This window comes from Streptomyces sp. NPDC026589 (assembly GCF_040638385.1).
Classification (GTDB): domain Bacteria; phylum Actinomycetota; class Actinomycetes; order Streptomycetales; family Streptomycetaceae; genus Streptomyces.
Genome location: NZ_JBEZYG010000015.1, coordinates 1 through 56224, shown reverse-complemented (window position 1 = coordinate 56224; position 56224 = coordinate 1). Strand labels below are relative to the sequence as shown.

Here is a 56224-nt window from a genome sequence, read left to right as displayed (position 1 = left end):
GGTGACGGCGAACGCGACGGCCAGATTGGCGGCGAGGGCGACGAGCCCGGCGTTCACGCCCCCCACCGGATCGTTCCCGCTGAAGACGAGGACGCAGACCACCGCGACGCCGACGATCAGCCCGCTGAACGCGCCCCGGAAGGTGAGCCGCCGCCAGACCAGGGCGAGCAGCACCATCGGGAGCAGCTGCGCCATCCCCTCGTACGAGATGAGGGAGAGGCGTACGAGGGTGTTGGGGGCGGTGTACGTGAGGAGCAGCGCGAGGCCGCCCGCGACGACCACGACGACCTGGGCGGCGGACTTCTGCCGCTCGGCGAGACGCGGCACGAGCGACAGCACGCTGCGCCCCCACATCGTCCCGATGACCAGCATGAAGACGGCCATGGGCACGATGGAGGAGAGCGCCGCGGCGACCCCGACGAGGCCGACGGCCCAGGCGGGCAGCGCGTCGACGACCAGCTTGAACAGCGCGAGGTTCGACTCCGCCCCGGCCAGCCCCGGCACCACGAACAGGGCGGCGAGGCCGAGCAGCATCGGGACGAAGAGCAGGACGTTGTACGCGGGCAGGTACATGGCGTTGCGGCGCAGCGCGTCGGCGTTACGGGCCCCGAGGTATCCGGCGACGGTGGTCGGGAAGATGACGACGGTCAGGGAGTTCAGGAACGTGGTGCTGATGAACCACAGCTCCCCGAACCCGCTGCCGCCCCCGTCCCCGCCCCCGCCGCCCCCGTGTCCCGGCAGGGTCAGCCAGTCGCTCTTCTCGGTGACGAGCCGGTCGAGGAAGGGCCCGTACCCGTCGAAGTAGTGCAGCGGGACGTACAGCGCGAGGAACCCGAGGGTGGCGATGACCAGGACGTCCTTCAGCACGGACACCCAGGCGCTGCCGCGCAGCCCGCTGACCACGACGAAGCCGGTGGTGACGGCGAAGGCGACGAAGTAGGCCCAGTTCAGGCTGACGGCCCCGTAGGAGATGACGGAGAGGACCACGCCCATGCCGGTGATCTGGAGCTGGATGTACGGCAGCAGGAAGACGGTGGCCAGCACCGCGACCACCGCGCCGAGCCAGGGCCGGCCGAAGCGGTGGGCGACCATGTCGGTGATCCCGACGAGGCCGTGCCGGCGGGCGTACCCCCAGAGCATCGGCCCGACGACGTACCCGATCGCGTAGCCGCACGACATGTACGCGACGACGTACAGCACGGGCGCCCCGTAGTTGTAGCCCCAGCCGGCGGCCCCCAGATAGCTGAAGCTGGTGTAGCCCTCGCCCGCCATCAGCACCCAGATGAAGACGGGACCCAGACTCCGCCCGCCCACGGACCACTCGGCGAGCCCGCCGCCCTTGCCGCGCCCGCGCAGGGCGAGGAGGCCGAGGGCGACGGTGGCGACCATGAAGACGGCGAAGACGGAGGTGGCGACGGCGGCGTTCACGTTCACGCGCGACCGCCCCGGCGCCGGTCCTGGTCCCGGCGGTCCCCTCTCCGCGCGAGCCACACGGCGGCCGGCGTGAGGAGGGTCGCCCCGAGGAGCCACACGAAGAGGAAGGGCACGCCGAACACGAGGGGGGTGACCCGGTTCACGAACGGCAGCGCACCGAGATACAGGACATAAGGGACGAGCAGCCACAGCAACTGGGGGCGTCGTCTGATCACTCCGAACACCCAGGGACCCTACGCCCCCCGATGCCCGGGGTCTCCGTCACCGCGGGCGCATCGAGGTGAGCTTCCCCCAGACGATGAGCCGGTAGCGGGAGCTGAACTCGGGGGTGCAGGTGGTCAGCGTGAGGTAGTAGCCGGGTGCGCTGTAGCCGACGGAGGTCGTGATGTTGCTGCGCGGCACGGGCGCGATGACCCCGCTGTCCGAAGGGGCGGTCCGCGCGAGGCGTTTGCCGACGGTGTACGTGTAGACGGCGTCCCGGGTCTCGACCGTGATCCGGTCGCCGCTCCGTAGCCGGTCGATGCGCCGGAAGGGTTCGCCGTGGGTGTTGCGGTGCCCGGCGAGCGCGAAGTTCCCGGCCTGCCCGGCCTGCGCGGTGCGGGCGTAGTGCCCGACGTACCCCCGGTCGAGGACCCCGCCCTTGCTGGTGCCCTCCGCGACGGGGGCGGTGAGCCCGATCCGGGGGATGCGCAGCACGGCGTACGCCTGGTCCCAGCGGGGCGCGGACCGGGGACGGGTGGAGGCGTCGGACGCCACCGGCCGTGGGACCGGCTCGGCCTCGGCCTCACGACCGGAGGCCGAAGGCCGGGGGCTCCCCTCCCGCTCACCGGCGTCACCGTCAAAGCCCTCCGGGGCCGGCTCGTCCCACTCCCGCTGGAGGCTCCGCACGGTGCTCCCGGCCTCGGCGCGGGCCTCGCGGTTCGTCCACCACAGCTGATGGACGACAAGGAGGAGGAGCACGACACCGAGGGACACGACGAGCTCGGCCGACACCCACAGCCCCCGGGCGAAGAACCGCGACGCACCGCGCCCGCCGCTTCGCACGGCCGACCGGCTCCGAACCCCTCGTCCCCGTCCCGGCACAGCTCCCCACTCCCGCGGCATCGACGTCACCTCTCCGCTCCGCCTCGGCGCGCACTGCCCCGTACGGCGGGCACGGTCCCGTACGGGCATGAGGCGCACGGCGACCCCGTACGGGCATGGCGCGCACGGTAGGGGCAAACCCCACAACTCTCCAGACTTCTCCCCCTCCTCATCCCCCTTCTCATCCCCGCTCCTCATCCCCCCTTCTCATCCCCGCCCTCTCCTCCACGCCGCCGCCGTCCGGCAGTACCGTGTGGTCCATGCGCCCCGACACGCCTGCCGACCACACCACCGAAGCCGAGCGTCTGCTCCGCACCGCGGCGCAGTACCCCGAGGACCACGAACCGCTGATCCTCCAGGCCGCGGCCCACCTGGAACTCGCGGGCGACCGCGCCCGCGCGAGCACGCTCTACGACGACCTGCTCGGGGCCCCCGAGGCCACCGTCGACAACCCGCACCTGATCAAGTCCCTGAAGGCGGCCAACCTCTGGGAGTACGGCCACGAGGCCGAGGCCCGGGCGATCATCGACGGCATCCGTACCGCGGGCCCGCTGGACGCGGCGCCGTGGCAGGTGGCCGCGGAGACCCTGGAGGCGCACGACGAGCTGGAGTCGGCGCACGACTTCCTCTCTACCGCGCTGACCCTTCTGCTGGCCCCCGGCGAGGAGGTCCCGTACGCCGTCCAGTCCCTGCTGACCGGCCGCCACCGGGTGCGCAGGCTGATGGGCCTGGAGCACGACGCCTGGGACGAGCTGGCCGGCGAGCTGCACACGGCCCCGGTCCCCCTGGACGAGCTCCACGACCCCAAGCGCCTGTGGTCGCTGGGCTCCTCGGACCCGGTCGAGCTGAAGGCCGAGATCACCCGCCTCCGCGCGGAGCTGGGCACCTACCGCACGGCGCTCTCCCGCCCGTTCCCGGTCGCCGTCCTGCACTGGCCCGAGGACGAACTGCGGGAACTGCTCACCGCGTACCCGGCGTTGACCGAGGAGTACGTGGACCGCGCCACGCACCTGGACCGCCTGGAGACCGCGCTCCGGGACCTCCACGCGACGGGCACCCCGAATCTGGGCATCGTCACGGGCACGGTCCCCTCGTACGAGGCGTTCGCCGCCTCCGAGGCCGCGTCCCCGGCCTCCCCGGGCCTCCTCCCCCAGTACGCCACCACCCTCGCCGCCCGGGGCCGAGCCATCCCCTGGCCCCCGTCGCGCACGGCCGCCTGCTGGTGCGGCGGCGGGGAGGCTTATGGGCGGTGCCACGGGGTGTGAGCCCCATGTCCGACGGCTGCGGCCCGGAACCGCGCACGACGGGTGCGGGGTTCCGGGCCGCGTCGTTCGCGAGGGTCGGCCGACGGCAGGACGGGGCGATTCACGCGATGATTCCCGGACGCCGGACCTTTCCCATACGATCACATTTCAACAGTCAACTCAGGGCCGACGTCCCCACACGGGCCCCGTCATGTGTGTGAGGAAGTCTCCATGCCGCCCTATCAGCCTTCCGCGGACTGGCAGTACGAGATCCCGACCGCGGGAAGCAAGCGCCTGCCGCCCGCGGCCCGTTACGTCGAGTCGCTGACGCACCAGGGATACGGCTTCGAGGCGGCCGTCGCCGACCTCGTCGACAACTCCATCGACGCGGGCGCGCGTAACGTCGTGATCAGCTTCCTCCGCGACGACCAGCGGCTCGTGGGACTGCTGGTCGTGGATGACGGCTCCGGCATGAACGACGAGACGCTGGACACCGCCATGACGGTCGGCGGACGCCAGGAGTACGGGGACAGCTCCCTCGGTCACTTCGGCGCCGGCCTCAAGGCAGCCTCGCTCTCGCACGCCGACTCCCTCACCGTGATCAGCCGCACCAGACGCAGTCCGTCGACCGGCCGCCGCTGGCTGACCGCCAGCGCCCGGGCCGACTTCACGTGCGACATCGTCGACCCCCGCTACTGCCAGGCGCTCGTCGACCGCTACGACGGCCTGATCGAGTGGCACGGCACGATCGTCCGCTGGGACCGGGTCCGGTCCTTCGAGACGATCACCGCCGGCCAGGCCGACCGCTTCCTGAACGACGCCATCGAGAAGCTGGAGACCCACCTCGGTCTCCACCTCCACCGCTTCCTGGCCCGCGACGACTTCAACGTCGACATCGTCGTCGAGGACGTGACGACGCGGGAGGAACTCGACCACCGCGGCGTCGAGCCGATCGACCCGTTCGGCTACCGGATCTCCGGCCGGCCCGGCTACCCGCGCACCTTCACCGCCCCGGTGGAGGGCGTCGGCGAAGTCCCGCTGACCGCCCACATCTGGCAGCCGAAGTCCCCGCTGGTGAGCTTCCGGGGAATCGGCCCGCTCGCCGAGCGCCAGGGGTTCTACATCTACCGCAACGACCGGCTCGTCCAGGCGGGAGGCTGGAACAGCACGCGCAGTCCGGAGGGCCACCTCGCCCTCGCCCGGATCGCCGTCGACCTGCCGGCCGAGGCGAACGACGTCTTCAGCCTCACGGTCAAGAAGGACGGCGTAAGCGTCACCCCGGCCTTCGCCCGCGGCCTGGAGCAGGCCGTGGACGGCGCGGGGAACGACTTCGCGTCCTACGTCAAGGAGGCGGAGGCGACCTACCGGGAAGCGGCCCGGCGCGCCACCGAACCCCAGCGCAAGGCGGTCCTCCCCGCGGGCAAGGGCCTCGACCCGCGGCTGAAGCGCACGTTGCGCGACGAGCTGCCCGAACTGGAGGGCGAGGACCCGATCACGTTCCGCTGGGACAGCCTGCGCTCCGACGTGTTCTTCGAACTCGACCGCGAGGAGCGGGTGGTGAAGCTCAACAAGGAGTACCGCCAGGTCTTCAACGGCGGGCGCCGGGGCGGTCTCAACGATGCCCCGGTGGTAAAGAGCATGCTGTACCTCATGGTCAACGAGATCTTCCAGAAGGAACGGGTCCGGGCCACGCACATCGACAACATCGCCCTCTGGAACAGCGTCCTCGTGACGGCCGCGCGCTGCGAACTCGCGCGCTGACCCGTTCCGTCCCGACAGCCCCGTTCCCGCCGGAGAAGAGATCCGCCACGTGACCGACCACCTGCTCCACCTCCATGGCGATGTCCTCGCCGCGATGCGCCGGGGGCCCAGGGACTTCGCCAGGCTCGCCTTCGCCCTCGCCGACGAGGAAGAGCCCGCCGACACGGAACAGGGCCGGTTCCGGGACCGTGTCGCGGCCTCGGGTCCGGGCGACGAACTGACCACTCTGTGGCACCGGACGCTCACCGCCTGGGACCTCGCGGAGCAGGCGGACTGGTCCGCGGCCCCGCCCCGTACGGACGAGCGGCGAGCGGACGCGTACGACCGCCTCGGCTTCGACGGCGACCTGCGCAAGGTGCTGGACCACGCGGTCCCGGTGTTCAAGGAGCCCGGCCCCACGATCATCAGCACCACGCCGACCTCGTGGTACTCCCGCGACACGGCCGCGGTCCGGTCCTTCTACTGGACCGCGTACGAACAACTCCTGCGCCGCAAGGGCTGGTCGGACGCCGCCGTGGCGGGCCTCGACGAGGCCAGCCACGCCGTGGTCGAGCGGCTCGCGGACCCGATGCGCCCCGACGCCTACGGTGCCCGGGGCCTGGTCGTCGGATACGTCCAGTCCGGCAAGACCGCCAACTTCACGGGCGTCACGGCGAAGGCCATCGACGCGGGCTACCGGCTCGTCATCGTCCTCGGCGGCACGCTGAACCTGCTGCGCGGGCAGACCCAGCGCCGCCTGGACATGGAGCTGATCGGCCAGGAGAACATCCTGCGCGGCGCGGACCCCGACGACCCGGAAGCCCTGATCGGCGTCGACTACCAGGACGACGAGGACTGGCCGGAGAAGTTCGTGAGCCACCACGGCCGCCCGTCCACGCTCGGCGCCTTCGACATCGAGCGGCTCACCACCCGGGACGACGATTACCAGAGCCTCGCCACCGGGATCCGCGCCCTCGAATTCGACAAACAGGTCCGCACACAGCCCCTGCACGTGCCGGACAACCTCCACCGCGCCGCCGCCCGCGTGATGGTCGTGAAGAAGAACAAGTCCGTCCTGAGCAAGCTCATCAAGGACCTCAAGAAGATCGGCGGCCCGCTGCTCTCCGAGATCCCGACGCTGATCATCGACGACGAGTCGGACCAGGCGTCCGTCAACACGACGGACCCGAAGAAGTGGGAGGAGGGCAAGGTCACCCGTACGGCGATCAACCGCCAGATCTCCGAACTGCTGGGACTCCTCCCCCGCGCCCAGTACGTGGGCTACACCGCGACGCCGTTCGCCAACGTCTTCGTCGACCCGGGCGACGGTGAGGACATCTTCCCGCGCGACTTCCTGATCTCCCTGCCGCGTCCCACGGGCTACATGGGCGTCCAGGACTTCCACGACCTGGACCGTACCGACGAGTCGGCCGTCGGGAGCGCCGAGCGGGCACACGTACGCGGCATCTACGACGACGCCCATGGAGACCGGCTCGCGGAGGCCCTCGACGCCTTCGTCCTCACCGGCGCGCTGAAGCTGTTCCGCGCGGCCCACGACCCGTCTCTGGAGAGCCACTTCCGGCACCACACGATGCTCGTCCACGAGTCCGTACGCATGGCCGAGCACACCGCCCTGGCCCTACGGATCAGCTCGATATGGCACCAGGCCGGCTACACGAGCCAGGAAGGCCACGCCCGCCTGGCGGCCCTCTTCACCTCCGACTTCCAGCGCTTCGCCGACGACGGGCTGCCCACGCCCGCCTCGTACGAGGAACTGAGGCCGCATGTCTCCCGCGCCCGCCAACTGATCAACTCGGGCGGAACGCCGGTGCTCGTCGTCAACGGCGACACCGAACGCGACTACGACCAGCCCGAGCTGGACTTCGACCGGACCCCCAACGTGTGGAAGATCCTCGTCGGCGGTACGAAGCTCTCGCGCGGCTTCACGGTCGAGGGTCTGACGGTGACGTACTACCGCCGCAGGACCCAGCAGGCCGACACCCTGATGCAGATGGGCCGCTGGTTCGGCTTCCGCCCCGGCTACCGCGACCTGGTACGCCTCTACATCGGCCGTGCGGAACCCGCGGGCAGGACCAAAACGGTCGACCTGTACGAGGCCTTCGAGGCGATCTGCCGCGACGAGGAGACGTTCCGCGCCCAGCTCACCCGCTACGCCACCCTGATCGACGGCAAGCCGCAGGTGACCCCGGCCCAGATCCCGCCCCTGGTCTCCCAGCACCTGTCCTGGCTGAAGCCCTCCGCCCGCAACAAGATGTTCAACGCGGAGCTGGTGGAGATCCGCTCCCCGGGCGAGTGGGTCGAACCGACGGCCTACCCGACCGCCGCGGCGGACCTGCGCCACAACGCGGAGGTGTGGCGGCCGGTGCTGGACCTGCTCGACGCCGGCCCCGTCACTGTGCCGCGTGGCATACCCGCCGGCGGCCTCGGCGGCAGTTTCGAGGCTCAAGTCGGCACTCTCGATCACGAGGCGTTGCTCAAGATCCTCTGCGAACTGCGGTGGTCGGTCCCCTCCCAGTTCTCACCCCATCTGGAGTCCCTTCTCTCCGCCGGTGAACGTGCCGACGGCATTGACGACTGGCTGGTGATCCTCCCGCGTCAGACGTCGTCACGTCGTGTCGAGGCGAGCGTCCTGGGATCCCGTCCCCTCTCCCTCGCCCACCGTGCTCGGCGGCGGGGCGATCTCTTCGGCGCCATCAGTGAGCCGAAGCATCGCGAAGCCGCACTACGGATCGCACGCGCGAACGACGCGGCCGGCCGGGCCGGTGACGCAAGCCTGGAATCGTTGGCGCGCGAGCGGCGCGGCGTGATCGTCCTCTACCCCGTGGTGGAGGAGAAGCCCCCGGCCGTATCCCCTACGGGTGCGATAGCCCCGGAGCGTCTCGTCATGGCCTTCGGTCTCGTCGCGCCCCGCTCCTCGACCGCTCCGCAGAGGAGCCTGGTGCGCTTCCGGACCGTCGATTCGACCAGGAAGAACTCCGCGATCATCGAACGCGGGGCGGGCGGTTCGTAGGAGACTGGTGATGATGAGCACGGTCGAACCCTCGTCCCCCGGCGTCTCCGCCCGGATGAGCCGCCAGGTGAGCCGCGACACCAAGCCCGAGGTCGCGGTGCGGAAGTTGCTGCACGCGGCGGGCTACCGCTTCCGTCTGAACGTCCGTGTTCCGGACATGCCCCGGCGCACGATCGACATCGCCTTCACCCGGGCCAAGGTCGCCGTGATGATCGACGGCTGCTTCTGGCACGGCTGCCCCGTGCACGCCACGCAACCGAAGTCGAACGCTCAGTGGTGGCGGGACAAGCTGGACCGAAACATGGCCAGGGACCGGGAGACGACGGAACACCTGGCTGCGGCGGGGTGGACGGTGCTGCGATTCTGGGAGCACGAGGCGGCCCCGACAGCCGCGAGCAGGATCGCGGTCACACTGGATTCGATCGCAGCTGACCGAAGCTGACCCGGCCCTTCGGAAACCGCGCACCCCAGCGGTGTTCCGATGCGATCGGCACAGCTGTCTCAGTGCACTGGAGCGACCGCCTCCGAAGGCCCTTCGCAAAGGTTTCACTTTCACTTATCAAGTCTTCACTCACCCAATAGAGTGGAGAGGTCGCACAGGGCTCGGGCCTCGCCTCGTTCCCCTGCCAGCAGACGCGGACGGCCGGCGACGGGCTATCTCGAGCGGAAGAGAACGGGGAACGGTCGAACCTCATGACCGATGAATCTGGCGCGATGTACGACACCTTCCAGGCGCTACTGGAATCGTTCCCACCCTCTGAGGCGGTCAAGCGGCTGGAGCAGCTCGGTGTCAGCCGCGAAATCGTCGAACAGATCCGGAAACGCCACGAACAACAGGCTCTTCGTATCAAGGAACTCGAAGAGCCACGTGCGGTCGTGCGGGACAACCACGTCACCTGGTACACCGGCCCCCAGCCGAAGGACAAATGCTGGCCCGCAGTCGTCGACCTGCTCAGCAAGGACAGCTGGTCCACCCCGTCGGTCACCGCCCTCGACGACTCCTCGAGTCGAGTTCTGTCACTGTTGAACCACCCGAAGGAGAAGTCGTTCTCGACGCGGGGTCTCGTCGTCGGTCACGTGCAGTCGGGTAAGACAACCAACTTCACCTCGGTCATGGCCAAGTCCGCAGACCGCGGATACAAGTTGTTCATTGTCCTGGCAGGAATCCACAACGGCCTTCGCCGGCAGACACAGGCCCGACTCGTACAACAGCTCATCGAGCCGAACCCAGCGTTGTGGTCACAGCTGACCGGCCTTGACCGCGACTTCACTCCGCAGGAGAACCCGGCCTCGTACTTCGGGAAGAACAACAAGACACATGTTCTGTGCGTCGTGAAGAAGAACGCGACCGTCCTCCGCAAGTTGGCCAAGTGGCTCGACAAGGCTTCGGACTATCTGGCCGACTGCCCGGCACTCATCATCGACGACGAGGCCGACCAGGCTACTGTCGCAACCAAGTCGATCAACCCTTTGATCCTCAGCATCATGGGCAGCCTGCCGCGGTCCGCCTACGTCGGGTACACCGCTTCGCCGTTCGCGAACCTGCTGATCGACCCGAGCGCCCAGAATCTGTACCCGAAGGACTTCGTCGTCAACCTGCCGAAGCCGGTCGGCCACTTCGGTACCGAGGTGCTGTTCGGGCGTTATGCCCTCGACGGGGACGACCCGGAGGATGTGGACGACGGGTCAGACATGATCCGTTCCGTTCCTGACACAGACGTCTCCGCGGTCCGTCCCTCCACACGTGCGGAGGTTGATGGCTTCGAGCCGGTCATCACCGATACGTTGCGCCGCGCCGTCCAGTACTTCTGGATGGTCGCCGCAGCCCGACGCGTACGGCGTGCCGGCAATCCTCACAACACCATGCTGATTCACACCAGTGTGAACACCACGGTGCACAACAGCTTTCGCAGGCCTCTCGAGCGGCTTCGGGCCCGCACCGCGCAGTCGCTGTCCGATGCGAAGTCCCAGCAGGATCTACGGGAACTCTGGGACGCGGAGACCGCGCGAGTGCTCGCCGATGACTTCGGCGAGACCAAGGTGACCTTCGATCAGCTCGCTCCGGAACTGACCGGAGTGCTCGACCGCTGCAGGGTCATCATGGACAACTCCAGCAGTGAAGATCGTCTTGACTACGAGAACGGCCCTGTCACGGCCATCGCTGTCGGCGGCAACACCCTCTCCCGGGGGTTGACACTGGAGGGTCTCTCCGTCAGCTACTTCGTACGTGCCGTCTCTGCGTACGACACACTTCTGCAGATGGGGCGTTGGTTCGGTTTCCGCAACGGGTACGCTGACCTGCCTCGCATCTGGATGACCGACGAACTGGCCGAATGGTTCAGGCATCTGGCGACGGTGGAGACCGAGATGCGCCGCGACATCGACGTCTACATGACCGAGGCGGAGAGCCCTCTCACCTTTGCCGTTCGCCTGCGGACCCATCCGGCGCTTCGCGTGACTGCGGCCGCCAAGATGCGTGCTGCCGTCACCGCAGCTTCGTCCTACGGCGGCAAACGAGTCCAGACTCATTTCTTCCACACCAATGCTTCTTGGCTGCAGGCGAACATCGACGCCGCACGTCAGCTGGTCGCAGCATCGCTCGCGTCCACACGTCAGGTGGATGAGCAGCTCTCCATCGGACGTTACGTCTTTCGCGATGTGCCGCACGACGTCGTGACTGATTTCCTGGCGAACTATCAGTTCCACGAACGATCTCCCGAGAACGACGGAAAGTTGATCAGCGAGTACATCAAGAAGCGCGTCGCGGCCGGTTCTCTGCGTCGATGGAACGTGGCAGTCGTCGGCACCCCGGGGAGAATCGACAAAGCCTTCGAATTCACCCCTCAGGTGGCCGTCGGACGTGTCAACCGTGCTCGACTGGCTCTGTCCAGCCCCGCCCCGGACTTCGCCGACATCAAAACTTTGATGAGCCGACGTGATGCGGCGGTGGATCTGGCGGGCGACACCGGGAAGCTGACGGAGAAGGAGATCATGGCCGAACGTCGCAAGCAACTGCCCGATACCGGTCTGCTCGTCCTCTATCCCATCGACAGTGTTTCCGAGCCGAGCCCCGCGAAGAAGTTGCGTGAGCCGCTGAACGCCGAGCTGCACGTGATCGGCGTCGGGATGGTCTTCCCCGCCCCGAGGAACGGCGACAGCGAGGTCGAAGGGTACATCTCCGCCGACCTGTCCAACGTCTCCATCGAGGAGGAGGACTACAGCGTCTTCGACCAGGAGGAGTCGTGAGCGACGAGACACTCCGCAGAATCGTCGAGAACACCTGGCATGCCCTCGAAGCCGAACAGGCCTCGTCCGAGCGCCGCCTGCGCGCCACACCGTTGCCTATCGATACTGAACAGGGCCCGGTGTCAGCAGCCGTGGACCATGACGGATTCCGGCACCTGCTGATTCCAGTTCCTGCGAACCGAAAGATTCGAAGCAGCCCCGACGGGCCGGTCCTACGGCTGAGCAAACGAGCTCTCGAAGATGCGGACTCATACCAGAGTTATGCCGACCTCATGCTCTTGGAGGGCGACTTCGGCGACCTGTTCACAGAACTGTGTGTGGATGTATTGGCTGCGACACGCGAGTCGCCACACACGCCGGTCAAAGCGCTGTACGGCGTACTGGACCGATGGAAGGCCCTGTTTCGAGCACAAGGCCCCCTACTCACCCCCGAGCAGATTGCCGGTCTCTTCGGTGAGCTGATGGTTCTCAAGCGGACTCTGGAGATGGACCCCAGCGCGCACCGTCTGTGGCGTGGGCCGAGCGGCCATCGACATGACTTCTGGGGCGGGGCAACCGCTGTCGAGGTGAAGACGAGCGCCTCCGCCCAAGGCCGGCGGCCTCGAATCCACGGCCTGGACCAGTTGGAAGCCCCTACCGGTGGCGACCTCTGGCTTGTCTGGTTTCGTCTCCAGAGGGTGACGGCGGCGGGAGTCGGCATTGGTTTCACCGAGTTGATCGGACAGACTCTTCAACTGTGCGATGACGAAAGGGCACTCCTCGACCTGCTGGCTGAAGCCGGCTGTCGCCCCACCGACACTGACCGCTACCACGAGATTCGGTTCAGCGTCGGCGAGGAACGGTGGTACCGGGTCACCCCCGAGTTCCCCGGCCTGACCGGCGAAGCACTTGCGTCCGCCGGCCTCACGACAGCCGCGCTCGATGTCGCGTACTCGATCGACCTGTCCGGCGAGCCTCCCGTTTCCTTGCACAGCCACGAAGTCCCCGCCGTACTCGAACGCCTGACCCAGGAGCCCGCGTGACAGCAGCGCCCCGCTGGTTCTCGCAGCCGTATCCGCCGGAAGGCGCGACTGCGGCCGAGGGTATCCGTAACCAGCTCGGACGACCGGAGCTCGACCTGCTCACCATCCTGGTGCGCGAGTCGGCCCAGAACAGCTGGGACGCTCGAACTCCCGACCACTCGGGGCCCGTCGACTACCGCATCGACATGAGCACGGTCAGCCCCGCCCACGCGGGTGCCTGGCGTGAGTTGCTACTCGCCGGTGCACCCTCCCAGCGGGACAACTTCCCGCTGCGCGAGAGTCTCAGACGGAGTTCGATCCGTGTCATGGCTGTATCCGACCGCGGCACCCGGGGCCTCGGCGGCCCTACACGCGCGGATACCTTCGCAATCGAGCGTGACTTCGTGTCCTTCATTCGCAACATCGGTGAGCCACGCGACAACGCTCTCGGAGGCGGAACGTACGGCTTCGGCAAAGGGATCTTCTACGTACTGTCCAACACCGGCACGATCCTTGTGCACTCTCGTTGCCGCACAGTTCAAGGGGGATACGAGACCAGACTCATCGGTTGCGCGCTCTGGAAGAGCTACGGCGTGGAGGAGACGAGCGGACATCGCCGCTACACGGGTAGGCACTGGTGGGGAGATATCTCCGGCGGTGTAGTCGAGCCGCTGACTGGACACGATGCGGACACGACCGTTCGGAATCTCGGGCTCAGCCCGTTCGGAGCAGAGGAGACGGGGACCACAGTCGTGGTCGTCGATCCGGCCTTGGACGGCCTCACCCCGAAGGAAGCCGGTGGCTACCTCGCCGACACCATCGCCTGGCATCTTTGGCCCAAGATGATCTCCACGCCCGAGCGGCCCGCGCCCATGCGCTTCTCCGTCACCTGCGACGGCGACGATCTCCCGGTTCCGGACCCTCGGGAGACGCGACCGCTCAACATGTTCGTGACGGCGTACGAAAAGATGACCGCCGCCGACGGTGACCGTCTGCACTGCAAGTCACCCAGGCGTTACCTCGGTCGTCTCGGGCTGGAGAAACGGATCATGCCGCCACTGGAGCCCAGCCGCGCTTCCCGCATGGTCGGCATCGAGGACATCGTTCACCACGTATGCCTGATGCGCCCCGCCGAGCTGGTGGTCACCTATCGACCGGGCCCGAAGCCTCCGAGCGTGAACCTGGGATACGCCGGGGTCTTCCGGGGCGACGAGTCAATGGACGAGATCTACGCCAAGGCCGAGCCTCCCACGCACGACGCCTGGAACCCCCAGTCGCTCGAAAGGCCGGAGAGCACGTTCGTTCATACGACATTCCGTCGCATCGGTGAAGCTCTGGATAATCTACTTTCCCTCGGTGGCACCACACGTTCCGGATCGAGCAATGTCGCCCTGGGCGCTGCCAGCTCCTTCTTCTCAGGACTGGTGGGGGGAGCTTGGGGCATCGGCGGAGCCACGGACTACTCGAAGCCCGGAAACACCATTCCCCGCCACAGGCGCGGGGAAGCCCGCGAGAACCCACATCTCGAGCCGCCGGAGGGGGCCCGTCCAGCTACCGGCGAGAACCCGATCGGTCCGGCCGCCGGGGGCGGGGGCGGTTCGGAGGACGCACACGGCACGGAGCCCCAGTCGCGAGGTGCTTCAACGCCTCGAAAGCGACCACGGGTCCAGTACATCGGCGAGCCTTCCTTCGAAGATCGCGAGCAGGCCTCCCTCCTCGTCCAGAACTTCCGGCTTCCCGTTCCCGGCCCCCAACAAGTGCGGGTGGATCTGGCCGTTACCCTGCCGGGCACAGCCGGACGCGAGACGGACCCGCCCATCGGAGCCGTCATGCCGGAACTTGTCGGTTGGGAAGACAGCGAGGGCCACGTGCACACGGCCGAAGTGATGCAGATCGATGGCAGCGAGTCCCTCTGGCGCGTGCTTGTGCTCCCGGCTCCCGACACGATGACGGAGATCACGGTCAGGGTGGAAGCGGTGAAGCCCACATGACTCGACGCGTTCTTCCTTACCGCACGCCCTCGGAGGACATCGTTCTTGCCGAGGACTGGCACCTGATCACATCGGACGGAGACATCACCGCGCCCGAGTCGCTGCCGGACTGGGACTATCGGATGAACCTTCGTCTGAGCAGGGTTGTCAGTGTCGACCTGGACCGGGCACGCGCTGAATCGGCCCTCCCTACCGATTCCCCGTTGATGCTGTCCGCGGTGTGGACGGCCACCGGGTCCAGTCTCAGTGGCCCGGCGCAGCATTTGAGACTGCCAAACACGGGAACCGTCCCGGTGACGATCGATTTCGAGCTGCGCGGTGCGGACCTCGGTGGCCTCCTTCTGCTCGACACCGCTCTGGTCCTCGCCGAGCGCCGGCCCCATGCCCGACCCTCCTCCCCCAGAAGGGCGGGCTCAATTCTGTGGAGCGATCGACGGGCCTTGCGTCTGCAGGGCGACGCGCCGCAGTTCCCCATGGCTGTGATCGACTTCTCCCTCACGTCCTTCCCCGACAATGCTGCGTGGCACCTACAGATCAGCGGTGGTCTCGAAAGCGCGACCATGGGCTCACTGCTCCTGCTCGTCAATGAACGCAACACCGTCACGGCCGCAGCTTTCGAGAATGCTGGGAAGCCCCGCCCGACAGACCGTCTCGTGCTCTCGGCGGTGTATGCGGATACCGCACGCCTCATGGTGGAGCACGCGCTGAGCCATGAAGACTTCTCCGAGGATTCGGACTATCCCGATGAATCCCTCGGCTCAACGCTGCTGAGCCTTTTCGGCAAACTCTTCCCGGACCAGTCGATCCCTGATATCCGTCTGCGTCAACGCCAGTCTCCCTCCCTGTTCGCCTCGGATCTGCAGGCAGCAGTCAAGATCTTCGAGGTATCGTGATCAGCAACCTCTATCCTCGGCTGCTTTCCGACCGTGCCGGTCCACTTTTCGCCGCATACCACCAGCTTTCGACCTCCGAACTGACCGAGCGTGTGGCCTTCACCCATGAATCGTCGGTGTACGTGGCCACCGGCGGCGACAGGGTGACCGCCGATCGGCTGCGAGAGCTACGCGAAGGCATCTTGGCGCTGGCAGCTCGCGCCGGCTTTCCCGGTGAGTCGGATCGTGTGCGCAACGCCGAATTCGACCTCTCTCTCGCGGCGCTTCTCCACGCCGAGACAGGGATGGTGCCTGCCGAGGCCGCCTCGCGAGACGTCTGGGCGTTTCTCGCTGTGGTCGTCCTTCCCGACGTCGCGTTCTGGCGCTACCCACACCCGCCGAAGGACCGCATTCTCGGTACCGACCTCACCAGGCACGTCTTCGGCCGGCTGTGGTGGCGAGCCCAGCTCGTCAGATCCCCCGATACGCCGGAACCGTACGAGGCTCTGAAAATTCTCGGGGAAGCCGCGTTCGACCAGATCTATGCCCGGCGCGCCGCCCTGGGTGGAAGTCCACACCTGGTGCGGTCCATTCTCCGGGTCTGGGACGGGCTGGACCTGCACGGCCTGAACGAACGCGAGACTCTCCGGGACTTCCTCAAGCGCCTGCTCAGGCTCGCCCCTTTCGTCCTCTTCGACGCCCTCGAGGAGGAGGCGCTGGACGACGAACTGCAGGCGGTCGCTCAGCAGTCGGTCGACGTGCAGCGGGCCTCCCTCAGGAAAGCCCGCGCTGCGGCGACCTCCCGGAACAAGCCCGACACCGAGCGCGGTACCGGGTCCGCAGAACCGAATACCTCGCAAGGGCATGGCTCGGCTGCCCTGCCGGCCAGACTCCGGCCGGAGCCACCGGCTGATCGTCCGCTCCGCTCCGTAGAGATTGGCGCCGGATGCGGCGCCCAGGCGCTCGGGCTGGAACAGGCCGGATTCGAACCTGTACTCCTCATCGACAACAAGGCCGACGCCTGCTTCTCCATCGCGAAGAACCGCCCCGCATGGGATGTGGTTTGCATGGATATCGCAGACTTTCGCGTATACGAGCGCCAAGAGGTCATCGGCATAGATCTGATCAGTGCAGGCCTCCCGCGAGTGAGACCCGCGACGAACGAACAGGGCGGCAGCTCCGACGAACGTGGAGTACTGCGGACGACGATCGAACTGATTCTTGTCATCAGGCCGAAGGCCGTACTCCTGGAGAACGTCCCTGACCTCGTCGACGGCCCCGCCTTCGAACGGGATCGCTCATGGATCGCAGAGAGACTCGAGCGATCCGGGTACCAATGCCACTGGGGCGTGCTCAACGCGGCCGACTTCGGGGTCCCGCAGAATCGACGTAGCGGATTCCTCGTCGCCCTGCAGCGCCCTTACGGCACACGATTCTCGTGGCCCCGGCCCTCCGGCTTCGCGCCGCCCACCGTCGGTTCGGTACTCGGCCCCACGATGGCCGCCAACGGCTGGCCGGGGGCGGATCGCTGGGCCGAACGCGCGGACCGGGTCGCACCGGCACTCGTCGGAGGGTCGGACCGACGCGGTGGCGCGGACCTGGGTCCGACAGGGAGCAAGAAAGCCTGGGAGACTCTCGGGGTGAACGGCAACAGCCTCGGCGACACTCCGCCCGGGCCCGACTTCCCCATGGACGCCCTGCCCAAGCTCACGGTCGAGCAGACGGCTCTGATCCAGTCGATTCCCGAGGACTGGAACTTCGCCGGTGGTAAGACTTCCAAGTACCGACAGATCGGGCACGCCATGCCGCCGCCGCTGGCACGCGCCGTCGGCAAGGCGGTAGCAGCCGCCTTGCGAAGCTAAGATCGCCCCATGCGTACGCCCCTCCCCCACGCCCCCGAGCCCGTCACCGTTGTTGATCTCTTTTCGGGGTGCGGGGGCTTCACTCAGGGTTTTCACGAGTTCCGCCCGGAAGGGGCGCCGGAGGGTTCAGGCCCGTACTTCCGCAGTCTGGCGGCCGTCGAGCACGACACTTCAGCCGCTGCCACCTACGCCGTCAACTTCGGAAACCGGCGCGGACACACGAACATCCCGGCGGCACGGGTCCATCTCGGAAATATCGAGGTTTGGACGCCATCGGCCGACGAGCGCAAGGCGGACGTAGTCGTCGGAGGCCCGCCCTGCCAGGGCTTCTCCGCCCTCAACCGGGACAGGAAGGGCGCAGAGCGAAATCGACTCTGGGAAGAGTATGTCCGGGTGGTCGCAGACATCAAGCCAAAAATCTTCGTCATCGAGAACGTCGACAGGTTCCTGAAGTCGGACGAATTCCAAAATCTCCTTAAAGAGGTTGGCGCGGGTGGCCGTCTGGCCGACTATCGTTTGGTGGATCCACCGGGTCACGTTCCGTCCGAACCGGACGAGCGACGGAACAAGCGGTACCTTCTCAACGCCGCCGACTACGAAGCTGTCCAGGCCCGACGTCGCGCCATCGTCATCGGTGTACGAAAAGACGTCGAAAACGGCCGAACAATGGCTTACCCCGAACGGACCCGGATTCGACCTCCCCGGCGGGGGGCCGGACAGGAGCTAGATGGAATCGAGAGGGAACTGCCCTACTGGCGTGCGGTGGATGAGGTTTTCGAGGAAACCCGCGGATGGGAACCACTGGGTACTGAGCTTCCCGATTCCAAGGACGAGATCGAAGACATCAACAACACCAGCGTCCTGGGCATCTTCACTACTCAAAACCTGCACTTCGGCCGCAATCCGGAGACAATTTCGCGTGCCCGATACAGAGCAATCCCCCCCAGGGGCAACCGGAAGAACCTCCGCGATAAATGGTACACAGAGGATGACGCAGGTAATATTCACATCTACGATGAGAAATATCCGCACGGCGTGACGATCCCGACAAAGTACCTCTCGACCACCAGTTGGGACAACCATAATTCGGGATCCGGAGACGTTATGGGGCGTCTACGCCTGGGCGAACCGTCGGTCACCATCCGGACAGAATTCTTCAAACCGGAGAAGGGCCGATACCTTCACCCGACCGATGCGCGCCCCATCACCCACTACGAGGCAGCTCGTATTCAAGGGTTCCCCCGTGACTTCAAGTGGTGCGGGTCCAAGACGGACATCGCACGGCAGATCGGCAATGCGGTACCGATCCCGCTGGGCAAGGCCATAGCGGCCGCGATCCACACCTTCTTGCGCGGCTGATTCCACGCAGGGGCCTGTAACCCGCAGGCGGAGTGGGTCCCAGTCATACGACTTCAGGCAGCTCCGCCTCGAAGTGCGCCTGCGCGCGATCCAGGGCCCCGTCCGGATCACAGCCGTGGGCCCGGAGCCAGTGGAGGAGGTCGGCGATCACGTCGATGGCGGCCTCCTCCGCGTGCGCCACAGTCAGCGGCCCCTGATGAGCGACCTTGTCACGCACGGACAGCCCGAGGAGCCCGAGCAACGCCTCCGCCCTTGCCACCTCGGGCCCGTCCACGTGGTCGACCGACGACCGCAGGCCGGTGGCCAGCTCGCACCAAGTGACCTTCGAAGTAGCCCGAAAGGCAACACCCCAGCGATCGGCGAGGGCGTCCACAAGCACCAGTCCACGCCCGTGTTCGTCCCCGTCCGCACTCGTGACGAGCACGGGGACGCTCCCCGCATCGGGGTCGCTCACCTCGATACGCAGGCGGCTGCCACTCATGGACACGGTGAGTCGCGCGGGCGTGCCACATCCCACGTGCTTGATCACATTCGCCGCCAACTCCGAAGCGCAGAGCTGGGCTTCCGGGACGATGCCGCCCAGGCCCCAGTGGTCCAGCCGATATCTGAGCGCGTTTCTGAGCCCTGCCAGCTCCGCGGGCTCCGCCAGGAAAGGCATCTCCCACGCCTTGCGCACCACACCGAAGCGACAGCCATCCACGTCCATCACCGCTCTCGTGCAACCAGGGTCACCTTCAGTGACCTTTCGTAAGAGAACAGTGTCAGTGAAACTCTCATTTTGGAACTCTCACCAGACGTTCGCGGGAGCACTCGCCCGTGCCGCACGCCCCCGGCGCGCGCCGGCTTGCCCGTACAACAATCAGCCGTGCACGCTCTGAAGCGTCGACGTGAGGAACCACAGCCATGACAGTCGGACCCACCACCCGAAGGCGCCAACTCGGCGCGGACCTGCGCCGCCTGCGTGAGCGCAAGGGCCTCACCCTGGAGGAGGCGGGGGCCCTGGTCGGCATCTCCAAAGCGACCCTGAGCCGCTACGAGAGGAAGGAGGGCGCGGTCAAGTGGCCGGCCATCGACGCGCTGTGCCGCGAGTACGGCACCACGGACGAGGAGCGCTCCTCACTCGTCGAGCTGGCCAAGGGCGCCCGGATCCAGGGCTGGTGGCGTTCGCTCGCGGACCCGGTCCCCGAGTCCATGAACCTCATGCTGACCCTGGAGGACGAGGTGGTCGGCGAGGACCACTACGCCTGCATGTACGTCCCCGGACTGCTCCAGACGCGCGCCTACGCCGAGGCCGTGCACCGCGCTTCCGAAATACGATGCGCGGACAAGGAGATCCAGCACATGGTGGACATCCGCATGAAGCGACAGGAGCTGCTCGAACGGCCCGAGCCACCCCACATCTGGGCGGTGATCGACGAGGCGGTGATCCGCCGCGCCGTGGGTGGCCGCGACACGATGCGCGCGCAGTTGCGCCATCTGCTCGAACATGCCCGACGCCCCCATGTCACCGTGCAGATTCTGCCCTTCGAGACGGGCGCACACGCGGCGGCCGTGGGGAGCTTCGTCGTGCTCCGCGGACCGGCACCCGAACTCGACGTCGTGTACGTGGACATCATCGGTGGCGGACTCTTCATGGAGAAGCCCGCAGAACTGGCACGTTATAAGTTGGCGTTCGAGTACCTGCGTGCGCAGGCCCTGGGCATCGAACGGTCTGCCGCGCTCCTGAAGCGAGCGAGCGAGGAGCTGTGATGGTCCACGGCGTCGGCCAGTGGTTCAAGTCGTCGTACAGCGGGGGCAGCGGAACGGAGTGCGTGGAGGTCGCCGACCTGTCCGCGACCGTGGGAGTACGCGACTCCGCGAGGCCCGAGGGCCCACACATATCCGTCGGCCGCGCCGCCTGGGTCGGGTTCATGGGCAGCGTGGGGGAGAAGAATCGGTAGTCCGGCGAGGTCGCACCTGTCCCGACACTCCTACGGAATCGTCTGTCGGGCGCGGGCGATGACGCGTTGCGCGTCGGCGCCGTACACGGCGGACTCACACAGGGATTCCCAGACTCGCCGGTACAGGGCGACCGTATCGGCGCCGTCCAGCCAGAGTTCCGCGTGCCAGTCCTCTGTGATCACCAGTTGCTCACCGACGATCCAGAACGCGTTGGCGGGAGGAAGGCGCAGAGCGGCGTCCAACGGCACGATCCCCAGCCGGACGGTATCCATACCGACAACGCCCAGCAGGCGGTCCATCTGCCCCTTCAGAACCTCCGGCGGGCACACCTGAGCCCGTAGCGCGCCTTCCCACATCAGGAGGTTCAGACGCCTTCCGGGCTGGTACAGCCATCTCTGGCGGTCCATGCGGGCGCGTACCGCGTCCTCGGTGTCGCGAGGTGAGTTCTGGAGCGTCGCATAGCGCTCGAACACATGCCGCGCGTAGTCCGGGGTCTGCAGCAGACCGTTCACGGCGAAGGAGTCCCACACGTGCAGTACGCGGGCAGCCGCCGTCACCTCGTCCCACGTCTCCTGTACCGGGCGGTGTCCCGACGACAGCTGTCGTCGCCAGGACCGGATGTGCGACTCAAAGCCCTTCAACCGTCCAAGCAGCTCGTCGTACGCCCTCGAATGTCCAGTGGCGTCGGCCCATGCCCGGAGGTCTTCCGCAGTGGGCGTCTGGCGTCCGTTCTCCAGCTTGCTCACTTTGCTCTGCGCCCAGCCGAGGGAAGCACTCAGTGCGGTACCGGTGAGAGGGCCGTGAGGGCACTCCGTACGGAGAGTCCGGAGCCGTCGGCCCAAATCCTCACGAGCCTTCTGAAAGTCGGTGCTCACCGGTACGCGTCTGTTCCTTCTGCTCTTACTCGCTGTCGCTCAGCTTCGCCGCGAACTCTTCGTAGGGAACCGCGTGGTGCCATGCCGCATCACGGATGACGGAGTATCGGACGACCTCAGCCGGCTCAGTGATCAACTCGACGTCCACGAGGTGGTCATCGTCATCGAAGCGTAGTCTCGCGGCAAGCCGACTGTCGAACAACCAGAAGTCTTCGTACGGGAGTTGGAGACGATCGGCTTCCACTCGCCATACGTTCCGGATGTCTTCCCCCAGACCGCTGTTCCGCTTCGCGTTGTTCAGGAGGTAGAGCTGACCTGTGGTCGGCGGCTGATCAACAATCCGGACCCGTTCGACACGCTTGCCCTGCTCGGTCTGGGAACGGATCAGCTCGCAGTACGGATCCTCCACGGACCAGTCGACATCGCCGGTCTCGACGAACTGGCGGTAGGTGTCCGTGGCTTCGTCACTGGCGAAGCGTCGGCGGGTCTCCAACCGCCAGGCCGAGTGACTGAACGTACGGAACAGGCCCTCGAACTCGCCCAGGTCGATGATCCGAGCCTGCCGGGTCGTGTCCCTCGGCGTCCAGTCGACCAACAGTTCGCGCGGCACGACCACCGCCACCTCGCCCTCGGACAAGTGCCGCAACTGTGCGATGTCGTCGACATCAGTCAACGGTGGTCCGTGAACGATGACTTCGCCGCTCTCCACGTCCTCATGAACAGATGGGCATCCCGTACCACCGCTACCTGTGCCGTTGAACCGTAAACGCCGTGCCATCATGCGCCGCCTTTCGCTTCGTGGGGTATTCGCTCCGCTGCTCCAAGGCTGTCCGCTGCCCCATGTGAATGTCGAGGGATGACCGCTTCGTCCACGAGAATATTCGCGAATATCAGCTGTGGCCGTCGAACCGGTCGGCCGACCATAGGCGGCATGACCGAGCCCACCAGGTACAGCACCACTCCCGTACAGCTCTCACCGCACACGGAGGCCGATCCAGCGCCCGTGGACGGCTGTGCGGGATGCACCGAACTCTCGGCGGTCAGAGACCGTGCCAGAGCAGGCGGCGACATGACCACGGTGTCCGACTGCAATGTGCTGCTGAGGCGGCACCCTCAGGGCCACTGAAGCGGAGCACTGCCAGGTGCGGGAGCACGACGGTGCGGAGACCGAATCTCCGCGACATCAGCACCGAAAGGGACTCTCCCATGAACGGAAACCTCTACGCACTGCCGATCCCGCCGGCCGACGCCTTCGCCGCCTACTGCGGCGGCAACGCCGGCGGCTCCAACGAGACCTGCGTGAGCCTCGCCGCCATCCCCGGGGCGGCGGCCTCTTTCGTCATCCGTGACAGCAAGCCCGAGGGTGCGGGCAAGGAGCTGCGCTTCACCGAGGCCGAGCTCGACGACTTCGCCACCGGGTGGGTCAGGGCGAGGGGTCTGACGCTCTAATCTGGCTCCCTTCCTGAGCGCGAAGCACCACGTAGTGGGCCGGACCGGACAGGCTCCGGACCGGCCCTTCTCCCCCGGCGAAGGGCGCAGATGACCTGGTCAGGACATTGGCACGGATACGGTCCGTGGACCGGCAGCAGGGACGCGTACGGCCAGGAGGCCCTACGCCGTCCGGGTGTGGAACTGAACTCCGAACAGACCCGGGCCTTCGTCGCCTCGACGCTGCCGCCCCTCATGACCGGGCACTGGCTCATGCGGCAGCACCAGACGGCTACGGACCGCACCTGGACCCGTGTGGTGGCCGCCGTCACGTGGCTGAAGAGCACGTACGAGGCGAATCCCCCTGCCGATAGGGACGACGGCGGCCGCGCCTACGTCACCCTCGAACACAAGATCGCGCACGCGATGGACTCCCTTCCCCGAGGGGTCGACGTCTGCTGGGTGCACTACACCAAGTCCCAGAGCCTGGTCTCCTTCTCGGTGGTGTGCTGCCTCAACCACCACCACCCCGGTCTCCCGTGCCCTTTCCCGCCCGCCTGACCTCCGTGCCCCTTCGGTGACGTGAAGCGAGGAAGCCATCCGTGTCACTCAACCTCTTACTGCCCGAACCGGGCGTGACAGCGCTCCTGACCTGCTGCCCGGACGAGCCATGCGTGTACGAACGCGAGGCCGGCGAGCTCGACCGTGTGATCAACCCGGAGAGCATCGACCACTACCTGGAAACCGGGTGCGTACCCGCCGACGAGATCGCCGTCGTGAGTGACGGCACGGCGCTGCACCCCGACCGCCACCGCACGGCGGGCCGGACCGACCCGGCGAAGCTGCGGAGCCTCTACGAGGACGGCCACACGATCCGGCTCGGCAACCTCCAGCGGGTCGTCCCTTTCCTGGCGGACGTCTCCCGCGGCATTCAGCAGGAGACCGGTTACAGCAACTACTCCCACGCCTTCGTGACCCCGCCCGGGAGCCAAGGGCTGCTCCACCACTGGGATCAGCAGATGGCCGTGATCGTGCAGATCGCCGGTGTCAAGCGATGGCAGCTCTGGCGGCCGAAGTTCTCCGCGCCAATGCGCGAGCACCAGGAGTCCTTCCGTGTCTGACAGCCCGACTTCATCCCGGAGTGGGAAGCCGTGGGGCCCGATCTGGAGGTCGACCTCCGGCCGGGTCAGTCCCTGCTCCTGCCGAGGGGGTGGGTGCACAACCCTCATACGCTCGACGCGAAGGCCCGCAGTATCCACCTGACGTTCGCGATCCGGGAACGCACGCCGGTCTGGATCGCGGAGAAGCTCGTAGGTGGTGTGATCGAGAAGGACGCCTTCCGGCGCGTCATCCTTCCCGGTGACATCACGGGGCAGCGGTTGTCCGCGCATGTGCGGGACGTAAGACAGGCGCTCATCGAGCACTTGGCCGGTCTTGACGTGAACGACTTCGCCCAGTCCTTGTACCGAGCCGCCGTCTCGGAGAAGGAGTACACCACCTGAGAGCCTCGCCTCAGAACTGATTCGCCTGGCAGCCCGTCCTAGAAGACGAGGCCGAGCAGGATGGGACGTCGTGGCGCATCAGCAGGTGGACAAGGGGACGACCTCGGTGACGGGAAAGGCCGGAGAAGTTTCAGGTCGCTGGAACGGGGCGCGGGGACGCGTCCTCGCCGTGCTTGCCGTGGTGCTGGCCGGGGTGATGGCATTCCACCGGGGGGTGCCCAACGCCGTCGGGCGGGTCGGGAGTCTGCTGGAGTCCTTTCTGCCGTGGCTCGGCGTGATCGTCGTTCTGCTCCTGGTGCTCGCCCTGGTGCGGCGGTCCGCCGTCGCGCTGGTGGCGGTGCTGCTGCCCGTCGGGGTCTGGGTGCATCTCTTCGGTGGGCTCCTCCTGCCCGGCGCGGAAGGCGGCGGGCGGGAGCTCGTCGTCGTGCAGCACAACGTCAGCGACGAGAACCGTGATCCGGCGGCGACCGCCCGGGCGCTGATCGAGGCCGGGGGCGATCTCGTCGCGCTGGAGGAGCTGGTGGTTCCGCAGCTGTCCGTGTACCAGAAGGCTCTCGCCGCCGACTATCCGCATCACGTCGTCCGAGGCACCGTCGGGCTCTGGTCCAAGTACCCGCTCAGCGGGGAGCGGGTCGTCGACATCAAGCCGCCGAGCATCGCGGAAGGGTGGAGCCGTGGCGTCCGTGCCGTCGTCGATTCGCCGTACGGGGATGTCGCGGCGTACGTCGCCCATCTGCCCTCCGTCCGGGTCGGCGCGGGTGGGCTCGCGTCCGAACGGAGAGACGCCAGTGCCGAGTTGCTCGGGCGTGCCATCGCCGCCGAGAGCGTCGATACGGTGATTCTGCTCGGGGATCTCAACGGGACCGTGGAGGACCGGGGGCTGGAGCCTCTCACCTCACGCCTGAACGTGGCCGAGCGCGGTTTCGCCTTCAGCTTCCCCGCCTCCCTCCCGCTGGCCCGGATCGATCAGGTCCTGGCCCGCTCCGCCACCGTCGTCCACATCCGCACCCTGCCCGCCACCGGCAGCGACCATCTGCCCGTCGCCGCCCGCGTCGTCCTGGGGTGAGTGCGCGGCTCGGAGCGCGTCGGCCCTCCGTACCGCCTCGACTCGTTGCCTCCAGGTCATGTCCTCGGGGAAGTCGTACGTGTCCGTGTCGACCATCCAGCTCGCGTACGCCGCCGCCCTGCGGCACTCCACGCACAGCGTCTCGTCGCCCAACGGGCGGAAGACATGTTCCTCCCCCTCGCCCGCGCAGGCGATCAGCTCCCTGACGGGCGGTGGGGGCGGCGGAGCCGGCAGCGGGGTCACCGGGCATTTCTCGATCAGGCGGTGGCGCAGGAAACCCACCGCCGAGTGCACCCCTCCCTCGGGCCTGGCGGCCAGGAGCGCGTGCCGTACATCCTCTTCCGACAAGCCGCCCTCCAGCCACTTCACCGCCTCCACCGCCAGCCCGCGCGCCTCCCGCACCCCCAGCAACAGGTCGCGGCGTGTGTGGCGCAGCGACAGCAGCAGCCGTTCCGCCTTGGCCAGTTGGGAAGCGGGGTGGGGTGCCGGGGCGGGGTAGGGAGGCGGGGTCGCATGAGGTGCCGGGGCCGCGTGGGGTACCCCGGTGGAATCGGCCGCAGAGGGTTGGAGTTCCCGCGTCGGTTCCGGTGTCGGCTCCGATTCCGGCCTCAGCCCCGGTTCCGGTTCAGGCCTCAGTCCCGGCCCCGGCTCCGGTCCCGGTTCCGGTTGCGCTCGGTGCTGCTCCGGGCGTTCCGCTTCGGAGGGTGGGTGGGGAGTGGTCTTATCACTGTGGTCTTCCTCCGGTTCATAGCCACCGACCGTCCGGGGAGCCGGTCCGCCGACCGTCGGATACCGCTTACCCGGCGGCGGAGGCGAAGCGGCAGCGGCAGCCGCCACTCCCGGCGGGCGCCCGCCGTCCGGCTCCAGCGTCGCCCGTACGATCCTGGCCTCGTCGCTCGTCAGCGGCGTGTTCGTGAACAGCTGCTCCGTCGCCCAGCGTCCGCCATCGGCCTGGGCCCGCCACTCGTGGACGTAACCGTGCTCCACCAGTTGCTTCTTGGCCAGTTGGTACGTGCGGCCCTTGATCTCCAGTTTCCGTGCCAGCTCGCCGAGCGGGCGGTCCGTGGCGGAGTCGGGGAGGCCCTGGACGTACAGGAGGAGGACTTTCGCATCGCTGTTCATCCGCCGGTCGCGTACGACCGTGTGCGGGGCTTTGGTCCAGCCCGATGAGGGCGCGATAACATGACGCAGCATTTCTAGTGGCCTCTTTCCACTGGGGGTGTTAGGCCCTCGGGTGGGTGTTAGAGCACCTCCGGGGGCCGCTCTGTGCCCGCCTACGTGCGCGCACAGAGCGTGATATCGCCGTCACGGTACCGCACGCTCTCGGTCTGCTACGACATCCGCGAAAAGTGCGCCCCCGCTCACCACCCAGCTCGCAACCGGACTACCACCGCGCGCCGTTGCGCCAGTCGTTCCCTGCTACAGGTCCGTGAGCCAGGCATGCCCCGGGTGCACGCGGGCGAGCAGCTCCGCCAGGGTCGCGCGCCGCGCCCGGGTCAGGTGCGGGACGGTGACGTCGAAGTCCCTCTGATCTTTCGGGCGGGCGTGCTTGGCCTTGAACAGGAGCACGAGTTCGGGTGCCATGTACGGAATGCCGTCCTGGGTGTGGTGGACGATCTCGCGGTACGGGAGCCGGATCCCCTCGTCCCGTCGGCAGATCCAGGTGTCGCCGTCGTGCGGTTCCCGGAACACGTCTAGCAGGTAGTTGCCGGTGGCCGGATCGCGGAGCCATGTCTGGTGAACAGCGGCCAGTGTCTCCGACGGCGCGTCCTCCCAGATCCGGCCGCTGCCCGCCGCATCGAAAACGTATCCGGGGAAGCGGTCGCGGACCTCGGGAAAACCCGCCTCCGGAATGGCGATCTCGATGTCTCCGTGTACGCGCGTCTGCCCGCCCCGGAACAGGTCCAGCGCCCAGCCCGCGGCCACACACCAGGGCGTGCTGATCCCGGCGAGCCGCTGCGCGACCTCACCCGGAGTCCAACTGGACGACCACCTGGCGTCGAGGCCTTCGATCTCGTCGGGTGACAGTTCGGTGCCGCCGCCGGGCAGTTGCTCGCTCATTGCAGGAAGCTATCAGCGGACACCGGCGCCCGGGTCAGGACGTCGGTGACGGGGCATAGCGGTGGGCAAGGCCGATGGCCAGGTCACGGAGATGAGCCCTGACTTCGGCGGGGCCGTGCACGTTGATGGCGCTGCCGAACGCGCAGCGCCCTCCCGGCACGGCCCGGCTGGCCGGGGGCCTGGGCGCGGACAAGGAGGGTGCCCAGGCCCGCCGCGTCCGGCGCGGCCAGAATGCGGGCTTCGATACGGGTGAAGCCGTGGCGCTTCAGGAGGTCTGCCCAGGTTTCGGGCGGGTACTGCCAGCGCATCACGGTCAGTTGGCGTTCGCGGCCTTCGAGCCATTTTCCGTGCATCGCCTGCGGGCCGTACGCACCGGGGGAGGGCTCGGCCTGGCTGAAAGCGAAGATTCCGCCGGGTGTGAGGCTCTTGGCGAGGAGAGGGAAGAGGGTCTCCGGGTCGGTGAACCACACCGCGCCCCATACGGAGTAGATCGCGTCGTAGGGTGCCGTGCTGGAGGCGAGGTAGTCGCACACGTCCGCGTGGAGGAACGACAGGCCTGGAACGTGCTTCCACCATCTGCGGGCGCGTTCGACCTGGGCGGCGGAAAGGTCAACGCCGGTCGTCTCTACGCCCTGACGGGCCAGGAACACTGCTTCCTTGCCCTCCGCCGGCCCGAGGTCCAGTGCTCGGCACGGTCGCCCCAGCACCTCCGCCCCGGGCCCATGGCCGGGGTACTGGGTCCACTCGAACCGGTCGGCCACCGGGGCAGGCTGCTCGCCTTCTCCCCGGTGCGGCTTGTAGGTGTCCCAGTACTGAGCCGGGGTGCGGGGCTCGCGGGGCATGACGCTCCTCGTGGGGGCAGCGGGGCCGGTGTCCTTCGAGCTGGCCACCGTACCCGCGCTGGCTCGCCGGCCTCAGGCGAACGCCACGACCTCACTCCCCAGGGGCATGCGCCGGGCCCGCGACGTTGTGAGCGCCGCGGGCCCAACCGCTCGACATGGCTCAGTGGCAGTTCTCGCCCGGCCTGCACGGGCCGCACTTGCCGTAGTCCGCCTCCCACAGCTTCCAGTCGATCTCGAAGCCGTTGTCGGCGATGATCTGCGCCGTGCGCTCGACGCTGCCGTCGTACTTGAAGTCGATCTCCGGGATGTGCTCCAGGAATTTCCCACCGAAGTGCCGGTGGCAGAACTCGCGGTAGTTCCGGGTGTCCAGGATGAAGGTGTGGACGGCGATGTCGACCGTCCGGCCGCAGCACATCTCCAGGCCGTGACCCCACTTGTCGATGGCCGTGATCAGGTAGGAGACGGCGGCGTGGAAGAGACGCGTTGCCATCACCTCGTCGAAGGGGTAGTCGCGCATGAGGAGCTGGACCTCCCGGGACCAGACCTCGGGGTCCACGTAGTCCCGCGGGTCACGGACCCTGGGCTCGGCGGCTGTCGCCATGTTGTCCTCCCGTGTGTCGGGGACCCGCCTGCAGCGGGCCATGCCCCCAGCAAAGCGACGACCGCAGCCGTCTGGTTGCCAACGTGCGTCCGGTGCAGCCCGTTTGCAGACCGGGCTGGTGGATGCGTACCCACGAACCGTGAAAAGGAATGATCACGACCGCATCCGTCGTGTCCATCGTCTACGTGAACGACTCTGCCGCCGCAGCTCTTTTCTACGGCGACCTCCTCGGTATGACCCCCTCGTTCGAGACGCGGGGATACATCGCCTTCGACCTCGGGCCGGGCGCCGACCTCGCTCTGTGGTCCGGCCAGTTCGAGGATCTGTCACCGGACGTCCCGCGCACCAGTGAGGTCTGCCTGGCCATCGACGGTGGGCCCGACGAGCTCAACGCGACCTTCCAGCAGTGGCAGTCCAAGGGGGTCACCATCCTGCGCGAGCCCCATGACGCGGGGTTCGGGCTGACCTTCCTCGCAGCCGATCCTGACGGGAACCGTATCCGCGTCGCACCGCAGGACTGAGAGACGGCACTGCGGCAGGCGCGCACGACAGGTGTCGCGCCTTCCGTCGTCCGACTTCGCGAGGGACCGTCGACAAGCTCGCCGCTCGCTACCACGCCGGACTCCGCCTCGCACCGTCACGCCCGCCGCGAAGATGGCGGGTGCCGCCCATACATTCGATACGGCAGGTCCCCTCTCACTCCGCACGTGACAGACAGGGCCTAACACCGACGGTTTGTCAGCGCGGTCACCGCGTCGACCAGGCCCTCCCACGCCTGCCGCGTGTCGGCCGTGTCCGGGTGCCGGGTGCCGAAGACGTCGAGCGCGGCGGCCATGTCGTCCAGGGCCCAGCGGAGTTCGTAGTACGCGAGTAGCTCCGGGTCCGGGCGGTGGCCGGTGAGTTCGGCGTAACGGGACAGGTCCTCCGGGGCGTCGGTGGCGAGCCAGAGGTCGCGCTCCGGCGGCGCGAGAGCGACGGTGTCCCAGTCGACCAGGAGGGTACGGCCTCCGGGGTCCAGGACGTTGCCGGGGTGGGGTTCGCCGTGGGTGACCACAGTGGCGGCGGTCGATGCGTCGGACATGAGCTGCGCCGTGCCGTCGTCGTAGCGCTCCAACGCCGACCGCAATGCAGCAGAGTTGATGGTCAGCAAAGCTTGGCAGCGTTGCGCGTACGGGCCCGCATCCGCGCGGACGATCTGCGGATCGGCCAGCGCCGCTCCGATCGCCGCGCGACCCGGCAGCGCAGGGTCATGGGCCGGGGTCGTCAACGGGGCCCGCGTGGTGTGCAGTTGGGCCAGCCGCTCCACCAGCATTCCTCGCGCGCCGGGGGCCAGCACCTGGCCGAAGTGGCCGGTGGGCGCGTCCACGTACGGGAAGACGCTCACGGCGTACCGGTCGGTCAGACGGAGCAGCGTCTCGCCGCCGCCGGTGCGCAGCGGTGCCACCAACGCCGTCTCGTCAAGGGCCGATTCGAGCGTCGCGGCCGTGTCCATGGCGCGGCTCAGGCCCGTCCACGCCTCGGCCGCGTCGCGCCCGCAGTGCGGCTTGTGCGCGAGGTCGGCGACCGTGACGAAGGTCCGCCGGCCTTCCGCGTCGGCCGCGACCCAGTGGTGGTCGCCGAAGCCGACCGGGGCGTGGGTGAGTACGACGGGTTGGATGCCCCAGGCCCCGAGGGCGGCGGCCAGGACGGTTTCGTCGATATCGGCCGGACGGTCCTTCATACGGGACACCGTAGCGGCCTTCCGGGAAGGACCGGGGTGGTCGGCTCCACCCGCTGCCGTCGCCCTTGCCCGTCATCCCCTCGGCCCCTGCCCTCGGCACCTCCCTCTCCTCCCCCACCCCAGCCCCCTACACGCTTTGTACACGCTCTCATCACAATTCCGCTTCGCTTCCGACATGCCCCTGATGCAGGCCCGGCCGCGCTGCGAATATCGGCTGCTCCACAGCACAGCGTTCGGCCTTGGGGGCAACACATGCAGACGAGGAAGCAGTCACGGCGGCCCGGGCGCGGGTTCCTCCGCATACGGATATCGGCCGGAGCGGGCGCGCTCGCGCTGATCCTGACGGGGTGCGGAGGCGATGACGGCAACGCGGACGACCAGGGCGGGAAGGCCGCCGCGTCGGCCGGTTCTGCGACCTCCGTGGATCGGGCGCTGGCGCTCATGGACGACGAGCAGAGCATGGACGGGGGCAACAGCCTGGACGTGGACGTCCTCGACAACGACTCCGTCACCCTGGAGAACGGGGCCTTGGCGGCCCTTCTCCACACCTACGACCCCGCCGAACTGACGCTGAGCATCGACACCGAGCCCGACCACGGTTCCGCGTCGGTGTCCGGGACCACGGTCACGTACACCGCCGGAGACGGGTACGCCGGCGAGGACAAGCTCACGTACGAGGTCCTCGTGAAGGGCGCCGAGGTCCCCGCCGCCACCGCCGTCGTCCGCATCACCGTCACCGCAGCCGCCCCCGAAACGACTCCGACTCCCGCCTCGAACGCCTCGGACTCCGCCCCGGAGGCGACGGACCCGGCACCCGCGTACTACAAGAACTGCGACGCCGCCCGCGACGCCGGGGCCGCTCCCGTCGAGGAGGGCGATCCCGGCTACGCTCCCCACCTGGACCGCGACGGCGACGGCGTGGGCTGTGAGCCGTGGGGCGAGTCCGCCTCCTCCTCCGACGGAAACGGTACGAGTGGTGGGGGCGGCGGCGGCAGCGTCTCCTACGCGAACTGCACCGCCGTACGGAACGCCGGCGCCGCCCCCATCCGGGCCGGAGACCCCGGCTACGGGCGGCACTTGGACCGTGACGGGGACGGCGTCGGCTGCGAGTGAGCCGCGATGCCCGCGCAGGGGCGGAGGCGGGCGGGTGGGCGGGTGAGCGGGCTTGGGTGTGCCGTGAGGCCGCCAGGCCCCGTGTCACGCCCCCGCCCGCCCCCGCCCGCCCCTGCCCGCCCCGGGCCGCCCCGGGCCGCCCGGACCCGTCAGCGCCCGTCAGCGCCCGTCAGCGCCCGTCAGCGCCCGTCAGACGAACTGGTCGAATCCCATCTTGGCCACCATGCCGGTGACCACGAGCACCAGAACGACCCGGACGAATCCGGATCCCCTCTTCATCGCGGTGCGCGACCCGATCATCGCGCCGACGATGTTGCCCACCGCCATTCCCAGGCCGAGGGCCCACAGGACGTTCCCCTGCCAGGCGAAGACCGCGAGAGCTCCCAGATTGGAGGAGGCGTTGATCACCTTCGCCATGGCCGCGCTCTCCAGGAACCGGGTAGCGAGGAGCGTGGTGAAGGAAATGATGAGGAAGGTGCCGACGCCGGGCCCGAAGACCCCGTCGTAGAATCCGATGCCGACGCCCGCGACGAGGATCGCGGCGTTGCGGCGGCGTGGGGTGACGACGATGTTCCGCTGCTGGACCCCGAAGTCGGGCCGGAAGGCCACGAAGAGCGCCACCGTGATGAGCAGGCCCATGATGACGGGCCGGAAGTAGCTCGCGGGAACGCTCGACGCGGACAGCGCGCCCAGCGCGCCGAAGGGGACCGCGAGCCCGGCGGCCGGCAGCAGGACCGAGCGGTCCAGTTCGGTGCGCCGCTGGTACATGTACGCGGCGGTCGCGGTGCCCATGACCGCCGCGATCTTGTTCGTGCCGAGCGCCATCGCGGGCGAGTACGTCGGAAAGGCCAGCAGCAGTACCGGGATGAGCAACACCCCGCCACCGCCGACCACCGCGTCCACCCAGCCCGCCGCGGTCGCGGCGGCGAGCAGGCCGAGCACTTCGTACAGGTCCACGCTTCCCTCACTCACTCACTCACGTGACATGGCCCCGGCCCACGCGGAGCGGCCGGGGGGCCCGGTCGGGCGGCGGGACGGGGGTGGCGCACGTTCTCCTGTTCCGGCGGGGCGGTCGGACGCGGTCGGAGGCGACCGGCGGGACCGGCAGGGCTCGTGGGCCGTGCAGGACTCGTGGGCCGTGCAGGACAGGTGGAACCGGTGGAATGAGTCGAACCAGTCGAACCCGGTGGCTCCTGTCAGCGGTAGTCGTCCGGGTGGTCCTGCATCCAGGTGTTGATGCCGTCGCGGGTGCCGACGATCTCGGAGAAGTACTTCTCCAGGTGCGCCTCGGACCGGTCGTCGCCCAGCTTGTCGAACAGGACCTTCATGTCGGCGAGCGGCTGCTCGAAGTGGCCGGGGCCCTTGCCGTCCGCCCGCATCGCCTCGTCCAGCTCGGTGAGCTCCTGGGTGACCCGGCCGAGGAAGTAGGCGCAGTCGCCCGCGCCCGGGGTACAGGTGTCGTAGAGCGTCGCCTGGAGTGTCGCGAAGGCGTCGCGGACCCGCTCGGGGCCGGGCGTGGCCACGGCGGTGGGCTCCGCTTCGGCGGCCTCCCGCTCGGCCCGGTCCGCGTTCTCGGCGTCCTCCGCGATCCGCTCCTGGTCCGCCGCCGGTTCCGCGGACGCGGCCGGGACGTCCCCACCGGGGCCGCCGCCGTTCGGCGCCTGGGTGCAGGACACCAGCGCCGCGGCCACGACCACGGCAAGTGCCCCTGTACGCCAGCCGGTTCGGGTCGGACGGTGAGCGCCGACACGGTCACCCGGACCGGCGGCGGTGCGGGCAGCGTTGCGGAACAGCATGAGACCCCCCTCGTGCGAAGGGTCCAGACCCTACCCGGCCCGCACAGGGCACCGCGGCCCGCCCTCACGCGGGGAACCCGCGATCAGCCGGGCGCAGTCACGCGAGAAACGCCGCCATCTCCCCGTACACCGCAGCCGTGTTGTCCAGGTGGGCGTCGTGGCCGGCACCCGGGATCACGCCGATCCGCGTCCCGGGGTGCCGGGCCCGCATCCGGTCCGCCTCGTCCGGCTTCATCGCGCCATTTTCGCCCCGTACCACGAGGACCGGGCAGCGCACCGCGTCCCAGTCGTCCCAGTAGTGCCGGTGCGCGTTCTCCTGGACGGTGGCGACCATCACGTCCCGGTCGACCCGGGGGTGCAGCCCGCCGGGGCCCGGCACGAGCCCCGCCGCCCAGGCCCGGCCAGCGGGCCCGCCGCCGAAGAACGCCTCGGCCGCCCCCGCGTCCGGGAACGGAACCGGCCACGCGTCGAGCCAGTCACCTATCTGTTCCGGCAGTCGAGGACTCGGCCCCGCCGGGCCCGCCTCGATCAGGACCAGCGCGCGGCACATCTCCGGGTGCGCCGCCGCCGTCAGCAGCGCGGTGAGGCCGCCCATCGACTGGCCGACGAGCACCGTGTCCTCCCCCGCCAGACCGAACCGGCGCGCGACCGCGAGTACGTCGCGGACGTGCGCCGCCCGCGTCACGTCCCCGGGGCGGCGGGTGCTCGCCCCGCTGCCCCGGGCGTCGAAGGCGATCACCCGGTGCGTGGACGCGAACCGGGCCGCCAGCGCCTCCCACTCGCCGGAATGACCGGCCAGGCCGTGCAGCAGGAGGAGGGGCGGGCCCGCGCCGCCGTGGTCGGTGCAGGAGAGGCGTACGGGGCCGGTTCCGCCTGCCGCTTCGCCGTCCTCGACCGTCACCGTCGTCGTGACCGCTCCCACCCGACACCTCTGTCTCCGCGTCCGCTGCCCGCACTCCTCGGTCCGGCCCGCCCGGCGGCACCGTCGCCCCGAACGCTAGCCTCTGGCGGAGTAGGCAACCACAGGTGTGCAACCACAGGTGTGCAACCACAGGTGTCCCGACGGCTCATAGGAAGCGATGGTGGCGGCGATGGTGAGGATTCCGGCAGCGGCGGTGGCGGCGAGCGGGCTCGTCGGAGGCTACGGCGTCGCCCGGTGGACCGGGAAGCGGCCGCTCGGCGGTGTCGCGCTCGCCGCCGCGGGGTCCCTCGCCGTGTACGAGTGGAACCGCCAGGCCGGGCCCCGTGCCGCCGCCGGGCTGACCGTCGCCTACGTCGCCGCCTTCGCCGGATCGCACCCGCTCGCCAAGAAGGTCGGCGCCTGGCCCGCCGTCTTCGCCGTCGCGGGCGGCGTCGCCGCCGCATCCTGGGCCGTCACGCGGCGCGGCGCGAACCCCTGAGCCTCCCGTCGGCCCGCCCTCGGCGGTGAGATCGGGCCGACGGGACGCCCAGCCACCCAACTGCTCAGCCACCCAGCCGCTCAGCCGCTCAGCGCGTGCGACACCGTGTAGATCGCCAGGCCCGCCAGCGCGCCGACCACCGTGCCGTTGATCCGGATGAACTGGAGGTCGCGGCCGATGTGCGCCTCGATCTTCTTCGAGGTCTGGTCCGCGTCCCACCCGGCCACCGTCTCGCTGATCAGCGAGGTGATCTCCGCGCGGTACGTCGTCACGACGTACACCGCGGCGTCCTCCAGCCAGCCGTCCAGCTTGCCCTGGAGCCGTTCGTCGCTCGACAGCCGCGCACCCAGCGACATCAGCGAGGCGCGGGCCCGCAGCCGCAGCTCGCTGCGTTCGTCCTCTGCCGCCGAGAGGATCATCGTCCGTACGGACGACCAGGCCGAGGCGATGACGTCCTGGACCTCACTCCGGCCCAGGATCTCCGACTTCAGCCGCTCCACCCGCGCCCGGGTGTCGGCGTCGCTCTGGAGGTCGGACGCGAAGTCGGTCAGGAACGTGTCGATGGAGCCGCGCGCCGGGTGCTCCGGCATGTCCCGCATCTCCGTGACGAACCGCAGCAGTTCCTTGTAGACCCGCTCCCCCACCCGCTTGTCCACGAACCGCGGGGTCCAGCCGGGGGCTCCGCCCTGCACCGCGTTCATCACCGAGTCGCCGTGCTCCACCAGCCAGTCGTGCGCCCGGACACAGACGAGGTCGACGACCTTGCGGTGGCCGCCGTCCGTGACGACCTTCTCCAGCATCTTGCCGAGGCCCGGGCCGACCTCCGCCGCGTCCGCGCGCCGGGTGATGGCCTCGCCGACCACCGCCTGCACATCGGAATCCCGAAGGACCGTCAGCGCACCGCGCAGGGCCGTCGCCAGCTCGGCGGTGACCCGGTCGGCGTGGGCCGGCTCCGCGAGCCACACACCGAGCCTCCGGCCGACCCCCAGAGCGTGAATTCGGTCACGAATGACGTCTCCGGAGAGAAAGTTCTCGCCAACGAAGGAACCGAGTGACTGTCCCAGCTGATCCTTCTTGGTGGGGATGATGGCTGTGTGCGGAATGGGCAGGCCGAGCGGGCGCCGGAAGAGCGCCGTGACGGCGAACCAGTCCGCCAACGCGCCCACCATCCCCGCCTCGGCAGCCGCCGCGACGTAGCCCGGCCAGCCCCCCACGCCTGAGTTCTTCGCCCAGGTGGCCAGGACGTAGACGAGCGCGACGAGCAGAAGGAGGCCGGTGGCCGTGATTTTCATGCGCCGTACGCCGCGCTGCTTCTCCTCGTCGGCGGCGGTGTACGCGAACGAGGCCAGCGGGCCCGCACCCGCCCTCGGCGCCTGCCCCGGCGTCTGTGCCTGTGCCTGTTCCTGCCCCTGTGCCTGCTCCTGCCCCTGTGCCGGCGGCAGCGCCGCACGCTCCGATCGCTCCGACTTCTGCACCGCGTCCTCGCCCTGCTCCTGCTCGCCGGATCCGGTCCGTTCCATCCGCTCCACCCGTCCGCGTGCGCCTCGCCCCCGTGACGTACGCATTGTCCCTACCTCCCCTACTCCCGGGCCGCACGTCGAGTTCCCGACGGCCTGTCGCATCATGGGACCAGCACGATCATCACAAGGAGAAACACCGCACATGCCCAGGCGCCAGGGGTATGCCCTGCTCATCGCCCTAGTGGCGGGCACAGCCGTGCTCGCCGCCGCCGTCGCCTTCGGCACGACGCTGCTCTCCGGCCACCGGTCGGCACCGCTCCCGCCCGCCGAGACCCAGGCAGCGGCCCGCAACCCGGTCGCCCCCGCGACCTCGGGCGGCAGGTGGGTCACCACCTGGGCCGCCGCGCCCGTCCGTGCCGAACCGGGCACCGAGGACGGGCTCCCCGGGCGCACCATCCGTAACGTCGTGCACACCAGCATCGGCGGCGAGGTCGCCCGGATAACCCTGTCGAACCTCTTCGGCACGGGCCCCCTGGTCGTCGACCAGGCCACCGTCAACACCCGGCCGGTGACCTTCAAGGGCTCCGCCGCCGTCACCGTCGCGGCGGGCGGACAGGTCATCAGCGACCCGGTCGCGGTGCCCGTGGCCCCCGACTCCGACCTCCAGGTCGGCTTCCGCACCCCGCGGGCGGGCGGGCCGGTCACCTACCACCCCAACACGCACCAGACCTCGTACCTGATCGACGAACGCGGCACCTGGAGCACCACCCACTGGCGCTATCTGACCGCTGTGGACGTCCGCAGCGAGAACGCGCGCGGCGCGATCGTCGCCTTCGGGGACTCCCTGACCGCCGGCAGCGGCTCCACCACCGACGCCAACGCCCGCTGGCCCGACGTCCTCGCCGACCGGCTGGGCGGCCGGTACGGAGTCGCCAACGCGGGCATCGCGGGCAACCGGGTCGTGGGCATCGGCCGCGGCACCGGGGGCCAGTCGGGCACCGACCGCCTCGACCGCGACGTCCTGGCGGTCGCCGGGGCCCGGACGGTCGTCGTGGCGCTCGGCATCAACGACGTACAGCAGCGCCCCCAGGAGGCCGACCCCCAGCGCATCGTGGACAGCCTGCGCGCCCTCACCGACCGGGCGCACGCGCGCGGGCTCACGGTCGTCGGCGCGACGCTGACCCCGTTCGAGGGCTTCGCCACCTGGACGCCCCAGCGCGACGCCGTGCGCCAGGCCGTCAACGAGCAGATCCGGGCGGGGACGGTCTTCGACGCCTACGTGGACTTCGACGCGGCGGTACGCGACCCCGCCGCACCGAACCGCATCCTCGCCGCGTACGACTCCGGTGACCATCTGCACCTCAACGACGACGGGTACCGCGCGCTCGGCGACCGGCTGGACCTGAAGGTCCTGGACCGGGCCGGCGCACCCCGGTCCGACGCGCTGTGAGGCGCTGAGGGACCATCCGGGCCCCCAGGCCCCAGGTCCCCAGGCCCCGGGCCCCGGGCTCTCAGAGTTCCTTGCGGCCGCCGCCGTCCGGGCCGCCGTCCGGGCCGCCGTCCGGGCCCTCCAGCTCGCGCCGGCGGCGCGCCTCCCGTTCGGCCTCCTTCGCCTCCTTCAGCCGGCGGCGCTCCGCCTTCGTCCGCTTGCGGTCCACGCCGACGCCGCCCATCAGGGCGAAGCCGGTGATCCGCACGTACGGGGCGTCCGGGGCGGGCTCGCCCTCCTCGTTGGAGCCCTCCCCGAAACCTCCCATGATGCCGACGCCCCGGACATCGACGTTCAGCTCGGGCGGCGCGGTCACATGGATGCCGCCCATGATGGTGATGCAGCGGATGACGGTCTCGCGGTCCTCGAAGTGCGCCTCGCGCAGATCGATCTCGCCGCCGCCCCACATCGCGAACGCGGTGAACATCCGGCCGACCGTCCAGCGGCCCTTCCGGTTGAACCCGCCCCACAGGGCGAACGCCCCCTTCGAGGTGGCGCTGCCGCCGATCCTCGCGGGCCAGTTCGCCGCGGAGCCCCGCAGCGGGGCGGGCGCGGACGAGCCGACCGGAGCGACCACCGAGCCCGGCGCCGGAAGGTCCTGGACCAACGGCTCCAACTCCCCGTGCGTGCGGGCCTTGTAGGCCGTTTCGAGGCGCTGGTCGAACTCGTCCATGTCCAGGCGGCCCTCGGCCACGGCCTCGCGCAGCAGTTCCGCGATCCGCTCACGCTCGGCATCGGAGGCGCGCATGTCCGGACTCTCACTTGTCATACGGCGCAGCCTATTGAACGCACCCGTTCCCGGCACAGACGTTCAGGCCCGTGACCTGCGCGCGCCGCTCCGGAGGAGTGCCCGTCGCGCCGCCCCGAGGGAGTGCGCCCGTCACGGCGCGGACTCGTACATCCTGGCGATCACGGCCTCGATGTCCGGCTCCCGTACCGACAGGTCGACCAGCGGGTACTCCGCGGCGATCCGCGCCACCAGCGGGGCCGCCGACGCGGCGGCCGGGAACGCCAGCCACTGGCGCGGACCCTCCACCTTGACCGCCCGCAGGGCCGGCCCGCCGCCCGCCCCCTCCGACTCCAGGACGATCGGGGGGAGTTCGCTCTCCAGGTCCACCACGAGCATGCGTTCGCTCTCCCCCACCTCGTGGAGGCCCGCCAGCGAACCGTCGTACATCAGACGGCCGTGGTCGATCACCATCACCCGGTTGCACAGCTGCTCGATGTCGGTGAGGTCGTGCGTCGTCAGCAGGACCGTCGTCCCGCGCTCGGTGTTCAACTCCTTCAGGAACTGCCGCACCTTGGCCTTGGAGATCACATCGAGGCCGATCGTCGGCTCGTCCAGGTAGAGCACCTCCGGATCGTGCAGCAACGCCGCCGCGATGTCGCCGCGCATCCGCTGCCCCAGCGAGAGCTGCCGTACGGGGACTTCCAACAGCTCCCCCAGATTGAGGAGTTCGACGCAGCGGTCCAGGTTCTCGCGGTAACGCCGGTCGGGGATCCGGTACATGCGGTGCATCAGCCGGTACGAGTCGCGCAGCGGCAGATCCCACCAGAGGGTGGTCCGCTGGCCGAAGACGACACCGATGCGGTGTGCCAGGCGCGTACGTTCGCGGGAGGGGTCGATACCCGCGACCCGCAGCCGGCCGCCGCTCGGGGTGAGGATGCCCGTCAGCATCTTGATCGTGGTCGACTTCCCGGCCCCGTTCGGGCCGATGTAGCCGACCATCTCGCCGCGGGCCACCCGGAAGCTGATCCCGTCCACCGCCCGCACCTCGCGGCGCTCGCGGCGCAGCAGTCCGGTGCGGCGGCGGACCTGGAAGACCTTCTCGACGCCGTCGAGCGTGATGAAGCCGTCGGTGTCGCCGCCGAAGCCTGCGGTCGTGCCCGTGCCCGTGCCCGTGGTCGTGCCCGTGCCCACACCTGTGTCCGTGCCCGTGCCCGCGTCAGTGCCTGTGCCTGTGCCTGTGCCGTCACCCATGCCCGTACCCTCCTCCGTGTTCGTTCCCGCTCAACTGCCCGTGCTCCGGTACGCCCGCAGCCCCGCCCGCCACGCGATCCCCGCCAGCCCCCAGCAGGCCACCGCCACCAGCGGCGGCAGGAACGCCACCCACTCCGGCAGATCGACCGGGTACTCCCGGTCCAGCACGTACAGCGCGGGCAGCCAGCTGACGAAGGCCAGCGGCACCACGAACGTCACCCCGCGCACGAGGTCCTTCGCGAAGATCGTGGGCGGGTACTGGAGCAGCGTCGTCCCGCCGTACGTGAAGGAGTTCTGCACCTCCGAGGCGTCCTGCGCGACGAACTGGAACGCCGCCCCCGCGACGAAGATCGCGCCGAAGATCGCCGCACCACTCACCACCATCATCGGCAGCATCAGCACCTTCACCGGCGTCCACGCGATGTCCAGCGAGACCAGCGCGTAGCCGAGGACCAGCAGCCCCTGTGTGATCCGCCCCAGCCGGCGCAGCGCGAACCGGTCCGCCGCGACCTGCGCCAGCACCGGGACCGGCCGCACCAGCAGGGTGTCGAACGTCCCGTCCCGGACCCGGCGGCCCACCCGGTCCATCGAACCCAGCAGCAGGTCGCACAGCCCGAACGCGGTGGCCGACACCCCGTACAGCAGGGCGATCTCCTGCAACGTGTAGCCGCCCAGGGCGTCGACGTGCGAGAACATCAGCAGGATCGTCACGAAGTCGAAGGCCGTCACCGCGAAGTCCCCGAACACCGTCATGGCGAACGAGGCCCGGTACGCCATCGTCGAGCGCACCCACATCGCCATGATCAGCCCGTACGCCCGCACGCCCTCCAACAGCCGGGGCCGCTCCGGGAAGGGGAACGCCTCCGGCACCTCCGGCGCCCCGGCCCTCTCCTCCGTCCGCACCACGCTCTCAGCCACCCTGCACCACCACCCTCCTGGTCGCCACGGTCTGGAGCAGACGGCCCGCCAGCAGCAGCACCACCGCCCAGCCGCCCTGGAACGCGTACACCTCCACCAGCCCCCACCCCGTGTGCTTGCCGAGGAACACATCCGCCGGGACCTGGAGCAGCGAGGACCACGGCAGCGCCCGCGCCACCTCCCCCAGCAGTCCGGGGAACAGGTTCAACGGCAGCAGCATCCCGGAGAAGAACAGCCCGGCCAGCGACACGATCCGCATCGCGCCCGCCCCGTCCATCAGCCAGAACGCCGACATCGCGACCAGAAAGCGCATCGCGAAGCTGACCACCACGCCCAGGAACACCGAGACGAAGAACGCCGGCCAGGTCCACGGCGATCCCGGGAGCGCCAGATCGAAGGCGAGCGCCCCGAGGAACATCGGCACGACACCGCGCCCCAGCAGATGGAACGCCGCCCGGCCCAGGTCGCCCGCCATCCACCACAGCTGGAGGTCGGCAGGACGGTACAGGTCGACGGCGATGTCCCCCGTACGGATACGCTCCGCCAGCTCGTCCTCGAAGCCGCCGCCCATCATGGCGCAGGCCATCAGCAGGGCCTGCCCGAGCCAGACATAGGTCAGCGCCTCGGACGTGTCGTACCCGCCGAGCTGCGGACGTACGTCCCACAGCGCGATGTAGGTGTACGCCACGATGAAGCCGAAGACCGTGTTGGTGAACACCCCCGCGGCCGTGGCCGTCCGGTAGGTGGCGTAGCGCCGGAACGCACCCCCCGCCACCAACGCGTAGAGCCGCACGTCGCCCCCTCTTCCCCGGCACCACCGGCGCCCGACACCAAAGCGCCCGAGCCTAGTGCAGGCGCCACGGCCCCAGCGACCGGGTTTTCGCGACCGGGTTGTCGACCGTGTGTGTGCGTGACCTCGGTGACGACAGTGACAACCGTGACGACCGTGACGACCGTGACGACCGTGACGACCGTGACGACCGTGACGACCGGTGGAGGGAACGAACCAGGCAGAACCGAAGATTTCCCCATGAAACGGGCACTATGGGAGAACTGACCACGCCCGAGGAGCCCCACGGACATGAGCGACGAGTCACAGCACTGGGCCCCCCGCGACCCCTCGGGCGCGGCGGCCGCACCCGGGAACCACCGGGGAGAGCCGCCGGGGAACAACGGGAAGAACCGGAAGAACCGGAAGCACGACAGGAAACGACGCACCGGCTGGCGGCGCGCCGTCCCCACCTGGCGGATGACCCTCGGGACCGTCCTGGGCCTCGCGCTCCTCCTCATCGGAGGCTTCGTCGCCGGATACCAGTTCGTCGACATCCCGGCTGCCAACGCCGCGGCCACCGCCCAGTCCAACGTCTACCTCTACAGCGACGGCAGCGTCATCGCCCGCGACGGCGACGTGAACCGGGAGAAGGTCAAGCTCTCCCAGGTCCCCGCGACCGTCCAGCACGCGGTACTGGCCGCCGAGGACCGGGACTTCTACTCCGAGCGCGCCGTGGACGTGAAGGCGATGGCCCGGGCCGGCTGGAACACCGTGACCGGCAAGGGCAAGCAGGGCGGGTCGACGATCACCCAGCAGTACGTGAAGAACTACTACCTCGGCCAGGAGCGGACCGTCCTGCGCAAGGCCAAGGAGTTCTTCATCGCGGTCAAGCTCGACCGCGAGGAGACCAAGGACCAGATCTTCGAGGGCTACCTCAACACCAGCTACTTCGGGCGCAACGCCTACGGCATCCAGGCCGCCGCGCAGGCGTACTACAGCAAGAACGTCGAGGACCTCACCACCGCCGAGGGCGCCTACCTCGCCTCCCTCCTGAACGCCCCCAGCGCCTACGACGTCGTCGCCCACCCCGACAACGAACCCGCCGCCCAGCACCGCTGGAACTACGTCCTGGACGGCATGGTCAAGGAAGACTGGCTCGATGCGGCCGAACGGGCGACGACGGAGTTCCCCACCCCCGGCGAGGCCAGACCGTCGACCGGGCTCTCGGGACAGCGCGGCTACATCGTCCAGGCCGTCGAGGACCACCTCGACCAGCGCGGCATCCTCGACGGGAAGACCCTCGCCACCGGCGGCTACCGCATCACCACGACCCTCGACAAGGCCAAGCAGGACGCCTTCGTCAAGGCCGTCGACGCCAACGTGATGTCCAGGACCAGCGCCGACCGCAAGGCCGACCGCAACGTCCGCGTCGGCGGGGCCTCGATCGTCCCCGGCACCGGCGAGGTCGTCGCCCTGTACGGCGGCATCGACTACACGAAGCAGTACGTCAGCAACGCGACCCGCCGCGACTACCAGGTCGGCTCGATCTTCAAGCCGTTCGTCCTCACCTCCGCCGTCGTCAACGACTCCACCACCCAGGACGGCCGGCGCATCACGCCCAACACCGTCTACGACGGCGCCAACAAACGCATGGTCGTCGGCGTGCAGGGCCCCACCGACTACGCCCCAGCCAACGAGGACGACGTCGACTACGGCGACATCACCGTACGCGCCGCCACCGACAAGTCCGTCAACTCCGTCTACGCGCAGATGGCCCAGGACGTCGGCCCCGGAAAGGTCCGGGACACCGCGGTCGCCCTCGGCATCCCCACCGACACCCCCGACCTCACCGCCTCCCCCTCCATCGCGCTCGGCACCGCCAACGCCAGCGTCCTCGACATGACCGAGGCGTACGCCACCCTCGCCGACCACGGCCGGCACGGCCGCCACGTCCTCGTCGAGAAGGTCACCAAGGACGGCGCGGAGATCCAGCTGCCCGAGCGCACGACCGACCAGGCCGTCAGCCGCGAGGCCGCCGACACCACCACCGCCGTGCTGCGGGGCGTCGTGGAGGGCGGCACCGGCACGGCGGCCCAGGCCGTGGGCCGCCCCGCCGCGGGCAAGACCGGCACGGCGGAGGAGGACCGGGCCGCCTGGTTCGCCGGATACACCCCGGACCTCGCGACCGTCGTCGCCGTGATGGGCCAGAACCCGAAGACGGGCGCCCAGACCCCGCTGTACGGAGCCCTCGGCCTGCCCCGCGTCAACGGCGGCGGCGCCCCGGCCGAGACCTGGGCCGCCTACACGGAAGCGGCGCTGCGCTCCTCCCCCGCCCAGGAGTTCGACCTGGAGACGGCACCCGGCTCCGACGAGGAGGACGAACCCCCGCTCGACGAGAACCCCGACGGCAGCACGGACCCGTCCTCCTCGTCGGAACCCACCACCGGCCCCTCCGGCTCCACGGAGGTCAACCCGGCCGGCAGCAGCCCTCCCCCGTCCGGCGCGGACATCGGCGGCACGGGCGGCAGGGACGGCGGAGCGGACGGCGGAACGAATGGCACCGGCGGTGACGGGGAGGGGGACAGCAGGGGCGGCGGAGGCTGAGGCTCCATCGAGGGCTTTCACGGCCCCGGCATGACCGGGGCCCGCCCGGTATGACCGGGGCGCCCGGCATGACCGGGGCCCGCCCGAGAGCCCCCGGCGAGCCCTACAGATACGGAGCCCTACAGATACAACCCGGTCGAATCCACCGAACCCTCGAACCGGTCGGCGGCCACCGCGTGCAGATCGCGCTCCCGCATCAGGACGTACGCCACACCCCGCACCTCGACCTCGGCACGGTCCTCCGGGTCGTACAGCACCCGGTCACCGGGCTCCACCGTCCGCACGTTCTGCCCGACCGCGACAACGACCGCCCAGGCCAGACGCCGGCCCACCGCGGCCGTCGCCGGAATCAGGATGCCGCCACCGGAGCGCCGCTCGCCCTCGGACGCGTCGTTCCGCACCAGCACCCGGTCGTGCAGCATCCGGATGGGCAGCTTGTCGTCGTCGGCGGAGCCGGTGGCACCGCGATGGCCCTCGTGGGTGTTGTCGCTCACGCCCGCAACCTACCTGCCGGGCCCCGGACCGTACGCCGCCGGGTGCCGAACGCCACCGGACGCCTACCGACCGCCGCCGCTCACCTGCGGCGACGGCTGGACACGGTGAGCAGCCCCACCACACCGACCACCAGCAGAGTCACGGGAATCACCCGCTCCAACCGCGGGGAGCCGTCCTCCGCGACAAACTGCGCCTTCACCTCCGACACCGAACGGTTCACCGCGACGAAGGCACGGCCGGCCGTCCGGTCCACGGACTGGGCCGCCTTCGCCTTGGCATCTCCGATGATCGTCTTCGGGTGTACCCGCACCCCGATCTCATCGAGCACCACAGCGAGCTGCTCGCGCCTGCTGATGATGTCCGCCTCGATCTGCGCAGGGGTCCTGGCATCCGACACTGCGCCGCCTCCGTGGTCGTCGTCCGGTAAACCTTCGTGAACCTTCGTGAACCTTCATCGACAGTCTGTCAGCTCGAACCCCCGCACACCCGGCGGCACCCCTATTACCCTCGGTCCCGTCCGACCCGCGCACCACCCGAGGAGAACCACATGAGCGAGCGACTGAAGCCCGGCGACACCGCTCCCGCCTTCACCCTTCCCGACGCCGACGGCAACGAGGTGTCGCTCGCGGACCACAAGGGCCGCAAGGTCATCGTGTACTTCTACCCGGCCGCGCTTACCCCCGGATGCACCAAGCAGGCCTGCGACTTCACGGACAACCTCGACCTCCTGGCGAGCGCCGGGTACGACGTCATCGGCGTCTCCCCCGACAAGCCGGAGAAGCTCGCCAAATTCCGCGACACGGAGAACCTCAAGGTCACCCTGGTGGGCGACCCGGCCAAGGAAACTTTGGAGGCCTACGGCGCCTTCGGCGAGAAGAAGCTCTACGGCAAAGTGGTGACGGGCGTGATCCGTTCCACCGTCGTCGTCGACGAGGACGGCAAGATCGAGCACGCGTTCTACAACGTCAAGGCGACCGGCCACGTAGCCAAGATCATCAGGGATCTGGGCATCTGACGCCCACCGCCCGGGGCACCGGCGGCCCCGGGCCACCCCTCACACGATTCCGGCAATCACGGCGATTCCGACCGGCGGCCGACCGCAGAACGTGTTCAGATCATGTGAGGGAGATCGCATCGGCCCACGAAGTCGGTTTGCGACCGCCATGACTGCGCAGAAGCTTTTCCTGGAACACACTCCGAGGAAAGGACCCGGCCATGGCGGCCTCCGACCCCCACCAGGCGGCCGACCCCGAAGCGGTCAAACGCCACCCCACGCTCTTCCGGGCCATCCGGAAACGGCGCAACCCGCCGCTGCGCCGGACGGACATCACGGTCACGGACGACGCGGCGGTCAAGAGGGCCGTGAAAGCCGCCTCCCTGGGTAACGCCATGGAGTGGTTCGACTTCGGGATCTACTCCTACCTGGCCGTGACGATCGGACACGTGTTCTTCCCGTCCGGGAACGAGACCACGCAGCTCCTCTCCTCCTTCGCGACCTTCGCGGTGGCCTTCCTCGTACGGCCGCTCGGCGGCATGTTCTTCGGCCCGATGGGCGACAAGGTCGGCCGCAAGAAGGTCCTCGCGCTGACAATGATCCTGATGGCCGTCGGCACGTTCGCGATCGGCCTGATCCCCTCGCACGACACGATCGGCGTCTGGGCCGCGGTCCTGCTGATCTTCTTCCGGATGCTCCAGGGCTTCTCGACCGGAGGTGAGTACGGCGGCGCCTCGACGTTCATCGCCGAGTACGCCCCCGACAAACGACGCGGCTTCTTCGGCAGCTTCCTGGAGTTCGGCACCCTGGCCGGCTACGTCGGCGCGGCAGGCCTCGTGACGGCCCTGTACGCCCTCCTGAACGACGCGCAGATGGAGGCCTGGGGGTGGAGGATCCCGTTCCTCGTCGCGGGCCCGCTGGGCCTGGTCGGCCTCTACCTGCGACTGCGCCTGGACGAGACCCCCGCCTTCCAGAAGCTGGAGGGCGGCACGGCGCACGCGAGCGAGGCGGCGGACGGCGTCGAGGCCACGGCCAAGGGCGACCTGGCGAAGATCTTCCGGCAGCACTGGCGGACGCTGGTCCTCTGCATCTGCCTGGTCGGCGCGTACAACATCACCGACTACATGCTGCTGTCGTACATGCCGACGTACCTCTCCGACGAGCTCGGCTACAGCGAGACGCACGGGCTGCTGATCCTGCTGGCGGTGATGGTGTTCCTGATGACGATCATCAGCCAGATCGGCAAGCTGTCCGACCGCTTCGGCCGCAAACCGCTGCTGATGACCGGGATGCTGGGCTTCCTCTTCCTCTCCCTGCCCGCGTTCCTCCTCATCCGGATCGACGGCATCCTCCCGATCACCATCGGCATGCTGATGCTGGGCCTCTCCCTGGTCTGCATGCTCGGCACGATGTCGGCCGCGCTCCCGGCCCTGTTCCCGACGAACGTCCGCTACGGGTCCCTGTCGGTCGGCTACAACCTCTCCGCGTCGATCTTCGGCGGCACGACCCCGCTGGTCATCACGGCCCTGATCAGCTGGAGCGGCTCCAACCTGATGCCCGCGTACTACGCGATGGCGGCGGCCCTGGTGGGCCTGATCGCGGTCGCCTGCATGAAGGAGACGGCCCAGCAACCGCTGATCGGCTCCCCGCCGTCGGTCGAGACGGACGAGGAGGCGGCGGAACTGGTCCAGTCCCAGGCACCGGACCCGAAGTTCTGACCCGCCCCCCTTCCGGCCCTCCCTCGGAGGAACGGCCCGCACCGCTCGCGTCGAGCAGTGCGGGCCGTTCCGCGTTCTCACCGGATTTCGGGCGTGACTGTCCGATAAGCGGTTCGTTACTCCGTACGAGGCTGCGAACGCGCAGCCGGGACGGAGGGGGAACCCATGGGGAACAGCCCGTACACACGGGAGCGGCTGGCGGAGGGCATAGCCGCATCGGCGAACTGGACCGACCTGATGCGCCGACTGGGGCTGCCGGAGAACGGCGGCAGGCGACGCACACTCCAGCGGAAGGCGACGGAGTACGGGCTGGACACTTCGCACTTCAAGCAGCGGAGCCCGTGGAAGAAGTACCCGGACTCGGCGATCGCAGCAGCGGTGAAACGCAGCACCTCGCTGCGCGAGGTCGTCAACGAACTCGGTGCCCCACCGGCCAGCGGCACTCTCTCCCACATCGGCCGCCGTATCGCCGCCGCTGGAATCGATGTCGACCACTTTCCGGGGCTTAACCGCTCCCAGCTGGATCTCTCCTTCACCACCGATGAGTTACGGGCGGCGGCAGCGTCGGCCAAGAGCATCCGGGGTACAGCGTGCAGTCTGGGGATACCCGACGACGGCCGGTCACGCTGCCACGCGCTGACAGACACGTGGTGCAGAAACCGACGCCCAAGGAGTCGGACGGAAACCTGATTCGCATGCGCGTACCGTGCGGGGCGCCCTCCCGGCTAGCATGGCTGTTGGATGCGGCCGTGTCGGAATTGGCATACGAGCGGCGCTTAGAACGCCGTGGGAGTGATCCCGTGTGGGTTCGAGTCCCACCGGCCGCACAGGAACCGATAGGGGGCCGCACCCCTGGGCAGGGGTGCGGCCCCCTATCGGTGTCGGAAGTGGCGCCTCACCCCGCCAACTCCCGCACCACCGGCACCAACGCCCGGAACGCCTTCCCCCGGTGGCTGATCGCGTTCTTCTCCGCCGGGGTCAGCTCCGCGCACGTGCGGGTCTCGCCCTCCGGCTGGAGGATCGGGTCGTAGCCGAAGCCGCCCGTGCCGGACGGGGTGTGGCGCAGGGTGCCGTTGAGGCGGCCCTCGACCACGTGTTCCGTGCCGTCGGGGAGGGCCAGGGCGGCGGCGCAGGCGAAGTAGGCGCCGCGGTGTTCGTCGGCGATGTCGCCGAGTTGGGCCAGGAGCAGGTTCAGGTTGGCCGTGTCGTCGCCGTGGGTGCCGGACCAGCGGGCGGAGAAGATGCCGGGGGCGCCGCCGAGGACGTCCACGCAGAGGCCCGAGTCGTCGGCGACGGCGGGGAGGCCGGTGGCGCTCGCCAGGGCGTGGGCCTTGAGGAGCGCGTTCTCGGCGAAGGTGACGCCGGTTTCCTTGACGTCGGGGATGTCGGGGTACGCGTCCGCGCCGACGAGGTCGAGGTCGAGTCCCGCGTCGGCGAGGATGGCGTGGAGTTCGGTGATTTTCCCGGCGTTGCGGGTGGCGAGGATCAGGCGCTTCATGGGGCGATTATCGCCCCGGGCGGCCTGGGCGGGCCGTGCCGCCCCGGGCCGCCGGGCCGTGCCGTGCCGCCCCCGGCCCGGCCCGGGCCGGGCTGCCCGGTCGCGCCCCCCTGGCCCGCCCCGCCCTTGGTGGTGCTTACGGGCTGCAGACCTTGCCGATCTCCGTCGCCGCGTCCGTCACGGGGGTGATGTCGGGGGTGGCGTCGCCGGCCTCGATGGACTTGCGGACGCCGGTGACGCCGGTCTGGAGGTCGTCGACGGCCTTGGAGAGGTCGGCGTTGTCCGTGGTGTCGTCGAGCTTCTTCAGCTCGCGGTCGATCTCGTCCAGGGACTCGGAGGCCTGGGTGATGTCCTCGGAGGCGTTGGAGACGGCCTTCTGGAGGTTGCCGACGCTGGTGGCGATGGCGTCGGCGGTGCGGACGCAGTCGAGCGCCTTGTCGAGGCCTGCGCAGCCTGCGGCCGTGGTCAGCGTCAGCAGGGTGGCGGCGGTGGCGAGTGCGAGGCGTTGGTGGCGGCGCGTTGCCATGGTTCGGTCCCTCCCCGGGGATCGTTACGTGGACGGGCGCACGGTTCGACCCGTGCGCCCGTATCCGTAACGACGCTATGTGGTGCGTATTTGGTTGCTTCTTTACCCGCGGGGGGTGGGTCGCTACGCGTCCTGGGTGCGGGCGAGTGCGTCGCGCTGGAGTGCGGCGAGGTCGACGCAGCCGGCGGTGGCGAGGTCGAGGAGCGCGCCGAGTTCCTTGCGGTCGAAGGGTGCGCCCTCGGCGGTGCCCTGGACCTCGACGAAGCGGCCGTCGCCGGTGCAGACGACGTTCATGTCGGTCTCGGCGCGGACGTCCTCCTCGTAGCAGAGGTCGAGGAGCGGGGTGCCGTCGACGATGCCGACGCTGATGGCGGCGACGGTGTCGGTGAGCGGCTTGCGGCCGGCCTTGACGATCTTCTTGCCCTGGGCCCAGGCGACGGCGTCGGCGAGGGCGACGTAGGCGCCGGTGATGGCGGCCGTGCGGGTGCCGCCGTCGGCCTGGAGGACGTCGCAGTCCAGGACGATGGTGTTCTCGCCAAGGGCCTTGTAGTCGATGACGGCGCGCAGTGAGCGGCCGATCAGTCGGCTGATCTCGTGGGTGCGTCCGCCGATCTTGCCGCGTACGGCTTCGCGGTCGCCGCGGGTGTTGGTGGAGCGGGGCAGCATGGAGTATTCGGCGGTGACCCAGCCTTCGCCGCTGCCCTTGCGCCAGCGCGGGACGCCTTCAGTGACGGAGGCGGTGCAGAAGACTTTGGTGTCGCCGAAGGAGATGAGGACTGAGCCCTCGGCGTGCTTGCTCCAGCCGCGTTCGATGGTGACGGGGCGGAGCTGTTCGGGGGTGCGGCCGTCGATGCGAGACATGGGGCCGACTTTATCCGGTGGCGGGGGTGGCTCCGTTCGGGTGCGGTGGCGGCCGCCGTGCCGCGGCGCTCCCGCGTGCGCAGGGGTGTGCGGGGGCATGGCGCAGGCCCCGTCCTGTCCTCCGGTGGGGGGACGGGGCCTGTGGTTTCCGGCGTGGGGTCAGCCGGTCACATCATGTCTTCGATGTCGGCGGCGATGGGGTCCGCGTCGGTGCCGATGACGACCTGGATCGCGGTGCCCATCTTGACGACGCCGTGGGCGCCGGCGGCCTTGAGGGCGGCTTCGTCGACCTTGCTGGGGTCGTGGACCTCGGTGCGGAGGCGGGTGATGCAGCCTTCGATCTCGTCGATGTTGTCGATACCGCCGAGCCCGGCGACGATCTTCTCAGCCTTGGTGGCCATGTCCTTCTCCCTGGTTTCGCGCGCAGACGGCCGCCCGCTGCGGGTCCGTTTCGTCACGGTAACGCACGGTTGGCCCAACTTCGCGGGCGGGTAACCGGATGATCCCGAAAGATAACGATCACCGGCGCCCTGTCTTCGGGACGGACCCCGGACCGTGACGCAACTGGTCTACACCAGTTTGCAACGACCGCCAAACGTGAAGTGTTCCGGGAGGACGCCCATGAGTTCGAGCGCCGCTGCGGTACCGCAGCAAAAATGGTGGAACGGACCGGTCCAGGGCCTGCAGAAGGTCGGGCGGAGCCTTCAGCTCCCGGTGGCCGTGCTCCCCGCCGCCGGCCTGCTCGTCAGTCTCGGCAACCTCTTCAGCTCGTACCTGGACGGCGCTTTCTGGGACAAGACCTCCAAGGTCCTGCTCAACGGTGGCGGGGCGATCCTCGACGGCGAGCTCGGCCTCCCCCTGTTGTTCTGCATCGGCGTCGCCATCGGCTTCGCGAAGAAGGCGGACGGCTCCACCGCGCTGGCGGCCGTCGTCGGCTTCCTGGTCTACCGGGGGGTGCTGACCGCGTTCCCCATGGACGGCACCGTGACGGAGGCACTGCCCGACGGTGAGCCGCAGAACCCCGGTGTGCTCGGCGGCATCCTGATCGGGCTGCTGACCGCGGTCGTCTGGCAGCGCTATCACCGCACCAAGCTGGTCGACTGGCTCGGGTTCTTCAACGGGCGACGCCTGGTGCCGATCCTGATGGCGTTCCTCTGTGTGATCCTCGGCGTGCTGTTCGGCCTGCTGTGGCAGCCGGTGGGCGACGGGCTGACCTGGTTCTCCAAGCAGCTGATCGACCTCGGCTCCTGGGGCGCGGCGATCTTCGGCTTCGCAAACAGGTTGTTGATCCCGATCGGCATGCACCAGTTCCTGAACACGTTCTTCTGGTTCCAGGCGGGTGAGTTCACCGGGGCGGACGGCCAGACCGTGCAGGGCGACATCTCCCGGTTCTTCGCCGGGGACCCGTCGGCCGGTCAGTTCACCTCGGGGTTCTTCCCGATCATGATGTTCGGCCTGCCCGCCGCGGCCCTCGCCATCACCCACTGCGCGCGGCCCGAGCGCCGCAAGGAGGTGGCGGGCCTGATGGTCTCGGTGGCGCTGACCTCGTTCGTCACGGGTGTGACGGAGCCGCTGGAGTTCTCGTTCATGTTCGTCGCGCCGCTGCTGTACGGCGTGCACGCGGTGCTGACCGGGGCGTCGATGGGCATCACCTGGCTGTTGGGGGTGCACGCGGGGTTCAGCTTCTCGGCCGGGTTGATCGACTACGTCGTCAACTGGCATCTGGATACGAAACCCTGGTTGATCATCCCGATCGGCGCGGGCTTCGCGGTGGTCTACTACGTGGTCTTCCGTTTCGCGATCATCAAGTTCGACCTCAAGACACCGGGGCGCGAACCGGAGGAGATCGAGAGGGAGATCGAGAAGGACCTCACCAAGTAGCGCGGCGCGGTAAGGACCCCGGGTCTTCGGACCCGGTGCATACGGCACGCATGAGGCCCCCGGACCACTCGGTCCGGGGGCTTCGGCATGTCACCGAAAGTGCCGGATCTGCTACTGCGAATAAGCAGGGAATTGCAGGTTCCTTATCTAACCCTCACCGTGCTAAAACTGGTCTACACCACTGAGTGGTCCAGACCACGGCTGTCTGCCGGCGTCTGTCGAGTCGCCGCCTCCCCGCATCAACGACCCGGGCGGCACCGTGTCCCATGGAGGAAGTTGATGACCACGGCTGAGACCGCACCCGCGGCCGAGAAGAAGAAGGGCGCCGGCGTGATGTCCGTCATGCAGCGCATCGGCCGCAGCCTCATGCTGCCGGTCGCCGTGCTGCCGGCCGCCGCACTCCTGGTCCGCCTCGGCAATGACGACATGCTGGGCCGCGAGTCGTTCCCGACCTTCATAACGAAGCTCGCCGGCTACATGTCCGCGGGCGGCAACGCGCTCCTCGACAACATGGCGCTGCTGTTCGCCGTCGGCATCGCGATCGGCTTCGCGAAGAAGTCGGACGGCTCCACCGCCCTGGCCGCCGTCACCGGCTACCTCGTCTTCCAGAAGGTGCTCGCGACCTTCACGGACGGCAGCCTGCCGCAGAAGGCCACCGTGGTCGACGACAAGATCGTCATGGTCGACGCCCCCGTCAACGCCGGCGTCCTCGGCGGTGTGGTGATGGGTATCGTCGTGGCGCTGCTCTACCAGAAGTTCTACCGGACGAAGCTGCCCGACTGGGCCGGCTTCTTCAGCGGCCGCCGTCTGGTCCCGATCCTCTCCGCCTTCGCGGGTCTGGTCATCGGCATCGTCTTCGGCCTGATCTGGCCGGTCCTCGGCGCGGGTCTGCACAACTTCGGTGAGTGGCTGGTGGGCTCCGGCGCGGTCGGCGCGGGCATCTTCGGTGTCGCCAACCGTGCGCTGATCCCGGTCGGCATGCACCACCTGCTGAACTCCTTCCCGTGGTTCCAGGCGGGCGAGTACAACGGCAAGAACGGTGACATCGCCCGCTTCCTGGAGGGCGACCCGACCGCCGGACAGTTCATGACCGGCTTCTTCCCGATCATGATGTTCGCCCTCCCGGCGGCCTGCCTCGCGATCGTCCACTGTGCCCGCCCCGAGCGCCGCAAGGTCGTCGGCGGCATGATGTTCTCGCTCGCGCTGACCTCGTTCGTCACCGGTGTGACCGAGCCGATCGAGTTCACCTTCATGTTCGTCGCCCCGGTGCTGTACGCGATCCACGCGGTGCTGACCGGTGTGTCGATGGCCCTGACCTGGGCGCTCGGCATGAAGGACGGCTTCGGCTTCTCGGCCGGTCTGGTCGACTTCCTGCTGAACCTCGGCATCGCGTCGAAGCCCTGGCTGCTGGTCCTGGTCGGCCTCTGCTTCGCGGTGGTCTACTACGTGGTCTTCCGCTTCGCGATCACCAAGTTCAACCTGCCGACCCCGGGCCGGGAATCGGACGAGGAGCTCGCCGAGCTGCAGAAGGCCGAGGCGAAGTAGCCTCCGCCACGCCCGTACGCCGAAGCCCTCGCTTCCCGGAGACGTCTTTCGGGAGCGGGGGCTTCGGCGTACCCGTCACACCGGGCGTACGGAATCAGGCACGTCCAGCCGGTAGAGCTGGCGGGAACCGCCCTCCGGTCCCGGGTCCGCGGGCTCGCCGGGGCGGAAGCCGAGCCGCTCGTAGAAGACGCGGGCCCCGCTCTCCACCGCCCCCGGGTGGTCCGGCCCGAAGGTGACCACCTCCACGGTGCCGGGCCCCGTGACGTAACGGCGCATCGCCTCCGCCATCAGCAGTCGGCCCACTCCGGCGCCTCGAAAGTGTTCGGCGGTGACGAGCCAGTGCACGTGGTACGTGGGCGGTTCGGTGCCGAACAGCAGGCCGCCGACGGGGCCGGACGCGTCGGCGGACTCGGCGACCAGGGCCGCCCCGTCACGGATGTGGGCTTCCACCGCGCGGTGGAAGCCCGGCTCCTCGGCCATCGGCCCGAACCAGTGCTCGACCTGGGACGCCAGGGCCAGGAAGCCGTCGAGGTCGGCGTCCCGGGCGGGTCTGATCGTGATCATCCGAGCAGTCTCGCAGAGCGGCCCGCGGCCGGCGGCGCGTCGCGCGAAACCGGGCCGCCCGCCGCCCGTGCGGGGATCAGAGCTCGTACACCGCGCCCGGGGCCGCCAGTTCCACCGGGCCCGGGTAGGCCGCTCGGGCGTCGGCGGCGTTACGGCCGGCGTCGGTCCACGGCGGGATGTGGGTGAGGACGAGCCGGCGTGCTCCGGCGCGGGCCGCCGCCTCGCCGGCCTCGCGGCCGTTGAGGTGCAGGTCCGGAATGTCCTCCTTGCCGTCGATGAACGACGCCTCGCAGAGGAACAGGTCCGCGTCGCGGGCCAGGTCCTCCAGGGCGTCGCAGATCCCCGTGTCGCCGGAGTAGGCGAGGACGGAGCCGCCGTGCTCGATCCGGATGCCGAAGGTGTCGACGGGGTGGCGGAGCTTCTCCGTACGGACCGAGAAGGGGCCGATCTCGAAGGACTGGGACTTGAGGGTGTGGAAGTCGAAGACCTCGCTCATCGCCCGGTCGGACGGGGTGTCCCCGTGGGCGGCGGTCAGCCGCTGCTCGGTGCCCTCGGGCCCGTAGACCGGGAGAGGGACGGGGCGGGCGCCGTCGTGGCGGTAGTAGCGCACGACGAAATACGCGCACATGTCGATGCAGTGGTCTGCGTGCAGATGGCTGAGGAAGATCGCGTCGAGGTCGTAGAGACCGACGTGGCGCTGCAACTCGCCGAGGGCGCCGTTGCCCATGTCGAGGAGCAGCCGGAAGCCGTCGGCCTCTACGAGGTAGCTCGAGCATGCCGAACCCGTGGAGGGGAACGAGCCGGAGCAGCCGACGACGGTGAGCTTCATGGAGCGTGAACCTCCGGTACGCGGGAACGGGGAGGGTTCGTGCGATTCCGCCGGGGCTCCGTACGGTGCCTTCGGAGCTTCGTACGGTGCCTGCGGAATGGGTTCTGCTGGGTTCTGCGGTTTGTCGAGCGTAAGGCGCGAAACTCCGCGTCGCTCCTCCGCTGCCCTCCGTTGTGGGGGAACTCACCTGCCCTGTCACCGGTTCGATGGAAGCGCGCCCACCGGCTGCCCCGCCGTGCCCGTCGCGGCCGCCGGTACGGTCGGGGGATGAACACGTTCTGGTGGGTGGCGCTGGTCGCCGTGGTTCTGCTGGCGCTCGTGGCCGCGGTGGTGGACGGCCGGGGGCGCTCGGACCGCGGTCCCCGCTCGCGTCGGCCCCGGCAGCCGGCCGGGTCGACCCGGCCGCCGTCGCGGCCGTCGGGTCCGGAGGGGCGTGGGGACGGGCGTACGCCTCGGGCCGGTGAGGTGTGGTGGGCCGATGTGCCGTACGAGGACGGGCCCGGGTCGAAGGACCGGCCGTGTCTGGTGATCTCGGTGCGGGGGCGGGGCCGGGGGCGCACGGCGCTGGTCGCGAAGATCACCAGTCGGCATCACGAGGAGCGGCCCGGGGTGATCGCGCTGCCCTCGGGGACGGTCGGGGACCGGCAGGGGCGGCAGAGCTTCCTGGAGACGGACGAGCTGCGGGAGGTCCGTATCGCCGGGTTCCGGCGGCGGGTGGGGACGGTGGACCCGGGGGTGTGGGAGCGGGTGCGCGGGCTGGGGGCGGGGTGAGGGGCGGGGCCGTGTGGGGGGGGGGGGGGGGGGCGCCCCGGCGGGGGGGGGGGGGGGCGGCGGGGGGTGGAATGATCATAGGCCCCCCGCCGGCGCCGGGGCGGCGCGGC

The 56224-nt window shown here is 69.2% G+C and carries 55 protein-coding genes and 1 tRNA gene (1 of these 56 cut by a window edge); 30 read left to right on the top strand and 26 right to left on the bottom strand.

Going from position 1 to position 56224, the window contains the following annotated elements:
• The 3 genes in view from AB0F29_RS25135 to AB0F29_RS25125 are tightly spaced (at most 37 nt apart) and all read right to left on the bottom strand, a layout consistent with a single transcriptional unit that may run on beyond the window.
• A protein-coding gene (locus tag AB0F29_RS25135; protein WP_361876364.1) for a sodium:solute symporter family protein crosses the window boundary here: on the bottom strand, nucleotides 1-1428 show its 5' portion. Its footprint begins 165 nt before the window's first position; 1428 of the gene's 1593 nt are visible here — the first part of the coding sequence; its start codon is at nucleotides 1426-1428; the stop codon falls past the left edge of the window.
• A gap of 2 nt (nucleotides 1429-1430) precedes the next feature.
• Nucleotides 1431-1658 (bottom strand): DUF3311 domain-containing protein, encoded by a 228-nt coding sequence (locus AB0F29_RS25130; RefSeq protein ID WP_361875939.1) that lies wholly within the window; start codon nucleotides 1656-1658, stop codon nucleotides 1431-1433.
• Between the two features lie 37 nt (nucleotides 1659-1695).
• Complete coding sequence (locus tag AB0F29_RS25125) at nucleotides 1696-2427, bottom strand: class E sortase (protein WP_361875936.1); 732 nt, start codon at nucleotides 2425-2427, stop codon at nucleotides 1696-1698.
• A 350-nt stretch (nucleotides 2428-2777) separates the two neighbouring features.
• Between AB0F29_RS25125 and AB0F29_RS25120 the strand changes: the two genes are divergently transcribed.
• From AB0F29_RS25120 to AB0F29_RS25075, 10 genes are all read left to right on the top strand, one after another.
• A complete protein-coding gene (locus AB0F29_RS25120) occupies nucleotides 2778-3782 on the top strand; it encodes an SEC-C domain-containing protein (RefSeq protein ID WP_361875933.1) in 1005 nt (334 codons plus the stop codon).
• A gap of 210 nt (nucleotides 3783-3992) precedes the next feature.
• Nucleotides 3993-5522, top strand: a complete 1530-nt coding sequence (locus AB0F29_RS25115; protein ID WP_361875930.1) for an ATP-binding protein — start codon at nucleotides 3993-3995, stop codon at nucleotides 5520-5522.
• A gap of 49 nt (nucleotides 5523-5571) precedes the next feature.
• Nucleotides 5572-8532, top strand: a complete 2961-nt coding sequence (locus AB0F29_RS25110; RefSeq protein ID WP_361875927.1) for a Z1 domain-containing protein — start codon at nucleotides 5572-5574, stop codon at nucleotides 8530-8532.
• A gap of 10 nt (nucleotides 8533-8542) precedes the next feature.
• Complete coding sequence (locus AB0F29_RS25105; RefSeq protein WP_361875924.1) at nucleotides 8543-8974, top strand: very short patch repair endonuclease; 432 nt, start codon at nucleotides 8543-8545, stop codon at nucleotides 8972-8974.
• A 251-nt stretch (nucleotides 8975-9225) separates the two neighbouring features.
• Nucleotides 9226-11778: a Z1 domain-containing protein gene (locus tag AB0F29_RS25100; RefSeq protein WP_361875921.1), complete on the top strand. Its 2553-nt coding sequence runs from the start codon at nucleotides 9226-9228 to the stop codon at nucleotides 11776-11778.
• Complete coding sequence (locus AB0F29_RS25095) at nucleotides 11775-12800, top strand: PD-(D/E)XK motif protein (protein WP_361875918.1); 1026 nt, start codon at nucleotides 11775-11777, stop codon at nucleotides 12798-12800. The genes AB0F29_RS25100 and AB0F29_RS25095 overlap by 4 nt, the downstream gene beginning before the upstream one ends.
• The gene (locus AB0F29_RS25090) at nucleotides 12797-14770 is read left to right on the top strand and encodes a hypothetical protein (protein ID WP_361875915.1); all 1974 of its coding nucleotides are present in this window, start codon (nucleotides 12797-12799) and stop codon (nucleotides 14768-14770) included. The genes AB0F29_RS25095 and AB0F29_RS25090 overlap by 4 nt, the downstream gene beginning before the upstream one ends.
• Nucleotides 14767-15663 (top strand): hypothetical protein, encoded by an 897-nt coding sequence (locus AB0F29_RS25085; RefSeq protein ID WP_361875912.1) that lies wholly within the window; start codon nucleotides 14767-14769, stop codon nucleotides 15661-15663. Before AB0F29_RS25090 ends, AB0F29_RS25085 begins: the two co-directional genes overlap by 4 nt.
• Nucleotides 15660-17504 carry a DUF6339 family protein gene (locus tag AB0F29_RS25080; RefSeq protein WP_361875909.1) on the top strand — a complete coding sequence of 615 codons (1845 nt, stop codon included), beginning with the start codon at nucleotides 15660-15662 and terminating at the stop codon, nucleotides 17502-17504. The genes AB0F29_RS25085 and AB0F29_RS25080 overlap by 4 nt, the downstream gene beginning before the upstream one ends.
• 9 nt (nucleotides 17505-17513) lie before the next feature.
• Nucleotides 17514-18863, top strand: coding sequence for a DNA cytosine methyltransferase (locus AB0F29_RS25075; RefSeq protein WP_361875906.1), 1350 nt, complete (start codon nucleotides 17514-17516; stop codon nucleotides 18861-18863).
• A 43-nt stretch (nucleotides 18864-18906) separates the two neighbouring features.
• On the opposite strand, the gene AB0F29_RS25070 is transcribed toward AB0F29_RS25075, so the two are convergent.
• A complete protein-coding gene (locus AB0F29_RS25070; protein ID WP_361875904.1) occupies nucleotides 18907-19569 on the bottom strand; it encodes an ATP-binding protein in 663 nt (220 codons plus the stop codon).
• A 197-nt stretch (nucleotides 19570-19766) separates the two neighbouring features.
• On the opposite strand from AB0F29_RS25070, the gene AB0F29_RS25065 reads away from it, so the two are divergent.
• Both AB0F29_RS25065 and AB0F29_RS25060 read left to right on the top strand, forming a co-directional pair.
• Entirely contained in the window at nucleotides 19767-20612 is an 846-nt protein-coding gene (locus tag AB0F29_RS25065) for a helix-turn-helix transcriptional regulator (RefSeq protein ID WP_361875901.1), read from the top strand.
• Nucleotides 20612-20803 carry a DUF397 domain-containing protein gene (locus tag AB0F29_RS25060; RefSeq protein WP_361875898.1) on the top strand — a complete coding sequence of 64 codons (192 nt, stop codon included), beginning with the start codon at nucleotides 20612-20614 and terminating at the stop codon, nucleotides 20801-20803. Before AB0F29_RS25065 ends, AB0F29_RS25060 begins: the two co-directional genes overlap by 1 nt.
• A gap of 30 nt (nucleotides 20804-20833) precedes the next feature.
• Here the strand turns inward: AB0F29_RS25060 and AB0F29_RS25055 are convergent, their stop codons facing one another.
• On the bottom strand, nucleotides 20834-21679 hold the full coding sequence (locus AB0F29_RS25055; protein ID WP_361875895.1) for a helix-turn-helix transcriptional regulator: 846 nt from the start codon (nucleotides 21677-21679) through the stop codon (nucleotides 20834-20836).
• Nucleotides 21680-21704: 25 nt separating this feature from the next.
• Nucleotides 21705-22457, bottom strand: a complete 753-nt coding sequence (locus AB0F29_RS25050) for a DUF6879 family protein (protein ID WP_361876361.1) — start codon at nucleotides 22455-22457, stop codon at nucleotides 21705-21707.
• Nucleotides 22458-22610: 153 nt separating this feature from the next.
• On the opposite strand from AB0F29_RS25050, the gene AB0F29_RS25045 reads away from it, so the two are divergent.
• The 6 genes from AB0F29_RS25045 to AB0F29_RS25020 all read left to right on the top strand — a co-directional run bounded on the left by AB0F29_RS25045 (nucleotide 22611) and on the right by AB0F29_RS25020 (nucleotide 25675).
• On the top strand, nucleotides 22611-22805 hold the full coding sequence (locus tag AB0F29_RS25045; protein WP_361875892.1) for a hypothetical protein: 195 nt from the start codon (nucleotides 22611-22613) through the stop codon (nucleotides 22803-22805).
• Between the two features lie 80 nt (nucleotides 22806-22885).
• The gene (locus AB0F29_RS25040) at nucleotides 22886-23128 is read left to right on the top strand and encodes a DUF397 domain-containing protein (RefSeq protein WP_361875889.1); all 243 of its coding nucleotides are present in this window, start codon (nucleotides 22886-22888) and stop codon (nucleotides 23126-23128) included.
• Nucleotides 23129-23305: 177 nt separating this feature from the next.
• A complete protein-coding gene (locus AB0F29_RS25035) occupies nucleotides 23306-23668 on the top strand; it encodes a hypothetical protein (protein WP_361875886.1) in 363 nt (120 codons plus the stop codon).
• Between the two features lie 41 nt (nucleotides 23669-23709).
• Nucleotides 23710-24228: a cupin domain-containing protein gene (locus AB0F29_RS25030; RefSeq protein WP_361875883.1), complete on the top strand. Its 519-nt coding sequence runs from the start codon at nucleotides 23710-23712 to the stop codon at nucleotides 24226-24228.
• A gap of 30 nt (nucleotides 24229-24258) precedes the next feature.
• The gene (locus AB0F29_RS25025; RefSeq protein ID WP_361875881.1) at nucleotides 24259-24609 is read left to right on the top strand and encodes a hypothetical protein; all 351 of its coding nucleotides are present in this window, start codon (nucleotides 24259-24261) and stop codon (nucleotides 24607-24609) included.
• Nucleotides 24610-24715: 106 nt separating this feature from the next.
• Nucleotides 24716-25675 carry an endonuclease/exonuclease/phosphatase family protein gene (locus AB0F29_RS25020; protein ID WP_361876358.1) on the top strand — a complete coding sequence of 320 codons (960 nt, stop codon included), beginning with the start codon at nucleotides 24716-24718 and terminating at the stop codon, nucleotides 25673-25675.
• 1419 nt (nucleotides 25676-27094) lie between these two features.
• Here AB0F29_RS25020 and AB0F29_RS25015 read toward each other — a convergent pair.
• From AB0F29_RS25015 to AB0F29_RS25005, 3 genes are all read right to left on the bottom strand, one after another.
• On the bottom strand, nucleotides 27095-27736 hold the full coding sequence (locus tag AB0F29_RS25015) for a hypothetical protein (protein ID WP_361875878.1): 642 nt from the start codon (nucleotides 27734-27736) through the stop codon (nucleotides 27095-27097).
• Between the two features lie 83 nt (nucleotides 27737-27819).
• On the bottom strand, nucleotides 27820-28578 hold the full coding sequence (locus AB0F29_RS25010) for a class I SAM-dependent methyltransferase (protein WP_361875876.1): 759 nt from the start codon (nucleotides 28576-28578) through the stop codon (nucleotides 27820-27822).
• A 160-nt stretch (nucleotides 28579-28738) separates the two neighbouring features.
• Entirely contained in the window at nucleotides 28739-29179 is a 441-nt protein-coding gene (locus AB0F29_RS25005) for a hypothetical protein (RefSeq protein ID WP_361875874.1), read from the bottom strand.
• 149 nt (nucleotides 29180-29328) lie between these two features.
• Between AB0F29_RS25005 and AB0F29_RS25000 the strand changes: the two genes are divergently transcribed.
• Nucleotides 29329-29700 (top strand): VOC family protein, encoded by a 372-nt coding sequence (locus AB0F29_RS25000; protein WP_361875871.1) that lies wholly within the window; start codon nucleotides 29329-29331, stop codon nucleotides 29698-29700.
• Nucleotides 29701-29900: 200 nt separating this feature from the next.
• Here the strand turns inward: AB0F29_RS25000 and AB0F29_RS24995 are convergent, their stop codons facing one another.
• Nucleotides 29901-30899 (bottom strand): phosphotransferase, encoded by a 999-nt coding sequence (locus AB0F29_RS24995; protein ID WP_361875868.1) that lies wholly within the window; start codon nucleotides 30897-30899, stop codon nucleotides 29901-29903.
• A 252-nt stretch (nucleotides 30900-31151) separates the two neighbouring features.
• Here AB0F29_RS24995 and AB0F29_RS24990 point away from each other — a divergent pair, with 252 nt between their 5' ends.
• The gene (locus AB0F29_RS24990) at nucleotides 31152-32012 is read left to right on the top strand and encodes an excalibur calcium-binding domain-containing protein (RefSeq protein WP_361875865.1); all 861 of its coding nucleotides are present in this window, start codon (nucleotides 31152-31154) and stop codon (nucleotides 32010-32012) included.
• Nucleotides 32013-32201: 189 nt separating this feature from the next.
• Here the strand turns inward: AB0F29_RS24990 and AB0F29_RS24985 are convergent, their stop codons facing one another.
• The 3 genes from AB0F29_RS24985 to AB0F29_RS24975 all read right to left on the bottom strand — a co-directional run bounded on the left by AB0F29_RS24985 (nucleotide 32202) and on the right by AB0F29_RS24975 (nucleotide 34730).
• Nucleotides 32202-32969 carry a TSUP family transporter gene (locus tag AB0F29_RS24985; protein WP_361875862.1) on the bottom strand — a complete coding sequence of 256 codons (768 nt, stop codon included), beginning with the start codon at nucleotides 32967-32969 and terminating at the stop codon, nucleotides 32202-32204.
• Between the two features lie 239 nt (nucleotides 32970-33208).
• Complete coding sequence (locus AB0F29_RS24980) at nucleotides 33209-33709, bottom strand: hypothetical protein (protein WP_361876356.1); 501 nt, start codon at nucleotides 33707-33709, stop codon at nucleotides 33209-33211.
• Between the two features lie 196 nt (nucleotides 33710-33905).
• Nucleotides 33906-34730, bottom strand: coding sequence for an alpha/beta hydrolase (locus tag AB0F29_RS24975; RefSeq protein WP_361875859.1), 825 nt, complete (start codon nucleotides 34728-34730; stop codon nucleotides 33906-33908).
• 169 nt (nucleotides 34731-34899) lie between these two features.
• Between AB0F29_RS24975 and AB0F29_RS24970 the strand changes: the two genes are divergently transcribed.
• The gene (locus AB0F29_RS24970; RefSeq protein ID WP_361875857.1) at nucleotides 34900-35208 is read left to right on the top strand and encodes a hypothetical protein; all 309 of its coding nucleotides are present in this window, start codon (nucleotides 34900-34902) and stop codon (nucleotides 35206-35208) included.
• An 80-nt stretch (nucleotides 35209-35288) separates the two neighbouring features.
• Here AB0F29_RS24970 and AB0F29_RS24965 read toward each other — a convergent pair whose 3' ends face one another.
• Complete coding sequence (locus AB0F29_RS24965; protein ID WP_361875854.1) at nucleotides 35289-36728, bottom strand: DUF445 domain-containing protein; 1440 nt, start codon at nucleotides 36726-36728, stop codon at nucleotides 35289-35291.
• Between the two features lie 142 nt (nucleotides 36729-36870).
• On the opposite strand from AB0F29_RS24965, the gene AB0F29_RS24960 reads away from it, so the two are divergent.
• A complete protein-coding gene (locus tag AB0F29_RS24960; protein WP_361875850.1) occupies nucleotides 36871-38118 on the top strand; it encodes an SGNH/GDSL hydrolase family protein in 1248 nt (415 codons plus the stop codon).
• 61 nt (nucleotides 38119-38179) lie between these two features.
• Here AB0F29_RS24960 and AB0F29_RS24955 read toward each other — a convergent pair whose 3' ends face one another.
• From AB0F29_RS24955 to AB0F29_RS24940, 4 genes are all read right to left on the bottom strand, one after another.
• Complete coding sequence (locus tag AB0F29_RS24955) at nucleotides 38180-38905, bottom strand: DUF1707 domain-containing protein (RefSeq protein ID WP_361876353.1); 726 nt, start codon at nucleotides 38903-38905, stop codon at nucleotides 38180-38182.
• A gap of 132 nt (nucleotides 38906-39037) precedes the next feature.
• Nucleotides 39038-40138 carry an ATP-binding cassette domain-containing protein gene (locus tag AB0F29_RS24950; RefSeq protein ID WP_361875847.1) on the bottom strand — a complete coding sequence of 367 codons (1101 nt, stop codon included), beginning with the start codon at nucleotides 40136-40138 and terminating at the stop codon, nucleotides 39038-39040.
• Between the two features lie 30 nt (nucleotides 40139-40168).
• Nucleotides 40169-41056 (bottom strand): ABC transporter permease, encoded by an 888-nt coding sequence (locus AB0F29_RS24945; protein WP_361875844.1) that lies wholly within the window; start codon nucleotides 41054-41056, stop codon nucleotides 40169-40171.
• Nucleotides 41049-41849, bottom strand: coding sequence for an ABC-2 family transporter protein (locus AB0F29_RS24940; RefSeq protein WP_361875841.1), 801 nt, complete (start codon nucleotides 41847-41849; stop codon nucleotides 41049-41051). The genes AB0F29_RS24945 and AB0F29_RS24940 overlap by 8 nt, the downstream gene beginning before the upstream one ends.
• Before the next feature lie 288 nt (nucleotides 41850-42137).
• On the opposite strand from AB0F29_RS24940, the gene AB0F29_RS24935 reads away from it, so the two are divergent.
• Nucleotides 42138-44432: a transglycosylase domain-containing protein gene (locus tag AB0F29_RS24935; RefSeq protein ID WP_361875838.1), complete on the top strand. Its 2295-nt coding sequence runs from the start codon at nucleotides 42138-42140 to the stop codon at nucleotides 44430-44432.
• A gap of 119 nt (nucleotides 44433-44551) precedes the next feature.
• On the opposite strand, the gene AB0F29_RS24930 is transcribed toward AB0F29_RS24935, so the two are convergent.
• Nucleotides 44552-44926: a co-chaperone GroES gene (locus tag AB0F29_RS24930; protein WP_007450657.1), complete on the bottom strand. Its 375-nt coding sequence runs from the start codon at nucleotides 44924-44926 to the stop codon at nucleotides 44552-44554.
• Nucleotides 44927-45006: 80 nt separating this feature from the next.
• Nucleotides 45007-45324 (bottom strand): DUF3618 domain-containing protein, encoded by a 318-nt coding sequence (locus tag AB0F29_RS24925; RefSeq protein WP_361875835.1) that lies wholly within the window; start codon nucleotides 45322-45324, stop codon nucleotides 45007-45009.
• 150 nt (nucleotides 45325-45474) lie between these two features.
• Between AB0F29_RS24925 and bcp the strand changes: the two genes are divergently transcribed.
• From bcp to AB0F29_RS24905, 4 genes are all read left to right on the top strand, one after another.
• Nucleotides 45475-45942 (top strand): thioredoxin-dependent thiol peroxidase, encoded by a 468-nt coding sequence (gene bcp / locus AB0F29_RS24920; RefSeq protein ID WP_056707274.1) that lies wholly within the window; start codon nucleotides 45475-45477, stop codon nucleotides 45940-45942.
• Between the two features lie 200 nt (nucleotides 45943-46142).
• Nucleotides 46143-47639, top strand: coding sequence for a glycine betaine/L-proline transporter ProP (gene proP, locus AB0F29_RS24915; RefSeq protein ID WP_361875832.1), 1497 nt, complete (start codon nucleotides 46143-46145; stop codon nucleotides 47637-47639).
• Nucleotides 47640-47804: 165 nt separating this feature from the next.
• On the top strand, nucleotides 47805-48329 hold the full coding sequence (locus tag AB0F29_RS24910; protein WP_361875829.1) for a hypothetical protein: 525 nt from the start codon (nucleotides 47805-47807) through the stop codon (nucleotides 48327-48329).
• A 53-nt stretch (nucleotides 48330-48382) separates the two neighbouring features.
• Nucleotides 48383-48466 (top strand) — tRNA-Leu (locus AB0F29_RS24905).
• A 68-nt stretch (nucleotides 48467-48534) separates the two neighbouring features.
• Here AB0F29_RS24905 and rdgB read toward each other — a convergent pair.
• The 4 genes from rdgB to AB0F29_RS24885 form a co-directional block, all read right to left on the bottom strand.
• On the bottom strand, nucleotides 48535-49137 hold the full coding sequence (gene rdgB / locus AB0F29_RS24900) for an RdgB/HAM1 family non-canonical purine NTP pyrophosphatase (RefSeq protein WP_361875826.1): 603 nt from the start codon (nucleotides 49135-49137) through the stop codon (nucleotides 48535-48537).
• A gap of 136 nt (nucleotides 49138-49273) precedes the next feature.
• On the bottom strand, nucleotides 49274-49663 hold the full coding sequence (locus AB0F29_RS24895) for a hypothetical protein (RefSeq protein ID WP_361875823.1): 390 nt from the start codon (nucleotides 49661-49663) through the stop codon (nucleotides 49274-49276).
• A 123-nt stretch (nucleotides 49664-49786) separates the two neighbouring features.
• On the bottom strand, nucleotides 49787-50524 hold the full coding sequence (gene rph, locus AB0F29_RS24890; RefSeq protein WP_018958495.1) for a ribonuclease PH: 738 nt from the start codon (nucleotides 50522-50524) through the stop codon (nucleotides 49787-49789).
• A 167-nt stretch (nucleotides 50525-50691) separates the two neighbouring features.
• Entirely contained in the window at nucleotides 50692-50982 is a 291-nt protein-coding gene (locus tag AB0F29_RS24885; RefSeq protein WP_078625861.1) for a PTS glucose/sucrose transporter subunit IIB, read from the bottom strand.
• 163 nt (nucleotides 50983-51145) lie between these two features.
• On the opposite strand from AB0F29_RS24885, the gene AB0F29_RS24880 reads away from it, so the two are divergent.
• Nucleotides 51146-52405 (top strand): PTS transporter subunit EIIC, encoded by a 1260-nt coding sequence (locus AB0F29_RS24880; RefSeq protein WP_361875818.1) that lies wholly within the window; start codon nucleotides 51146-51148, stop codon nucleotides 52403-52405.
• Between the two features lie 279 nt (nucleotides 52406-52684).
• Nucleotides 52685-53950 (top strand): PTS transporter subunit EIIC, encoded by a 1266-nt coding sequence (locus AB0F29_RS24875; protein WP_018958493.1) that lies wholly within the window; start codon nucleotides 52685-52687, stop codon nucleotides 53948-53950.
• A 75-nt stretch (nucleotides 53951-54025) separates the two neighbouring features.
• On the opposite strand, the gene AB0F29_RS24870 is transcribed toward AB0F29_RS24875, so the two are convergent.
• The gene (locus AB0F29_RS24870; protein WP_361875814.1) at nucleotides 54026-54514 is read right to left on the bottom strand and encodes a GNAT family N-acetyltransferase; all 489 of its coding nucleotides are present in this window, start codon (nucleotides 54512-54514) and stop codon (nucleotides 54026-54028) included.
• 76 nt (nucleotides 54515-54590) lie between these two features.
• The gene (locus tag AB0F29_RS24865) at nucleotides 54591-55343 is read right to left on the bottom strand and encodes an MBL fold metallo-hydrolase (protein WP_361875811.1); all 753 of its coding nucleotides are present in this window, start codon (nucleotides 55341-55343) and stop codon (nucleotides 54591-54593) included.
• 267 nt (nucleotides 55344-55610) lie between these two features.
• Here AB0F29_RS24865 and AB0F29_RS24860 point away from each other — a divergent pair, with 267 nt between their 5' ends.
• A complete protein-coding gene (locus AB0F29_RS24860; protein ID WP_361875809.1) occupies nucleotides 55611-56114 on the top strand; it encodes a type II toxin-antitoxin system PemK/MazF family toxin in 504 nt (167 codons plus the stop codon).
• Nucleotides 56115-56224 lie beyond the last annotated feature (110 nt).

Excerpts from the sequence above, each read along its gene's own strand:
- AB0F29_RS25120 (WP_361875933.1), top strand. The coding sequence starts at position 2,778 with ATGCGCCCCGACACGCCTGCCGACCACACCACCGAAGCCGAGCGTCTG.
- AB0F29_RS25115 (WP_361875930.1), top strand. The coding sequence starts at position 3,993 with ATGCCGCCCTATCAGCCTTCCGCGGACTGGCAGTACGAGATCCCGACC.
- AB0F29_RS25105 (WP_361875924.1), top strand. The coding sequence starts at position 8,543 with ATGATGAGCACGGTCGAACCCTCGTCCCCCGGCGTCTCCGCCCGGATG.
- AB0F29_RS25100 (WP_361875921.1), top strand. The coding sequence starts at position 9,226 with ATGACCGATGAATCTGGCGCGATGTACGACACCTTCCAGGCGCTACTG.
- AB0F29_RS25085 (WP_361875912.1), top strand. The coding sequence starts at position 14,767 with ATGACTCGACGCGTTCTTCCTTACCGCACGCCCTCGGAGGACATCGTT.
- AB0F29_RS25075 (WP_361875906.1), top strand. The coding sequence starts at position 17,514 with ATGCGTACGCCCCTCCCCCACGCCCCCGAGCCCGTCACCGTTGTTGAT.
- AB0F29_RS25070 (WP_361875904.1), bottom strand. The coding sequence starts at position 19,569 with ATGGACGTGGATGGCTGTCGCTTCGGTGTGGTGCGCAAGGCGTGGGAG.
- AB0F29_RS25065 (WP_361875901.1), top strand. The coding sequence starts at position 19,767 with ATGACAGTCGGACCCACCACCCGAAGGCGCCAACTCGGCGCGGACCTG.
- AB0F29_RS25060 (WP_361875898.1), top strand. The coding sequence starts at position 20,612 with ATGGTCCACGGCGTCGGCCAGTGGTTCAAGTCGTCGTACAGCGGGGGC.
- AB0F29_RS25050 (WP_361876361.1), bottom strand. The coding sequence starts at position 22,457 with ATGGCACGGCGTTTACGGTTCAACGGCACAGGTAGCGGTGGTACGGGA.
- AB0F29_RS25045 (WP_361875892.1), top strand. The coding sequence starts at position 22,611 with ATGACCGAGCCCACCAGGTACAGCACCACTCCCGTACAGCTCTCACCG.
- AB0F29_RS25040 (WP_361875889.1), top strand. The coding sequence starts at position 22,886 with ATGAACGGAAACCTCTACGCACTGCCGATCCCGCCGGCCGACGCCTTC.
- AB0F29_RS25015 (WP_361875878.1), bottom strand. The coding sequence starts at position 27,736 with ATGAGCGAGCAACTGCCCGGCGGCGGCACCGAACTGTCACCCGACGAG.
- AB0F29_RS25010 (WP_361875876.1), bottom strand. The coding sequence starts at position 28,578 with ATGCCCCGCGAGCCCCGCACCCCGGCTCAGTACTGGGACACCTACAAG.
- AB0F29_RS25005 (WP_361875874.1), bottom strand. The coding sequence starts at position 29,179 with ATGGCGACAGCCGCCGAGCCCAGGGTCCGTGACCCGCGGGACTACGTG.
- AB0F29_RS25000 (WP_361875871.1), top strand. The coding sequence starts at position 29,329 with ATGATCACGACCGCATCCGTCGTGTCCATCGTCTACGTGAACGACTCT.
- AB0F29_RS24995 (WP_361875868.1), bottom strand. The coding sequence starts at position 30,899 with ATGAAGGACCGTCCGGCCGATATCGACGAAACCGTCCTGGCCGCCGCC.
- AB0F29_RS24990 (WP_361875865.1), top strand. The coding sequence starts at position 31,152 with ATGCAGACGAGGAAGCAGTCACGGCGGCCCGGGCGCGGGTTCCTCCGC.
- AB0F29_RS24970 (WP_361875857.1), top strand. The coding sequence starts at position 34,900 with ATGGTGAGGATTCCGGCAGCGGCGGTGGCGGCGAGCGGGCTCGTCGGA.
- AB0F29_RS24965 (WP_361875854.1), bottom strand. The coding sequence starts at position 36,728 with ATGGAACGGACCGGATCCGGCGAGCAGGAGCAGGGCGAGGACGCGGTG.
- AB0F29_RS24960 (WP_361875850.1), top strand. The coding sequence starts at position 36,871 with ATGCCCAGGCGCCAGGGGTATGCCCTGCTCATCGCCCTAGTGGCGGGC.
- AB0F29_RS24955 (WP_361876353.1), bottom strand. The coding sequence starts at position 38,905 with ATGCGCGCCTCCGATGCCGAGCGTGAGCGGATCGCGGAACTGCTGCGC.
- AB0F29_RS24950 (WP_361875847.1), bottom strand. The coding sequence starts at position 40,138 with ATGGGTGACGGCACAGGCACAGGCACAGGCACTGACGCGGGCACGGGC.
- AB0F29_RS24935 (WP_361875838.1), top strand. The coding sequence starts at position 42,138 with ATGAGCGACGAGTCACAGCACTGGGCCCCCCGCGACCCCTCGGGCGCG.
- bcp (WP_056707274.1), top strand. The coding sequence starts at position 45,475 with ATGAGCGAGCGACTGAAGCCCGGCGACACCGCTCCCGCCTTCACCCTT.
- proP (WP_361875832.1), top strand. The coding sequence starts at position 46,143 with ATGGCGGCCTCCGACCCCCACCAGGCGGCCGACCCCGAAGCGGTCAAA.
- AB0F29_RS24910 (WP_361875829.1), top strand. The coding sequence starts at position 47,805 with ATGGGGAACAGCCCGTACACACGGGAGCGGCTGGCGGAGGGCATAGCC.
- rdgB (WP_361875826.1), bottom strand. The coding sequence starts at position 49,137 with ATGAAGCGCCTGATCCTCGCCACCCGCAACGCCGGGAAAATCACCGAA.
- AB0F29_RS24895 (WP_361875823.1), bottom strand. The coding sequence starts at position 49,663 with ATGGCAACGCGCCGCCACCAACGCCTCGCACTCGCCACCGCCGCCACC.
- rph (WP_018958495.1), bottom strand. The coding sequence starts at position 50,524 with ATGTCTCGCATCGACGGCCGCACCCCCGAACAGCTCCGCCCCGTCACC.
- AB0F29_RS24880 (WP_361875818.1), top strand. The coding sequence starts at position 51,146 with ATGAGTTCGAGCGCCGCTGCGGTACCGCAGCAAAAATGGTGGAACGGA.
- AB0F29_RS24875 (WP_018958493.1), top strand. The coding sequence starts at position 52,685 with ATGACCACGGCTGAGACCGCACCCGCGGCCGAGAAGAAGAAGGGCGCC.
- AB0F29_RS24870 (WP_361875814.1), bottom strand. The coding sequence starts at position 54,514 with ATGATCACGATCAGACCCGCCCGGGACGCCGACCTCGACGGCTTCCTG.
- AB0F29_RS24865 (WP_361875811.1), bottom strand. The coding sequence starts at position 55,343 with ATGAAGCTCACCGTCGTCGGCTGCTCCGGCTCGTTCCCCTCCACGGGT.
- AB0F29_RS24860 (WP_361875809.1), top strand. The coding sequence starts at position 55,611 with ATGAACACGTTCTGGTGGGTGGCGCTGGTCGCCGTGGTTCTGCTGGCG.